Genomic DNA, 57,671 nt, shown 5'->3' on the forward strand with positions numbered 1-57,671 from the left:
ACATGGAAAAGAGCTCTTAGGATTTATTATCCTAAGAGCTCTTTTGCGTAATGCGCCTGCCAAGTTAGACATAATGACCATCAGATTAGTTGGAACGCAGTAACCAGGCCTAAAGCAGGCTCGCCGTAAGTCAGCTCATTGAGCGGATGAAGATTTGTGCCTGAATACGAAAATGCTGCTACTTTAACTGTTTGGACACTTGAAGCAGCTCGGGTAAAGTGACAAGCTGGTAACCGCGCGACTGCAAGGTTTGGATGACGGTGGGTAGAGCTTCGACGGTTCCGCTTAAGTTTTGTCCAGGTCCGCCGCCGGAGTGTTGAAGAACGATCGATCCCTTTTTTACATGGTTTAAAATATTGTTTGTGACCTGTTTCCGATTGAGCTGTTTCCAATCCTCCGAATCGACATTCCAATTGACGATGCGGTAACCTTGCATGGAAGCCCACAACAGTTGATTTTCATTAATCTCTCCGAAAGGAGGCCGAATCAATCTGGGGGAATAGCCTATCAGAGACTTCAAAGATGCTTGTGTAAGCAGCACCTGAGATTTAAAGCTCTCGTCAGATAGTTTAGTGAACAGCTTATGATTATAGGAATGGTTTCCGATCACATGCCCTTCTCGCGCAATGCGCTTGACGATCTCAGGATGTTGTTCTGCTTGGGACCCCAGAATAAAGAATGTAGCTCGGACATTGTATTGTTTTAATACATTTAGCACTTGAGGAGTATACTGCTTATCCGGTGCGTCATCGAAAGTGAGAGCCACTTGTCTCGATGCTTCAGGACCTTTGAGCAGCAATAGATCAGGATACTTTTTAACTAACTGGGATAAAGTTAACGCTTTGTTCCGAGTAGCCACCTCCCTGGCGGGTTTTTCCGAAGAAGGTGACCTCTTCTTGTTTGCCTTTTGGATTGGAGTGGATTTGGGCTTAGCTTCCGGCTGAGCCACTGGTTTTTCTACCGTAGCCGCCGCCGGGGGAGGAGACTCCTGAGTTGATTGTTGATGGTCTGGCTTACGTTCCGGGATCGGAATGCTTTGATCGGGAATCGGTGGTTCCAGCTTGGAAATACGATTGGCCTGTTGGAATGATTGCGGCTCAGGATTGGGCATATCTGAATCATCATTCGTAGTCCCGGTACAGGAAGATAAGACCATACCCAACATTAAAGCATAGAAAAAAGCCGCGAACGGTTGTCGATACATAAAAGGCTCCCCCTTATCACTAAACATACAGTTCTTTTAGTTTTGGATAAGGAGGAGGGAATTATCCCTTATGAGCCTTCTGTCCGTGCGGCTATAATTGACTTACATATGAATATTTGTCTTCAGCTTAAAAATGCGCCTTCCCATATCATCTTCAACGCTACAAGCAAGAAGGTGACACGAAGCACCCAAAGCAGCTTTTTACTGCCGAGCCGGCTTGCAATGACTGCACCCAGCCACCCTCCAACGATGGCGGTTGGCGCTAATCCAAGCACCATCCATAAATTCACTTCACCCAGTGCAAAATGAGTGGTGCTTCCCATCAGAGCGGAGAGTAAAATAACAAACATGGATGTTGCAGTAGCCACATGAGGAGGATAACGAAATAAAATAACCATAACCGGTACGAGCAGGGCTCCCCCGCCGACGCCAAACAACCCGGCAATGAATCCGACGGCGAGCCCGATGACCAGCACCGGTAGAACGCTGTAACCGTATTGAAAGGTTTGCCCTTTCCCGTCCGTATACGTTCGCTCAATGCTCCACTTGATATCCAACGGCTTGAGGTAATCCCGAAGTATAAGCAGGACGGCCATAAACAGCATGAATATTCCGAAGCCCAGCTGAAACGACTTGGCATTGACGTATTGCGTAGTGTAGGAACCAAGCATGGCTCCGGGACCGCAGGTGATGAAAAGGAGCCACCCGCTTTTAAAATCAACTCGTTTTTGTTTAAAAAAGGTTACTGTAGAAGATAAAGCTGTGAAAATAAGAACGGCTAACGATGTTCCAACGGCGGTTGAAATCGGAATGGATTCGCCAATAAAATAAGGCCCCAAGTAAACAAGCGCGGGGACAATAATAATACCGCCGCCGAGGCCGACCAAGCTTCCGAACGTGGCGGCAATCAGACCGACGACGGTATAAAACAGGATATCCATGCGTTATTCCTTCTCCCATATCCATTTATTCTAAGTAAATAGTAACACAGGAAAGGAAGAAATCAACCGCCCTAAATTAAATATAGGTTTCTTGAAGTAATTGTTTATTAGGTAAATAATGGCTCGATTGGATAAAACGGATCGTACGGGTTTTTGCGCGCATGACGATCGAATGCGTCTCCGCCCTCAAGTTAGGCATATACCGGACGCCGTTCAAAATTTCTCCCGGGGTAATGCCGGTAGCCGCAAAGATAACATCATCCGTTCCAACCATATCGTTCATTGTCAATATTTTGTGCGGATCCTTGATACCCATAGCAATACAGCGGTCATATTCTTCATCGTTCGCCGGCAGTAGTCGGCCTAACAGTTCTCCGCCCAAGCATCGCAGTGCCGCGGCCGCCAGTACCCCTTCAGGGGCTCCGCCGGAGCCTACGTACATGTCGATTCCGGATTCGGATAAGGCAGGCGCTATGGCCCCGGCTACATCGCCGTCGCTCAAGAACTTAATCCGTACGCCTACTCGGCGCAAGGTCTCGATTCGTTCGCGATGCCGTTCCCGGTCAAGAATCATGATCGTCAAGTTGCTTAGTGGTTTATCGAGCACTTCAGCAGCACGCTTCAGCGTCTTTTCCAGCGGTTCGGTCAAACTTAATTGTCCGGCAAGCGCAGGTCCTACCGCTATTTTCTCCATATACATATCCGGGGCATGCAGTAAATTTCCTTTACCTGCGATGGCGATAACGGCTAGGGCATTGTTAAGCCCTTTGGCTACAAGCTCGGTACCCTCAAGCGGATCGACGGCTACGTCAACCTCTGGTCCTTGTCCGTTGCCGACTTGCTCCCCAATATAAAGCATAGGAGCTTCATCCATTTCGCCTTCACCAATCACTACGGTTCCCCGAATGGATACAGAATCGAACATGGCGCGCATCGCTGCGGTTGCAGCTCCATCTGCCTGATTTTTATCGCCCCGGCCCATCCATTTTGCAGCCGATAATGCGGCGAGTTCTGTGACTCGTACTATCTCGAGCGCCAATTCCCTTTCCATCCCATTCGTGCCTCCCAACAATAATGGTGTTCATTTACAATTATATATAGTATAATTAAATATTAAATAATACGCAATAAATAAAGCGATATTGCGATAAAAGTACACCATAATTCATCGGTAAAATAAACTGAGTTACAGTTCTATGAGTTTGAGAGCATTTTTGGTACAATTGGATAGGAATCAAAAGGCAGACAGCAGTGGCTGCTTTGAAATGAGGAGGGACCGGTCATCGAACTGACTGCACGCCAATTACAGATCGTAGAACTGGTAAAAGCAAATGCGCCAATTACAGGCGAACAAATAGCGGAAATGCTTGGGCTTAGCCGCCCGACGTTACGATCGGACCTGGCGCTGCTTGTGATGCTGGGCCTCATAGACGCCAAGCCGAAGGTAGGATATACACCGGGCTCGGCTATGTCTCCGGGTCTCCATGCATCCAGGAAGCTGTTGAATACGAAAGTTAAAGAAGTGCAGGCGCTTCCTGTTATCGTGAAGGAAAATGCGTCCGTAGGCGATGCTGTTGTTTCACTCTTTATGGAAAATGTGGGCAGCTTGATCGTCGTGGATGATCAGGGGTGCTTGTCCGGTATCATATCACGCAAGGACCTGCTCAAGTTTACATTCGGCAATACGAATGCTGCCACCATGCCCGTCAGTATGGTGATGACGCGCGAGCCCAACGTCATTCACGTGTTGCCTGATGAATCGGTGGTCGATGCGGCTAAGAAAATGATTAATCACCAGGTGGACAGCTTGCCGGTAGTCGTACCGTCGAAGCTCGAGCAGGCGGGAGGTATCCCCCGTTGGGATGTGGTCGGCAGAATAACCAAAACCATTATGACAAAAATTTTGCTGGATATGGCTGTTGGCCATTAAGGATTTTGCGGATAAAAGGAGAAGGAACCGGATGAGTGAAGATCAGTCGTATGAAATTACAATCTGTTCGGATTCCGTCGGAGAAACGGCCGAGGCGGTCGTGAGAGCGACGATTCGACAGTTTGACGCACATCAGGTGAAAACGAAACGAATCGGTCATATCAAGAGTGAGGATGAGATCCGTACAATATTGGAGGAGGCTGCCCAAAGGGGCGGTTTTGTCGCATATACGCTGGTACAGCCAGAACTGAGAGAGACCATGAAGGAAGAAGCGATCCGGCTGGGTGTCAGAGCCGTGGATATCATGGGACCGATGATGGAGGCGTTTGTCGACACATTTAACGATGCGCCCAAACGTAAGCCGGGTCTTCTCCATCTGATGGATGAAGATTATTTCCGCCGGGTGGAAGCCATTGAATTTGCCGTCAAATGTGATGACGGACGCGACACGAGTGCGCTACTGAAGGCCCAACTGGTTCTGATCGGCGTATCGCGAACCTCCAAGACGCCGCTGAGCATTTTTTTGGCTCACAAGGGGATCAAGGTATCCAATCTTCCGCTGGTACCGGAGGTAAAGGCGCCTAAGGAGTTGTTCCTCGTGCCGAGTAACCGGATCGTCGGCCTAACGATGGATGCCGAGAAGCTGTACAAAATTCGTACGGAACGGTTGAAAGCCGTAGGGCTCCCTTTTGGAGCAAAGTATGCAACCATGGAACGAATCGACGAAGAGCTTCGATACGCCCAAGACTTGATGAAGCAGGTGGGCTGCTTGGTCATTAATGTAACGGACAAAGCGATTGAAGAAACGGCTGGCATTATAATGGGTTATTTACAATAATATATGAATCCGCTAGGAAAAAGCTTGGACCGGAGAATGGTTCAGGTTTTTTTCTTTTCAGGCAGCGGGCATGGAAGCCGCGAGGCAGCGAGAATGACCCTTGCGTGATTGAGAGCTATCAACCATAGACATTCCATCTTCTTTGTCCTATAGTAAGGAATGAAATAAGAACGAGCATAAAGGCGGGGGTTTGTCCGATGCAAGACAGAAGCCCAAAGGAAACGGAAAGGTCGGGCATCATCTTGGCCGGCGGATTGAACCGGCGCATGGGCGGTTACAGCAAGGCACTGCTAAAGTACGAAGGCCGGACGTTTTTGGCTAGGCAGCTGACGGAGCTTGGCAGGGTCTGCAGTGAGCTGATTCTAGTAACCCAAGAGCCAGAGCGGTATGAGGATGAACTGAAGCCATTCGCCGGAGCCGTTCGCGTCATTCCCGATTTGCAGCCGGGGAAAGGACCGCTTGCCGGGCTGCAGGCAGCCATGACCGCCGTACGTAACGACGAATTGTGGGTTGTCGGCTGCGATATGCCCTTGGTCAATGCCCGAGCCGCGGAAGCGATGAGCGGGTTGCGAAAAGATACCGATAGCGATGTGGTGATTGCGCGGCTGCATGAACGTTTGCATCCGCTGCATGGCTTGTACCACCGTCGATGCCTTCAAATCGTGGAGCGCCTGCTTGCTGAAGAAGATTACCGGATGATGCGTTTGCTCCGTGAGCTTCGTGTGCAGGAAGCGGATGCCTCATTCTTTGCAGAACTGGGGATTCCGACTGATTTTACAGGAAACATTAACAATCCGGATGAGTATAATAAGCTTTTGAGCCTTGGAAGCGGTTATTTCATGAGATGATGAATAGGCTTCAGAGCGAAGAGCAGAACCATACACCGACAGTCAGACGTACGTCGCAAATTGGAGGGTAACACGTGGGCAGTTTAAGATTTGGCCGGAGGGCAGTGACTTTAGAGGAAGCGCAGCGGCAAGTGCTTCAGCAAGCACAGCTGATGAAGACAGAAGAGGTTCCGCTGGAGGAAGCATTTGGGAGAAGACTGGCACAGGACATGACCGCACACGAGCCGGTGCCGCATTTTCGCAGGTCGGGAGTAGACGGGTATGCGGTGAGAGCAGTAGATACGACGTCGGCTGCAGCTGATGCTCCTATTAGGATGGAGGTCACGGAAATGATCCCCTGCGGCTGGGTACCGACCAAAGCGATCGGACCGGGACAAGCGGCACGGATCATGACCGGAGCTGTCGTGCCGGAAGGCGCAGACGCGGTGATTATGCTGGAGATGACTGACAGGGCTGAGGATGCAAGGGATGGAACTGTAGGGATACGTAAAGCGATGAAAGCAGGCGAGAACATCACGCCGATAGGCCAGGAAGTGTCGCCGGGCGCACCGCTGTTGGAACGGGGCTGTATCATCGGACCGGGTGAGGCTGCCATACTGGCTACCTTTGGATTCCACCGCGTACCGGTCTTTCAGCAGCCTAAGGTGGCGATTTTTTCTACCGGCTCCGAGCTGCTGCCTGTGGACTCACCGCTTGCTCCCGGTAAAATTCGCGGAAGCAACAGTTATATGCTGGCCTGCCAAGTCAAGGGAGCAGGCGGGCTTCCACAAATGATGCCGATTTTGCCTGACGAGGCAGAGGTTGTAGAAAAACAGCTGCTCGCTGCGCTCGAATGGGCTGATATCGTGATTACAACCGGGGGCGTCTCGGTTGGCGATAAGGATGTGCTGGTCGATTTGTTCGAACGGTGGGACGGAACCCTGTTGTTTAATAAGGTTTCCATGCGTCCGGGAAGCCCGACATCATGCGGTATGTGGCACGGTAAGCCGCTTTTCGCGCTGTCGGGTAATCCCGGAGCCTCTTATGTAGGCTTTGAGCTGCTCGTTCGACCGTTTATGAAGGCGTCTCTCGGTGCGAACCATCCACTGCTGCCGGAAGCCGAGGCTTTTTTGGATGTGGATTATAGCAAAGGCTCTGCGTATCCCCGTTATGTGCGCGGAACTTCGCGTATCGAAGGCGGTATGGTAAAGGTCCGGCCGGCTGGACTCGACAAATCAAGTATCATGGTGTCGATTAAAGATGCCGACTGCCTGATCTGCATTCCCTCGGGCGGTAGGGGGGCAGCACAGGGGGAGAAGGTTCGTATTATGTGGTTATCTGAGAATTAAGACAAAATTGAAAACCCCCGGAGGGCGAAAACCCGGCCGGGGGTTTTGGGTTTTTGGGCATTAGATAAACCATGCACGGGAGACAATAACTAGAAGGATAAAGAGTACCAATATGACACCAGTGGTCGTAAAGAAGCCTCCAGCAAAGCTCATGTGATATCCCCCTTTCAGAAAATCTGATATAAGATATGAGGAAGTAATGTCTGCTGATTGGACGTATACCCGAATTGGGGGGAATTGGGGAAAAACACCTGTCCCTCTAAGGAGTACGCTGCCGGATCCGGTGAAATAGGTTGTTTAAAAGCGGCGTTTGCTGCACAATGAAATGGTGGCGAATTGTAAATCGATCGAATCGTGAAAATGATCGTAAGGGGAAGGAAAGGGATAGTGCATGAATAGAAAAGTAGAGATTCGCAATATTCCAAGAGAGCATTTTGCAGAGAGTCTGGAGCTGTCCGAATTTGCTTTTCAAAACGTACTTACGCCGGGAGAGCGGGAGAGACGTAAAGCCAACCTTCACTCCGATGAATTGTGGGGGGCATATGTGGATGGACGGCTGGCTTCCAAAATGACGATTCTCAACCTGGAGACTCGTATTCAGGGCAAAACATTTGCTATGGGCGGCATCGCCGGAGTGGCGACGTGGCCGGAGTACCGGCGCGGCGGTCTTGTAGCACAATTGCTGACCAATGCATTACGCGTCATGCGGGATAAAGGACAAACCATATCGTTTTTGCATCCCTTTCAGTTTGCGTTTTACCGTAAATATGGTTGGGAGACCTATACGGATTACAAAATTTATGAGATTCCTTCGGGACTGCTGCCAAAAGTAGGTCCACAACCTGGACGCATCCTGCGCATCGTACAGGATTTTCCTTTACTGGGAAGTATCTACGAAAAATATGCCTCCCGGTATAACGGCGCTTTGGTCAGAGATGAATCATGGTGGCGGGAACGCATTTTTGCAAATAAGCAGGGCACAGTCGCAGTGTATTACGATACGGAAGGCCAGCCGGCAGGATACGTTTTTTATCAGGTAAAGGAAAGGGTATTAAGAGTTCATGAGTTCGTCAGTCTGCACCATGAGGCCCGTATGGGAATGTGGCGTTTTTTGGCGGATCACGATTCAATGATCGATAAGCTGATCGTGAATGCACCTTCGGATGATCGGCTGCCCTTCCTGTTGGACAACCCCAGGGTGAAGCAAGAGCTGGTGCCTTACTTTATGGCTCGGATCGTAGATGCGGCAAGCTTTCTGGAGAAATATCCTTTCGCTTCAGGGACAGAGAGTACGCTGCTTTTGGACGTGTCGGATGCCCATGCAGAGTGGAACAACCGGATGTTCGAAGTGAAGATAGATGAGTCCGGAACGGCACGGGTGGCTGATGATTCAGGAACGACGGTGGATTGGCCATTAGTACAGTGCGACATTCAAACATTGTCTACGATGCTCATGGGCTATCAGCGGCCGGGTTTTTTGAGGGAAATAGGCAGGTTGCATTGCAAGCCGGAAATGGTCGAAAGGTTGGAGCGGCTTATTCCCGTGCGTCAAACCTATTTGCCTGATTTTTTCTAATCGGGTGCTGCTGTGGCTGAAGTCTCGAGATGTGGCGTGAACTGAGATGAAATTCGACGCTGCTCATCCCATGATATATTGTACTTCAAAGTCCTTATGGCCATTATCCCCATAGCTCAGTTCATTGTTCTATCATGGCCATCCGAACAAATGTTCCTAATCAAATAATATCGAACATACGCTCTGATTTCAAGTATTTATTTTAGTTGTTTTTTTAAAAGGACCGCTTGTACGTTTGCGATTATCTGAGCCTTAGGGATAGTGCCCATAAGAGTTGAAAAGCCCATATACAGGGGTGAGGGGTTCCGATTTTATTCGTGCATCTCTCCTTAAGTGAAGCGGGCGAACCCTGTCATAAGCTTTCAAAAGCGATATTATACTTTTTGAGAAACGGCTCGAATTCTTGGTAAGAACATTCGAATACGAACGTTTTGTCCTCCGTGCTGAACGCCAGCAGCTGGGGGCTTTCTTTTTCTTCGTGGCTGGGAAGGATGACGAACAGTTCTTTGCACTGAAAAGATAAACCGGCCTTGGTCACGGGCAGCGGGGGCTGGAACGGCACCCGAATGACAATACCGCTGTTCGCTCCGACACTGAATCTTCCGGATAAGCCTCCGACTCGCTGAAACCAGTCCGACGCCTCTTGGCGGAGTTCGGCTGTATTAGGAATCGCTTGGACTACTTTATCCTGCTTAACGTCATAGATGAGTACCGGAGCAGGGACGGATTCCTGCTGTGAACCGGCATTCGAATTCGGGGCGACGGCGGCTCCCAACATCGGCAGCATCAGCAAAAGAGCGATGACCGCCCAAAGCGTGGTTGTGTATTTTGTGAATTTCATTTTGTTTACCATCCTGTTCTTGAATTGGTTAAGTCTAGTATGCCCGCGGTTCGCGTTATCATGCGGTCTGCCGGTCCCGGAGCTTGCTTGTCCGCAGGAGGGTTGGTTACTGGACTTAGGTCCAGTTTCAAAAACCGCCGCAGGTCCGTTTTGAAGGGAGCCCTATTCCCCTAAAATAAAGACATAAACGACCGACAACGAAACGAAAGGCGGTGAGCGAAGTAAATGAAAGTGAACAAACATGTCGGATTGGCGCTGCTGTTGATCACCTTCGGATCCTTGATCCTGTTGAACAAAATGGGCTTTCACTTCGGGCATCATTTGATGGGATTCCTGTTCCCGGCAGCGATGGTGGGTCTCGGATTTCTGGGGCTGAAAAACGGAAAGAGCATCATCGGCTGGATTTTGATCGTCTTGGGCGGAATGATTCTTCTCGGCAAGCTGTCGGGCTTGATCGGAATTCTGATTGCTGTCGGATTGATCTGGTACGGAGTGTCCATGCTCCGGGGCAAGAAAGCTTACTAGACAACATTAACGAAATTCAGGAGAAAAGGTGGTTGACCAAAGCATGAGTTTAGGCAAACGATTCCGGGACATAACGGTAGCGCATTTTAACGAAATGCTGGAGAATGCGGAAGATCCGGTACGCTTGATTGACAAATATCTGGCGAACCAATCGGAGCAAATCCGAGAGTCCGAACGGCTTTTGCATCAGTGTTTGACGCATGCGGCATCGCTCCGTCAGCAGTACACCTCAGCCGAGAAGATGAAGGAACGCAGGGAGCAGCAAGCGCTCTTGGCGCTCAAAGCCGGCGAGGATGAAATCGCGCGCATCGCGCTGCAGGAAAAAATGCAGCAGGAGGAGAAGGCGGCACAGTATAAAGCGCTGTACGATCAAAGCAAGGTGGGCATCGTTGAGTTGGAGGACCAGCTTCAGCAGCTCAAGGCGGATTTTGACGAGGTCGTTTCCAAACGCAGTTATTACATTGCAAGGCTCGAATCCATCAAGCTGCAGCAGCGCATGAACGAGAGGCTGCGTCATTCGGGAGGCGGTCCGACACCACGGATGTTCGACCGGCTGGAGGAGCGGGTGTCCGATATGGAACTGTCGGCCCGTACACTCAGGGAAGTGAGAAGCGGGATGCGCGAGGCTTGGACGAATGTCAGCGGGACCGCAACACAAGCGGTGGAGCAGGAGCTTGCGAAGCTGCGCAATAAACTGAAGCAGGAGGGCTGGAATTAACTATGACTAAAATTTACCGTTCACGTACCGACCGCCAAATTACCGGCCTGTGCGGAGGTCTTGCCGAGCTGTTCGGCATCGACGCCACGCTGCTGCGCCTTCTGGTCGTGATCGCGGCGTTCTTTTCGGCGGGGGTCGTTATCCCGCTCTATTTCCTGGCTGCACTAGTGATTCCGAACGAGCCTTATTCAGGGGGACCCTACGGCGGAGGTCCAGGGTACGCTTCGGAAGGCGGCTTCGGCCACAAGTGGGGCAGCTGTAAGGATTGGAAGCGCGCGGAGAAGCACTATCGCAAGGCGCAAAAGTACGGCTGGGCTCCGCAGCATGACAACCCTGCTTATGAAAGAGAGTACGCACAGCCCGCTTCCGGATACGGAGAACCGGCCAGAAGCAGCCTGGACGATATGATGAAAGACATTGAAAAGAAAGCCTTGAGAAAAGAAATCGAAGAGCTTCGCGCCAAAGTCGCGCAATATGAAAAACAACAAAATCAACCTAAAGGAGATGTGTAGCCATGGGAGTATTTAAAAGAATTAAGGATATGACAAAAGCATCGATGCATGAATTGTTGGATAAGGTGGAAGATCCGATCGTCATGCTGAACCAATATCTTCGGGATATGGAAGAGGAAATCGCACAGGCTGAAGTGACGGTAGCCCGTCAAATCTCCAGCGAGCGCAAGCTGAAAGAGCGCGGGGAAGAAGCGGTCCGCCTCAGTGCGCAATACGAAGAACAGGCCAGAGAAGCACTGAAGAACGGTCAAGAGGCGACGGCGCGGCAAGCTTTAGAGCAAAAATTGTACTATGACGGAAAAATCACGGAATATGCGGAAATGCACGAGCAGGCGAAGGCTCAAGCAGCGGAGCTGCTGCAGCAGCTGCACGAAATGAAGGATGCCTATTACCAAATGCGTAATAAACGCAGCGAACTGGTTTCCAGAGCGCAGCTCGCGAAAGCGAAAAAGCAAATGGCCGAGGTCACAAATCAGAACGTGATTGATGGAGGCAGCGCCGTGAAAGGCTTCCGCCGCATGGAAGAAAAAATCATGACGCTGGAAGTGGAAGCGGAATTGGCGCGCAAGCCCTATGCAGGCTCTGCCTACGCAGGCTCTCTTTACGGCAGCACAATAGCCGCAGATCCGGCAAAACAGCAAAAAATAGATGATCAGCTGCAGCTTCTGAAAGAAAAAATGTCCTCCGAACAAGGGCAGTAAACGCAAGGAAAAATGCGCTTGGAGCAAAGTGGACAATTGTGATATGCTATGAAAGGCAAAAGCCATAGAGGGCCGTTCCAAGCCGCTATGGCTTTTACTTAAATCACCGGAGACTAGGCGAAAGGGGGCGGCACGGATGCATCGCAAACGCAATCACAACATTGCGCTTATACTTATTGGCGCAGGATTGTTTTTGCTGGCGGACAATCATCTCAGTTTTTTTACCGTGGTAGCCCTCTTTTTACTTCTGATCGGTGTCCATAAATTTCATTCGGGAGACGAGAGAAAAGGTTACGGGCTGATGATCATCGGGCTGCTGCTTCTGGTAGGCGGTAATTTGCCCATGATTGTGGCGATTATTCTGATTTCGCTCGGCTTTTTTTACAATAAAATGCGTAAAATGCATCAGGATGGCCGTCACGTTCGCAAGCAAAGCCTGATCGAAAGCATCCGGTGGGGCAGGGAACCGTGGATTTTACGCAGCATGTCAATCTGGAACGTGCTTGGGGAGCTGCAGATGGATTTAACGTATGCCATTCCCGAGCAGAAAGAAACGACGATCATCCTGCAGGGCGTGATCGCCGATATCGATTTGATCGTACCCGAAGATGTAGGCTTGTCTGTATCGGCGTCGGTATTGTTCGGACAGACGAGCATCGGCTATGATAAAGAGGCCGGGGTACTCAATAAAATGGTCTGGCAGTCGCCCAATTATCGGACTGCGGTTCATCAGGTGAACCTGGAAATTTCGTATATCGTGGCCGACATTGATATTAAAATCGTTTAAAACCGTTGGAGGCGCTTAGGAAATGGATGGACATGACAAACGTCTGACCAACATGATATGGCGAAGCATGGCAGAGTCGATCGGGCTCAGCCTTGTTTTGTTTGCCGTTATAGTCTATTTCCTGCAATCCAAGGGATATATAAAAGCGTTCGAATCATGGCAGCAAGGCGTATGGGTTAGTCTTACCCTCATCACCATCGTTGTCGTCATCGGCGGCTGTTACGGGCTTTGGTACAGCAGCCGTATGAAGCGGAGGCTGGAGCTTCTGCGTGAAGTGATGCTCTCCCTGGAAAAAGGAAACCTTAGCCGCTCGGTACCTCCGTTGGGCGAAGACGAGATCGGCCGTCTGGGGGAGCAGCTAAATGCGATCACGAAAAAGTGGGAGGAGCAGGTTACCTCGCTTCAGCGGCTGTCCAACAACAACGCGCAGCTTGCGCAAAAGGCCAAGTATTCGGCCATTGTGGAGGAGCGGCAGCGTCTGGCCAGGGAGCTGCACGATGCCGTTAGCCAGCAGCTGTTCGCCATTTCGATGACGGCGACGGCCGCTCTGCGGACGCTGGATAAAGATTTCGACAAGGCGCAGCGGCAGATTTATTTGATCGAGGAGATGGCTTCCGTAGCGCAGTCGGAGATGAGAGCGCTGCTGTTGCACCTGCGGCCCGTTCATCTGGAGGGCAAACGGCTGTCCGAAGGGCTTGTCGAGCTGATGCAGGAATTGTCCGCCAAGGTGCCGATGCAGATCAATTGGGAGCTGACCGAGGATATCAAGCTGCCGCGGGGCATTGAGGACCACCTGTTCCGCATTGTGCAGGAGGCGATGTCCAATGCGCTTCGGCATTCCAAGGCTTCCAAGCTGGAGGTTCGCCTTACGAGGCCGTCGGCGGATGCCGTCCGGCTGTTGATTTGGGATGACGGCGTCGGCTTTGATTTGGATATGAAAAAACAGGCTTCTTACGGGATTGTCACCATGAAGGAGCGCGTCATCGAGATCGGCGGATCAATGAATTTAGTTACCGCTCCCGGTAAGGGGACGCGTATTGATATTCGGATTCCGATTATGGCGGAAGGAGGACATCAGAATGGAAGAAGCGACGATTAAAGTACTGCTGGTGGACGATCATGAGATGGTTCGCATTGGTCTGGCGGCCGTGCTTGGCACGGAGGACGGTATAGAGGTGGTGGGCGAAGCGAGCAGCGGTCAGGAGGGCATCCGTATGGCGCTTGAGTATAAGCCGGATGTCGTGCTGATGGATTTGGTCATGGACGGCATGGACGGCATCGAGACGACGCGCCGGCTGCTGCAGCAGTACCCGGACTGCAAGGTTATCGTGCTGACCAGCTTTATCGATGACGAGAAAATATATCCCGTTATCGAGGCGGGTGCATTCAGCTATCTTCTGAAAACGTCGCGCGCCGGTGAAATCGCCCAGGCGATCCGCTCTGCGGTGAAGGGGCAGTCGGTGCTCGAGCCGCAGGTTGCTTCCAAGCTGATGAACCGCCTGCGCCAGCCGAAGCAGGCATCGCTGCCCCACGAGGAGCTGACCGAGCGCGAGATGGAAGTGCTGCGTTTGATTGCCTCGGGCAAGTCCAATCAGGATGTGGCCGACGAGCTGTTCATCGGCGTGAAGACGGTGAAGTTTCACGTCACGAACATTCTCGCCAAGCTCGGTGTGGAAGACCGGACGCAGGCGGCCATTTACGCTTATAAGCAAGGTTTGGTGGAATAATAGACGGACCGCCCCGCAAGCCGTTTCATTCGCTTGCGGGGCGGTCCTGCCGCTGTTGCTTAAACCTTCAATGATCAACGGCTGTGCTTAAGCCATTCCATCGCGATGGCCGCACCGGGCCAGGAAAACCAATAACGGGACCGGACGCGGCCGGTTTGCTCGTCTACAGCTTCGGAGAACAGGCCGTCCCGCTGGCCGGTCGCCTGAAGCTTGCTCCACACCCGGGCCCAATCCTCCGGCCTGCCGTTTAACCGGTGCCAAGCCAGCTCCTGAGCATCGCCAAGCGGCCATGGGTGCGGCGTATGAACGGACCCGAGGCCCCCGAACGGTCCAGGGTAAAATCCTCCCTTGTTTTCTTCCGTAAAAGCGAAGGCCATCGTCGCGTTCCACTGCTCCCACGCTTGCGTCCCGGGCTCGACAAATCCCCATTCCGGCGCCAGCACGGTCGGCAGATCATTGGCATCGTGATAGTAGGAGTGCCGCCCGCGCCCATCGGTTAAGTAAGCCCAAACCGGGCTGCCTTTCCAGCTTCCGCTGAAATGTTCGGCTACCGCTTGTTTGGCGCCCTCCGCCCAGGCTCCGATATCTTCCTGAAGCCAACCTGTGGTTTGATTTAGCTGTTCGACCGCTTGTAAGGTTTTCCACAGCAGAATATGACTGGACAGATGATACGGCAGCTCCACTTTATCGTCCGCCGGCGTTTCGGCGGTGCGGAACAACCAATGATCGGGATCTTTCACATGGAACAGCCCTTGAACCGCCTGTACGAATCGGTCCTTGCAGCGCTCCAGCACCGCTCTGTCTTCCGTCAGCTGATAATAGACGGCCAGCTCCCAGAGCGGATAACACTGCTGATCAAGCTGGTAGATCAAATCCTTGCAGTACCCGTTCGTCAGATAGGCCCGGCCCCAATATTGCTCCGGACAATCCGCCCGCTCGAACATCCATAACAGATGCCCCCGCAATACATGCAGAATCCGCCGTCTGATTTTTTCCGGATTACGGAATAGATGCTCCGCCTGTTCGTAGGCCTGTACGAGCAGCATCATCATGTAGAATGAATCGCGGTTCCACGATAAAGGAAGAAGCTGGTGATCGGTCAAAATGCAGCAGTAATCCGGCCTGACGGGAACGGCGCAGCACGAAAGAATATAATCCACATTCCTGGCCCAAATATGGATGCCAGGCAGAGCTTCGGCAGAAGGCAGAAGCTTCAGGTCGTTGGAGCCGATGGCGGCAGTCAAATCGTCGGCGTTCGGCGCTCCGTAATGAAACGAATTCGCGCCCGCCGTATCGTTCAAATCCCTGATCTGATAGGTGACGAACAGATCCCTGGTTTCGCCGGGCATAAGCCGTACGGTCAGAGGTTTGGAATAATCGACCGGTTTATCGGTGTTTTTGCTGATGCTGCGGGGCTCCTCCTCCAGGGCATGATCCCAGCCGAATAAAAGAATTGCGGCCTCAGCGGCATACGAAGGGCTCTGGATATATAAGCCCCGCTGATCGGCCGATAGTCCGAGCTTCGTCTCCGGAAGCGGTATAGGTCCGCCCTCGGTCAGCTGTCCATAGCTGCAGCGGTGCAGGCTAAAGCGCCCCCCGAAATTCCAGCGCATATCGATCGGCTCTCCGCTTGTATTCCTGCAGCGGACCCACTGCACGAGTCTGGGTGAACCGGTCGCCGATTCATCAACGAGATAAATTGCCGCCGCTTCCCAGGAACCGCCGGCGGATTCCCATGCCGGGTAGCGGTGATCGATGAGGAAAAGGCTGGTATCTTCAGCCTGCTCCGGCACGCAGCCGAAGCCGGTAACGTCCGATTCCACAAGGAGAGTACGGTAGCTGCGAACATAATCGGAGTGATACCACTCCGAGTTAGGAAACGGTTCTATGCCGGTCAGGGTGACATAGCCGTGAACGCTGTGCTTGTCATTGAAAGAACGCAGTTTGCCGTCGTTTCCGATGCTGGCGGTGATTCCCGCGCCTCCTGTGTCCAGCGGCTTGTCTTGGCCGTGTGAAGGAATCTGCCGGATAGCGGCGGAGGCTCCAATCATATCGCGAATCATGAACGTATATGACTCCTTTCCAAAAACCATGGTAAATAAGATGGATTATTGATGAAAGCGTATCATCCCCGCTCCCGGGCGGCTAGTGCTCCGGCAAAGGTCAGGACGAATGACCACCATGAATCAGACAATCTACCCCAAATGGGAAATTCGGGATTGTTGTAAGGGGTTTCATCGGACGATTGACCCCCGTAAACAGATGATTGACCCATGTTACCGTTTTCATTTCATCCTCTATAATGACCGGTGTAACCATTTACAAAACAAAGCAAGCAAAAAAGGGAGGAACAAAGAAATGAAAAAATGGGCTGCGAGTTTACTGCTGTTGAGCTTGGCTGTAACCGGCTGCTCTCCGTCAGGAGAAAACCAGGAAGCGGGTGCGGGCAAGGATGAGGCAGCTAAAAAGCCGGTTGAACTGACGTTTACCATCTTTGATGACGGTGTGGGTGTAGATAAGAAGCTGGTAGAGACGTTTAACCAGTCTCATCCCGATATTAAAGTAACGTATAAACCGCTGCCATCCGGAGAGCTGAGAGACCGATTGACGACATGGCTGGCGGCTAAGGACGATTCATTGGATGTCCTCGGCCTTGATATCGTATGGATCAGCGAATTTGCGAAGGCCGGCTGGATCAGCCCGGTTGACGATTTGATGGATGCGGCCATGAAGGAAAAGGTGAAAACCGGATTCTTGAAAGCGCCGGTTGACGCGGTGACGGTAGATGGCAAAATGTATGCGGTTCCGTGGAACTCTACGGCGGGCATGCTGTACTACCGCAAAGACATTCTGGAGAAAGAAGGCGTCCAGCCGCCTCAAACCTGGGATGAGCTTTTGACGCTTTCCAAAGAGCTTGGCCAAAAATACAACATGAACGGCTTTGTCGGCCAATACAAGCAGTATGAAGGCTTGGTCACCAATGTGCTGGAGATCATGGAATCGTATAACGGCAAAATTTTGGATGATTCCGGCAAGCCGGTTGTGAATTCGCCCGAAAACGTAAAAGCGCTTCAGACGATGGTAAAGCTGAAGGAGGTTATGCCAAACGGCGTGAACACCTATATGGAAAAAGAAAGCCAAGAGACATTCCTCAACGGCAACGCCGTGTTCATGAGACATTGGAACTCCGCATGGCCTCTTGCCGAAAAAGAAGGCAGCGCAGTCAAGGGCAAGGTTGGCGTAGTGCCGCTGCCTAAAGGCGAGAACGGTAAGCATGCCTCCACACTCGGCGGTTGGAACCTGGCTGTATCCCAAACGTCCAAGCATCCGAAAGAAGCTTTTGAATTTATCCAATGGATGACCGAAGCGAAGCAGCAAAAGGTGAAGGCGATCGAGGGCGGACGCTTGCCGTCGGATGTATCTTTGTACGAAGATCAAGAAGTGCTGACCAAGAACGATTCATTCAAAAGCTTCTATGAAGTACTGAAAAACGGTGTTTCCCGTCCGAAGTCTCCGCGTTACGGCAAAGTCACCGAAGCGATCCAACAGGAGGTATCGCTTGCCTTCAACGGTCAAAAACCGGTTGAGCAGGCGCTGTCGGATCTTCAGAAGAAGCTTGAGGACGTTGCAAAATAATGTCGATTTTCATGACCGGCACCCCTCTGCCAAACGGCGGAGGGGATTATGATGCAAGTAAGGAGCTGCACAAGCAATGAAAACTCAAATGACCTATTTGGAGAAAAGAAAGGCGGTATGGGGTTACATTTTTGTAGCGCCGGCAATCCTGCTTATTCTGTTGGTAGCGATCTATCCGCTGTTTCAGACGGTCAAGCTCAGCTTTTATGAATATTCGCTTCTGGCTCCTCAGGATCAGCAGTTTATCGGTATGGAGAACTACAAAAAATTGATTCACGACGCGAGATTCTGGAATTCGCTGGCGAATACCATGATTTTCACCGTCGTCAGCGTATTCTTCGAGCTGGTGCTGGGATTACTATTGGCTCTCGTTATGAATTTGCCTCTGCGGATGATCGGTATTGTAAGAGCTGCCGCTTTGGTGCCGTGGGCCATTCCAACCGTCGTTTCGGCCACCATGTGGCTGTGGCTGTATAACGACCAGTGGGGCTTCGTCAATATTTTGCTTGGCAAGCTTGGCATGATCGACCAATATCACGCCTGGTTGTCCGAACCGGCAAGCGCGCTTGCGGCGGTCATTGTTTCCGACGTATGGAAAACGACACCGTTTATGGCCCTGCTGATTTTGGCCGGCCTGCAGATGATTCCCAAAGATATGTATGAATCGGCTTCGGTAGACGGCGCAACGCGTCTCCGCCAATTTTTCTCCATCACGCTGCCGATGATCAAATCGACCATTCTGGTAGCTGTTCTGTTCCGTACGCTGGACAGCTTCCGCGTCTTCGATCTGGTCTATGTTATGACCATGGGCGGACCGGGCAACGCGACGGAAGTGACAAGCCTGTACGCCTACAAAACGTTGTTTAAAGATTTGGATTTCGGTTACGGCTCAACGCTGGCTGTATCCATCCTGGTTGTGATTGCGGCGATCAGCGCCATCTACATTTGGACTCTGTCGGAGAAGGAGGAACGTGCATGAAAACCAAAACCGCTTCATGGGAAAAAGCCGCTTTAGTATTGATCGTCATCGGTGCGGTGCTGTTTACGGTGTTTCCGTTTTACTGGATCACCAACGCCTCCTTCCAGGACGAACGGGTGCTGTATAACATTAATGATATTCGCTGGTTACCGGACTTAACGTATTGGCACAACTATATCGACGTTTTCCAAAAGAAAGCTTTCCTTAAATATTTGGTCAACAGCTTTTTTGTGGCTTCACTCAGCATGCTGATTGCGTTAATGGTTTCTTCCATTGCCGCATACGCACTAGCTCGGCTCAAATTTCCGGGCTCCAAAGTGATTCTTTATTTCGTGCTCGGCATTTCCATGTTCCCGGCGATGGTCATCATTTCACCTTTATATTTATGATTCAGAAGCTGGATCTGATGAATACGTACATGGCGCTGATTTTCCCTTATATCGCCTTTACGCTGCCGTTTTCGCTGTGGAACCTGACCACCTTTTTCCGCAAGCTGCCGAAGGAGCTGGACGAATCGGCAGATGTGGACGGAGCGACACCCTTTCAAACGTTCTATAAAATACTGTTGCCGCTTGTGGCTCCGGGGATGTTTACTACGGCGATCCTGGTCTTCATTTTTGCCTGGAACGAATTTTTGTATGCCGTTACATTCATTTCCAAGGATGCGCTCAAAACGATGCCGGTTGCGATCGTCGGCCTGCCGTCGGATTACGATGTGCCCTGGGGGCAAATCTCGGCCGCTTCTTTTATATCTACCTTCCCGTTGGTCATTCTGGTATTAATATTCCAAAGAAGAATTATTTCGGGGTTGACGTCAGGTGCCGTCAAGGGATAATCTGTGGGTATCTGAATCATTCTTCGGCTAAACAGACAAGATGAACCTACCGGAAACGTGGTGAGATCAATGCGGTGGACCTTTCATTTAAAAATCCGCGCGCGATTGGTCCTTTCTTTTTTGGTGCTGGCGGTTGTTCCGCTGACGATCGTCAATATTTTCGCTTACCATAAATTCGAAAGCAGCATCGAGCGGCAAACGACGGCTTCCGCCCAAGCCTCATTGCAGCAAATCAGCAGCAATGTAGACACGTACATGCTCGATTTGATCTCCATAGCCAAGGTGATCGTGCTCAACCGTTCCATCGTCCAATGGCTGCAAAAGCCCCAGGATACGGGCGCGAGCAGCAGCGTGGACCAATTGCAAAAGCGGTATAAAGAGGAACTGGATATCCGTTACTTCTTGAATGCGCAAAAGGGAAGCCGGCCCTATATTCGCGGTATTTATTTGCTGTCTGCCGACGCAGACCGGAAGATCAAGGTTCGCTCAGGTACGGATACGGACCTGCTGCCGGACCGTTTGGCAGATCAGCCCTGGTGGCCGGAGGTGCTTCAAAGCACGCCCGGCGTTTTTGTAGCGCCGCATACGGCCAATTATTACAAGCTGCGGATGCAAGGTCCCAAAAGCATCAATCTGTTCTATCCGATCCCGTCTCAGGGGGCGAACCATGAATGGGTTTTCGTTCACATGTCCGCAGACGTGCTGCTTGGAGAATTCGAAACGGGAATAGGGTATGCGGGGCAAAAGGTCGGTTTAATCGATCTGGCCGGAAAAGCCGTTCTCGGTCACGAGGATGTGCTGAACCCTACTTCCGACGAGCTGGCCATTCGCCGTGTCTCCCCGGTAACCGGCTGGACGATCGCAGCCAGTATTCCCTATGAGCAGCTATTCTCATCATCGAGGGAAGCCAGGGGTGTCACGCTTACCATCACGGCGGCGGCAGGGCTCTTGGGTCTGCTGCTCGCGCTGGCTTTTTCCAAGCACGTGCTCAAGCCGCTGCGTCTGCTGCGCAATGCGATCCGGAACACGAAAACGGGTTCGTTTCAAAACCGGGTGCAAGTGCTTGGCAATGACGAAATCGGGGAGTTGAGCAGCTCTTATAATGAAATGCTGGACACGATCTGCGCGCTGTTAAACCGGGTGAAGGAAGAGGAAGGCGCCAAGAAGGACGCCGAGCTGAAAGCGTTGCAGTACCAGATCAATCCCCACTTTTTATACAATACGCTGAATTCGGTCCAATGGCTTGCCGTCATGCACGGCGTTCCGCAGATCAAGGAACTGCTTGCCGCGCTGATCAAGCTGCTCCAATCCAGTCTCGGCAAGAAGGGCCCGTTTGTGACGCTGACCGAGGAACTGGAGGATTTGCGCAATTACATTCTGATTCAGCAGTACCGTTTCGGCCAGGGGCTTGCCGTCGATTATCAAATTGATCCGGAAGCGGGAAGATGTATCGTACCGCGGCTGATCCTGCAGCCGTTGGTCGAAAACAGTATTTTCCATGGCCTGGAGGATGGAACCGGGCATATCTGGATCGAAGCGAAAATGTCCGGAACCACGCTTCTGCTCTCGGTGACGGACGATGGGATCGGCATGACGCCGGAAGAGGTGGAGCAGCTGCTGCACAGCGAAAGTGATTTTGCAGGGAAGTTCAGCGGAATCGGCATTCCTAACGTAGCGGAGAAAATCAAGCGTTTATACGGAAGTCCTTATGGCATCAGCATCATGAGCGAGGTAGGCCAGGGAACGAAAGTGCTTCTCAGTCTGCCGATTCGGGAGGGATAACGGATGTGGAAAGTGATCATTGTCGATGATGAAGTATTGGTGCGTCGCGGGCTTGCTTCAACTATTCCGTGGGCGCAATACGGCATGCAGGTGGCAGGGGATTTTTCTAACGGCATGAAAGCGCTTGAGGCGATGGAGCTTCTGCGGCCTGACGTTGTTATCACGGATATCCGGATGCCGCAAATGGACGGGCTGACGCTGCTTAAGGAGCTCCGGAAGCAGTATCCGGAGACCATTCCGGTTATCTTGAGTTGTCATAATGATTTTGAATATGCCAAGGAGGCGATCAGCCTCGGTGCGGTCGATTACTTGGTGAAAACGACGATGGATGATCAAGAGGTGGATCGGACGTTAAGCAAGGTGCAAGCCAAACTCGCGGAACGCAAAAGTGTGGATGAGCTGCTCAGACAGATCGAGCAAAGCAAGCGGCTGGAGAAGCAGGCCGAGCTTCGGATGATTCTGGCCGGAGGAGAGAATGTGGGGGCGAAGGAGCCGTCCGTCGCGGTGAAAGAAGCTCATCGAACGGAAAACGAGTGCTTCCTGCTGCTGGCCGCACGCCCATGGGCTCCCGCACATACCCAGCCTCTATATACGAACTGCCTTCGGCTGGAGGAACGGTTCCCGGAGGAAACGGATCTGTTCTGCACGCTGGACGCGGAGCCGTATATGGTCGTTTTGCTTTGGTTTCCATCGGCGCTTTCCGCCTTGGAGGTGCAGCATAAGGTGCAGATTTGGTCCGGCCGCCTGCTTCAGCTGTTCGGCTGCAGGAGAGAGGAGCTGTTTATCGGGGCAGCTCCGCCCTTCAGTTCCATCAGTCAGGCCAAACCGGCTTTTGAACAGGCCAAGCGGGGACAGGAAGCTTATTTTTACGATGAAGGCGTGAAGACCTTCTATATGATTGAAGGTTCTGCGGCTTTGCAGGAGGCATCGGGCGTCTTGTTTACCGGAGAGGATAAGCAGCTTTGGGTTGAGGCGCTGGTCAGGAATGCGGTGCCGGAGGCCCGAGCTCTGTTCGAACAGCTGACGAAAAGGTGGAGGCCGGGGGTTTCCTCGGCCGCCGTAAAGGAAATGGCGTCTTCCATGATCGGGATGATCCGGTTCGCAAGGCATAAGCATCAGCCTTCCCTGCCTGCAACCGCCGTTCAAGAGCTGCAGCAGATGGGGAAGCTGTCGCAGGTGAAACAGTTAGTCTCAAGCGAGCTGGCTGTGTGGGAGCAGGAGGCGGAGGGTTCCTCCGGCTTGAACTCCCTGCGTCCTGAAATTCAAAAGGCGCTTGCCTATATACAGCAGCATCTGCATGATGAACTGAAAATGAGCGACGTCGCCGACCATGTGCATCTGAGCCGAAGCCACTTCAGCGCTTTGTTCAAGCAGGCTGTCGGAAAAACATTCTTGGAATACATGATGGAGCAGAAAATGGAATGGACCAAGGAGCAGCTGAAGCATACGCATAAAAAAATATATGAGATCGCAAGCGAGATCGGCTTTTCGGACTATAAATATTTTACCCGCTGCTTTAAAGAATACAGCGGGATGACGCCGAAGGATTGGCGGGAGCAGCATGTGCACAAGTCCGAGTATGCCGTCCTCCCGATCAGGGAGGAACAGGCCCTATGACCGGATGGCGGCGGAGCGTCAGGCGAAATGGGCATATTCTTCTGCTGATGGCATTGCCGCTGGTGTTTGCAGCAGCCTGCCAATCGAAGGATGCGCCCGAGCCTCAGCCTGTTCCGAAGGAACCGGTGACCATCACGTTCTCTTCTCTGGAAACAGGAACAGGGACGGCGCAAAAAATGGCGGAGGCGTTTATGAAGCAGCGCCCGGATATCCGAGTCAAAACGGTTATTCTTCCGCCTATTTCCGATGTGATGCACAATGAATACGTCAATCAATTGGTTAGCGGATCCACGGATACCGATTTGTTCGCACTGGATGTCATATGGATTGAAGAGTTCGCTTCCGCCGGCTGGCTGGCTCCCTTGGACGAATATTTCCCGGCCAATGAATTGAAGGGCATGCTCCCTAAGCCTTTGGAGGGCGTTTATTCCCGCGGCCGGATGTATGCGCTGCCCTGGTATGCCGATACAGGTCTGCTGTTTTACCGCAAGGACCTGCTGGAATCGTTGGACCGGCGCCCCCCGGCTACCTGGGACGACTTAATCGCGCAAGCGGAAATGCTGAAGCGCACAGGGCTTGTGGAACACGGATATGTGTTCCAAGCCAATGCCTATGAGGGCTTAACCGTGAATTTTCTGGAAAGCGTATGGAATAACGGCGGCCGGCTTGGCGAGCGAAGCGACCGCCCTCAGCTGTACAGCCGGGAATCGGTGGAAGCTTTGCAGTATATGCAGCGGCTGATTCGGGAAGGCATTGCTCCTAAAGAGGTATTGGATTTTAAAGAAGGGGATTCCAGAGACTGGTTCCTTGATGGGAGAGCCGCATTCCTGCGAAGCGGCCCGATCGTATGGGGGCTATCCAACCGGGAGGACTCGAAAGTCAAGGGCCGGATCGGGATTGCCCCTCTGCCTGTCGGCCCGCACGGGACGACAGGAGGCTCAAGCATCGGCGGCTCGAGCCTGGGAATGAACGCCCGCATCTCCGAATCCCGCAAGGCGGCGGCGGTTGCCTTTCTCAAATTTCTGATCGGCGAAGAAGCGCAAAAGCAGATCGCCCTCGAGCACTCGAGGATACCGGTTATGAAACGAACCTTTGAGGACCCTGAAGTGCTCGCCTTCAATCCCTTTTATCGGGATATACCGGCCGTCTTGGCCAATTCGCATTTCCGGCCCAAAGCCGCCCATTATGCCGATATTTCATCGGTTCTGCAGATCGGTCTGCACGACGCCTTGAGCCAGGGCAGTCCGGCGGATAAGGTGCTTCAGGCAGTGGACCGGATTGTCGGAGAGCTGCCCTCCGTAGCGGAACCGGCTTCCGGACTGAATAGGCCATAGCCAACCGGCTGTCTAGGAATAAAAATTCAACAGATATCCGGTAATGGGAACGGGCAGATAAGAGCGAAGCCTTTTGTCGGGACCATAAGCGTAATTCATCAAGGCGCGGTAGGCGCCGTTTTGTTTATTCAACAAGGTTTCCGGTGAAGATGTGGTCAGTTGGTTTGCGGCATGGCATATATGATCGATGAGCCCGCTGCTTTCTGTCAACCGTGCCGCCACCATATCGAACCGGAAGCGGATTTGCGCAACCAGCTTCTCTTCATCCAGCTGCAATGTGTCATCCGCTTGCTTCAGGATGCCAAGCTCTTCAAGAACATGCTGAGGCATACCTTCAAGCAGGTCGCGGCTTATGTCGGGATTCAGCACCTCTGCAGCCTCTTGCAGCGCGGCAATCAACTGATTGTAACCGGCAATGACTTCGGCAAACCGCTTCTTGATGGCCGCTGCATCCGGATACACGGAGAGGATAACAGATTCGGCCGAGGCCTCTTTCAGCATCAGCGTCAGACGCCCTTCATCCAGCTTCACCTCATTGGAGGCGGAGCTGACCAATGTACCCTCATTAATGGTATAGACGGCATTCTCCGCGGCCTGCACCATACGGTCAATACCTGTGAAGGCGACAGCCTCGCCCCGGACGTCCGTTAAGCTGAAAGCGCCGCTTGCCCCAGTGTGCTCCGCTCTCAGTTCCAGCGTCAGCTTATTTTCCCGGCGGTCACGGATAAGCAGTGCGGTTACCCCTGCTTCAGCATCGTTCACGGCACGGCGGATTCTTCGGAGCGCCTGTTCGTTGGTATCAGTGGGTCCGAAAGCAACAGACAACCGCCGGGTGTGACCGGTGCAGGAGCTCAACTCAAATTCGCACAGGCTTCCGGCCAAGGGGGAAATTTCCGTGCGTTTCTGTGCGAATCCGATGTTTCTTTGCATTCGCGCGACGCTGTCCAGCCGGATCAGATAGCTGTATATCCGGGCGTTATCGGTCACCTTGGCGCTTAATGCCGGCCCAGGCGCCCATTCTGCCGTTCGCCTGCTTAATACGGAACCGGCCGATGCATCCTTTAGCGTCTCGGCCGTCGGCTTCAAGGTTTCGGCGGCCGATAAAACGGCAGCCAGTTGTTCTGCGACCATTTGGGCAAACCGGTCAAACTCATACTGCACGTTAAGCTCGTCTGCCGCAGGTATGGCGGGAATAGGTTTGGGGGAAGGCAAACCTCCCGTTTGCCTATCCGGGTTATGCTCCCAATCATACCACTGGGTATGGATTCGGTAAGAACGGGACACACGTTGAATGGGATCGGTCATTGCCGTTCGCCTCACATTCGCTTCAGATGCTTAGGATCATTATAATTGCACTTCACTTTTTCCGTAAAATGGTTTTTCTTGACACCTCGACAGCTTCTACAGTATGATGGTTTATCAACCTTAACTTACACATAGGAGCTTGTTCCGAATCATGAACTGGATTCAATGGATCGTTATTGCGGGTGTTTTGATCATTTGCGCGGGCTTTATGGCGTTTGTCGCCAAAAAATATATGAAATAATATAACCTTTATATCGGTTTTTGTGTGAAATGGATTAACCTTCCGCTGCTGCGTTTCATACGATAAAGTACTTACTTTATGCGTAGGAAAGGCGGGCATCTCATGCTTCGAAAGCGTGTTCCAAAGCGGGATGATGCTGCGATCTTCGGGCTGGTGGAAAGGCTCCTGCTGCCATTCGCCCGGCAGACGCTGCCTGGGCTTCGTCTGAGCCGGAACACGATCAGGAATCGGCTCAAATCGTGCATAACCTTTGTGTATGCCGCTGCGGGAAACAAGACTGCGGGGTTTATTGCTCTGAAGCTTGAGAGAGACCGGCTGGCGATTGATATGCTGGCGGTCGACCCCAACTATCAGGGTCGCGGTATCGGTACGCGGTTGATGCGCCAGGCTGAGCGAACGGCGAGGGAACACGGGCTGCGGGAAGTCGTACTCTGGGTTGACGAAGCCAATGTGCAAGCGCAGCGCTTCTATATAAAGCATGGCTATGAGGCGGTATATTACGATCATCGGTTGCGGTGTTATTTGTTGATGAAGTCCGTGTAACAAAAAAACGTCCTCACCGGACGTTTTTTTGTTACTGCCGGCTTGCTCTCAGATGAGAGCAAGCAGCCACGCGATCCTGGAGGGGATGAACTCCATTCGACTGCCGCCGAAAGGGGGAACCTGGGGCAGGGGCGCAGGGACTGCAGCCGTCCGTACACCAGCAGCCTTACTGGCTTTGGAGCCTGTTCTCCCTTTCCCGGCTCTGCTCTTTTTTGTTTTGCTCTGCAGCTTTACCGCCGGCTCGTCGTTTAAAATCAGCTTTCCTTTCTCCCATCGGCTCAATGTACCGATAAACTGCGCGCCGTTCTTCAGAATCACGCACACGGGTTTGCCGTAAAAAGCTTTGCAGACTTTTTCAGAAATAGGATGGATCGGTGTCACGCGAAATCACCTCCGTCGATGCATGCCTATACTTCAGACTATGCGGGCGTTTGTGGCGCCGTCCTAGACGAATGCCTTATGGAATCCGCCCAATTTCAGGAAAAAAGCCTATGTTGAATCTCACTCCGGTTTTGGTTATGCTATAGGATATTGAGTAACAGATATTTCAAAACACTACATATAGAAAGAATGAGGGAACCATGACGAGTGCTGTGTTTATCATTTTTGGCGCGACCGGGGATTTGGCCCGCCGCAAGTTATTTCCGGCGTTTTACAGCTTATACCGCGAACGGAAGCTGGGCGATGATTTTGCCGTCATTGGATTGGCGCGCCGTTCGCGTTCAAACGAGCAGTTCCGGGACGATGTGCATGAATCCATTAAAGAGTTCGCCCGTTACAACGTAACCAAGGACGAGCAGTGGGATTCGTTCGCCGATCATTTTGAATATATGTCATTGGATATCAATGATGTGGAAGGTTTTCGCCGTCTTCGTGAGTTGACCGACCGTTTAGACGACAAGTTCGGCATCGGGGGCAACCGCCTGTTCTATCTGGCATTGGCGCCTGAGCTGTTCGGCAGCGTCTCGCATCATTTACAGGCAGGCGGATTGCTGGAATCGGGCGGCTGGCACCGCCTTGTCATCGAGAAGCCTTTCGGCTACGACCTGTCGTCGGCGGAGAAGCTGAACGCAGAGATCCGCCAGGTGTTCGAGGAAAAGGATATCTACCGGATCGACCATTACCTTGGCAAGGAAATGGTGCAGAACATCAACGTGGTGCGCTTTGCGAACACTTTTTTTGAGCCGCTGTGGAACAATAAGTACATCTCCAATATTCAAATTACGTTGAGCGAAACCGTTGGCGTGGAAGAGCGCGGAGGGTACTACGATCGTTCCGGCGCGCTCCGGGATATGGGGCAAAATCATATGCTTCAGATGCTGGCCATTATGGCGATGGAACCGCCAAGCCGGATGCATCCCGAGGATATCCGGGATGAGAAGGTGAAGGTATTCCGCAGCCTGCGCGGCTTCCAATCGGCGGCGGAGGTGCGCGCGAACACGGTTCGCGGACAATATGTGGCGGGCACGGTCAAAGGGCGGCAGGTGCCCGGCTACCGCGAAGAGGATTCGGTTAATCCGGAATCGACGACCGAGACTTATTTTGCAGCCCGGGTGTTCGTCGATAATTTCCGCTGGGCGGGCGTTCCCTTCTACATCCGTACAGGCAAGAGACTTCCAGTCAAAACGACGGAAGTGGTTGTCGAGTTCAAGAATGTGCCGAACAGCGTATACTTGTCCCGTAAGCACAAGCTGGAACCCAATCTGCTGGTGTTCCGCGTAAATCCGCTTGAAGGCATCTATTTCAAAGTGAATGCGAAGCAGCCGGGTTCGGAAGGTGCGATTATTCCTGTAGCCATGGATTTCTGCCAGAGCTGCGAGGTGGGCCTGAATACGCCCGAGGCTTATGAGCGGCTTCTGTACGATGCGGCGCGCGGAGATTCGACCTATTTCACACGGTGGGACGAAGTGGCGCTTGCCTGGAAGTACGTGGATAAGATCGCTTCGGCTTGGGGAGAACGTACGGAAGACCTGCACTTGTATCCGGCCGGAACGTGGGGTCCCGAGCGCGGACAACAGCTCGTGGCGGAGGATGGCTTCCGCTGGTGGCCGGTGAACGGACAGGATGAAGGCGAAGTCGAATGGGTAACGACGCAGCGTTAAGCTGCAGGTTGATAAAAATGAAGAGCAAAACCGGGCGAGCCTGGTTTTGCTCTTGTTATTTTTATGGGTAGACAGGATTCGACTTCTTTTTTTTGGACCGGGAAATATGTTATGATGGAGAGTAAGCTGTTGCGCAACACAGGGGGATTCTTGCCATGTCAAGACGCAGTTTTATACGTTGGATGATCGCTTTGCTCTTTATGATCGGTGCGGCGACTACGGCACTCGTGAAGCTGCTCCAGAAAGCGATTGATTCGCAGCGCCCTCCGACTCAGCCCGTTACGCTGCAAAAGGCGGCGAGTGTATTGGAGCCCGATGCTATGCTTCCGGAAAGCGATCCTGACGCTGCGCAGTTTTCTTATATGGTTTTGAGCGATCTGCACATTTCACCGGAGGTCCCAAGCACCATAAAGAAGCTGAAAGACGCGATAGAGGATATGAAGCAGTTCGGCATGCCTGTGGAGGCTGTTGTAATCACAGGTGATTTGACGGAATATGGTATGGAAAAGGAATATCAGGAGCTGCGCAAGATTCTGTCGGCCTATCCGCTGCCTACGGTGTATGCGAACATGGGCAACCATGATTACTACGACATTTGGATTGACCGCAAAGGGGCGTTCAATCCGGCTACGATGCCTAACGGCAAGACGGATTGGCAATCCCGCGAGCGGTTTCAGAAGTTTTTCGGCTTGCAGAAGCCGTACCACGACGATTGGGTAAAGGGTCACCATCTGATCTTGCTTTCGCAGGAAACCTATGTTCAGGAAAAACCGGAGTTCGGCGAAGGAGCGTGGTACTCCGACGAGCAGCTGGCCTGGCTGGAGCAGCGGCTGGCTGAGCATAAGGACGGCAAGCCGGTCTTCATCATGACTCATCAGCCGCTGCCGCCGGCAGGCCAGGACGGCCGTTCGCATCAATTGATTCGTGCGAACAAATTCCGCGAGCTGGTGAAGCCCTACAAGAACGTGTTCGTTTTTTGCGGACATCGCCATCACGATTTTCAAGGTACGGGGGAGCATTACGTTCAAGAAGGCTTTCACTACTTTCATAATTCCTCCGTCGGCCGTGTGCTGAATAAAAGCTATCAGCATGTCGACAAGGAGAAGTCGCAAGGACTGTACGTGCAGGTGTATAAAGACCGAGTGAGACTGCGCGGCAGGGAGTTCAGCAACCGCACCTGGATCAAGGAAGCGGACTGGACGGTGAAGCTGGTTTAAAAGGGCAGGTTGAAACTGACGAAATGACAAGGAAGGAACTGGAATAGATCATGAGTATCGGCACAACCGGTAAATTGCAAGAAGAGGTACAAAAACGCCGCACGTTCGCCATTATATCTCACCCTGACGCGGGGAAAACGACGCTGACCGAAAAACTGCTGCTGTTCGGAGGAGCCATCCGGCTGGCCGGTACGGTAAAAGGGCGAAAAGCGAACCGTCACGCGACAAGCGACTGGATGGAAATCGAGAAACAGAGAGGAATTTCGGTTACCTCCAGTGTCATGCAGTTCGATTATAACGGCCATCGGGTGAATATTCTCGATACGCCTGGTCACCAGGATTTTAGCGAGGATACGTACCGCACCTTAACCGCGGCCGATAGCGCAGTCATGCTGATTGACTCGGCCAAAGGGGTCGAGGCCCAGACGAAGAAGCTGTTCCAGGTGTGCCGCCAGCGGGGCATTCCGATTTTTACCTTTATCAACAAATTGGACCGCGAGGGACAAAATCCGTTCGACTTGCTTGAAGAGCTGGAGCAGGTGCTCGGCATCCGCTCGTATCCGATGAACTGGCCGATCGGCATGGGCAAGCAGTTTTGCGGCGTGTATGACCGGAAGCTGACCCAGGTGGAGCTGTTTCAGGGCGACGACCATAAAGAAATCAGCGTGCGCAAGGTAAGCGGATATGATGACCCGGTCGTAAAAGAAATTGCGGGAGAGTATTTCTATGATCAGCTCGTACAGGATTTGGAGCTGCTCGATGTGGCCGGTGACGAATTCGATTACGAAAAAATCCGTGCGGGCGAGCTGACGCCTGTGTTCTTCGGCAGCGCGATCAACAATTTCGGCGTGCAAACCTTCCTTGAGAACTTCCTGCAGCTCGCGCCTTCGCCAACACCGCGCAAAAGCACGGCAGGCTTGGTTGACCCGCTTAATGAGAAATTTTCCGGATATATTTTTAAAATTCAGGCCAATATGAACCCGGCACACCGTGACCGGATCGCTTTCCTGCGGATTTGCTCCGGCAAATTCGAACGCGGCATGTCGGTGAAGCACGTGCGTGTAGGTAAAGATATCAAGCTGGCGCAGCCGCAGCAGTTTTTGGCGCAGGACCGCGATATTGTGGAAGACGCCTATCCTGGGGACATTATCGGACTGTTTGACCCGGGCATCTTCCGCATCGGAGATACCCTATGTCAAGGCGGGGGGCTGGAGTTTGACGAGCTGCCGACCTTCTCGCCGGAGCTGTTCTCCAAGGTGACGGTAAAAAATGCGCTCAAGCATAAGCAGTTTCAGAAAGGCGTCGATCAGCTGACGGAGGAAGGCACGATCCAGGTGTTCAAAACGATCGGATTCGAGGACATGATTCTGGGTGTCGTCGGTCAGCTTCAGTTTGAAGTGTTCGAGTACCGCATGAAGGCGGAGTACGGGGTTGAGGTGCAGCTTTCGCGGATGAGCTATCAGTTTGCCCGCTGGCTTGTCGGAGACGAGATCGACCCCGGGAAATTCCGGATCAATTCGCAGCTGGTGAAAGACAAGAAGGAGAACTACGTGGCCTTGTTCGAGAACGAATATGCGCTGCGCACGGCGATGGAGAAAAACCCGAATCTCAAGTTTTTGGAGATGGCCCCCTAACGCTTCAATCCATAAGCCCCTTTTTCGGTCGGTTAGACCGGAAGAGGGGCTTGCCGTTTTCCGTCAGGCGCTATGAGCTGATCTTTACTTTGGTTAGGCTGCTGCCTTTATCCAATGGATGCCTGAGGGCATACAATATGTTGGGTTCAGGAGTCTGCTTCCGTCGGGCCGACCGGGCTCTTCGGCTAAGGAAAAGAAAGGTGGATGACATGGGCAAACGGAATAACCAGAGATACATTGTAAGCAAATGGGCCAAAACCAAGGCGCTGCTGCCTAATCGTTCCATTGCTAAACATATTCCCGATACGAGAGTGATAACGCGAAACTCTCTTCAGGATATGCTGTATCAATACGGAATGGTGTATGTTAAACCGGACAACGGGACTTATGGAAACGGCGTCATGCGCGTAGAACGAGAATCGGGTCCGGGCGGAATCCGGTACCGTTATCAAGCGGGAACGAGGGTCAGAACGTTTAACAGCTACGAGGCAATGTACAATTCCATCAAAAAGCTGATAGGAAAACGGAAATATCTGATTCAAAAAGGGATTCATCTGCTGAAATACAACAACCGGCGCTTCGACCTGCGGGTCATGGTTCAGCAAAGTCCATCCAAACGCTGGGTGACAACGGGAATCATCGGCCGGGTAGCGGCTAAGCGCAAGGTGGTGACCAACGTGCATAACGGAGGCACGCTTCTGCCATTCGAAACGCTCCTGAAGGGGCATACGGGAGCTGCGAGGCGCAGGGGGTTATTCCAGGGCTTGAAGCGGCTCGGTCTCTCAGTGGCCGAGCAAATGAAGACGAGATATGCGGGGATTAAGGAGCTGGGGCTCGACGTGGCGTTGGATCGGAAGCTTTATCCCTGGATTCTGGAGGTAAATACGGCCCCGGATCCGTTCATTTTCAAGAAGCTCAAGGACAAACGGATATACAGAAGAATATATCACTACTCGAAAGCATACGGACGGCTCTAAAGGGTCGTCTTTTTTTTTTTTCAGGCGGGCGGAGTCACAGAGGGTTGACAGGAAGTTTATACCAAGAGATAATGAACGCGTGTACATTTTATATATGGTGTAGGCTGGAGGAGGTGGCTGGAATCGTAACCCGAAAGGAAGTCGCGGCGTTGGCGGGAGTATCCGAAGCGACGGTTTCCCGTGTGCTTAACGGCGTTGGCCCGATGAAGGATGAAACGAAGCAGAGGGTGCTCCTGGCGGCCAGGGAGCTTAACTACCATCCGAACGCGATTGCCCAGAGCTTTGCCCGCCGCCGAAGCGGGAATCTGGGTGTGGTTCTTCCTTATGTACCGAAGGTCCATATTTTTTCTACCTATTATTTCTCCGAAGTTTTAAGCGGGATCGGAGCGCAGGTCAAGGAGTCTGGGTATGACATGCTGTTGATGTTCCGGTCGCCGGGAGAAGAAAGCGATTACACCCGAATGTTCCGTTCGCAGAAAGTGGATGCCTGCATCATTCTGGGGGCCATGGATACGCCTGGCGAACGGGCGGAGCTCAAGAAATTGGAAGAGGGCGGGTTCCCGTTCTGCCTGGTCAACCAGCATTATGCCGGGGAACGTTATAATGAGGTCGATGCCGATCACGAGACGGGGAGCTATCTCGCCGTTCGTCATCTGCTGGATTCGGGGTACCGCGGGATTGCTATGCTCAACGGGCCGCCGCCCTTCTCCAACAGCGGCGACCGGCTGCGCGGGTATGCCAGAGCGCTGCGGGAAGCGGGGCTTCTGGAGCCCGGCACAGAAGCGGGGGTCCGCGACGGCATTCCGCCGCATTGGTATTATGAGGGCAATTACAGCCGCACCAGCGGGTATAAGGCGGCGGCAGAAATATATCGTCATCTCGGCCGGATCGATGCGGTATTCGTTTCGAACGACCGGATGGCGGTAGGCCTCATGCAGGGGTTGCGGGAGTTGGGATGCATACCGGGCAAAGATCTTGCCGTCATTGGCTATGACGATTCCGATGCCGCCCGTATGACGGATCCGCCGCTCACCAGCGTAGCCGTACCGTTCTATGAGATGGGACGGCTTGCGGCGAAAAACCTGCTGCTTCGCTCGGCAGGGGGACCGGAGGCAGATGCCGGCTTGGATGCCTTTCAGCTGAAGCTGGAGACGAAGCTCATTATTCGTCAATCCTGCAGGAAAAAATCTTAAGCTGTCAAGAAGAGAATCAGCACTTATGGAGGAGGCGGAATTCAGAATGGAGCAGGTTCGAGTGGGGATGGTCGGTTACAAATTTATGGGCAAGGCACACAGCCATGCCTATCGTGATTTGCCGATGTTTTTTCCGAAGACGGCCAAACCGGTGATGAAGGCGATCTGCGGCCGTGACGCTGACGGGGTAGCGCAGGCGGCGGAGCAGTTTGGCTGGGAAAGCTATACGACCGATTGGCGGGAGCTCGTAAAGCGGGACGATATCGACCTGATCGATATCAACGCACCCAGCGATGCGCACAAAGCCATTGCGCTTGCCGCCGCGGCCGGCGGTAAGCATGTGTTCTGCGAGAAGCCGCTGGCGCTGACGCTCAAGGATTCCCGCGAAATGCTGCAGGCGGTCGAGGCGGCGGGCGTGAAGCATATGATCGGCTTCAACTATCGATTCGCTCCGGCGGTGCAGCTGGCCAAAAAGCTGATTCAGGAAGGGCGGCTCGGGCATATTTATCATTTCCGCGCCTGGTTTTTGCAGGATTGGATCGTAGATCCCGATTTCCCGCTCGTATGGAGGCTGCAAAAGGAGGTTGCCGGTTCCGGCTCACACGGCGATTTGGGTGCGCATTTGATTGATTTGGCGCATTTTCTTGTCGGTGAAATGAAGGAAGTGATCGGCATGAGCGAGACCTTCATCCGGGAACGTCCGCTGCCGAGCATGATGACCGGGCTCAGCGCCAAGGGCGGCAGGGATGCTCCCCGCGGTCCGGTAACGGTGGATGATGCGACGCTGTTCCTTGCCCGTTTCGCCGGCGGCGCGCTCGCAAGCTTCGAGGCAACGCGCTTTGCCCCGGGGCACCGCTGCACCAACGCGTTTGAGATCAACGGCAGCAAGGGCAGCGTGAAGTTTGATTTCGAACGGATGAATGAACTGCTGGTCTATTTTACCAAAGACGCGGAGGATGTTCAGGGCTTCCGGCGGGTGCTGGCGACCGATCCTTCCCACGCCTACTCCGAAGCCTGGTGGCCGCCGGGCCATACGATCGGTTACGAGCACACGTTCATTCATGAAACGGTTGAGCTGATGCAGGCGCTTGCGGAGGACCGCCAGCCGGTTCCGAATTTTCATGACGGCGTCAAATGCCAGCAGGTGCTCGAAGCGGTCGATTTATCCATTGCAGAGCGCCGGTGGGTTCAAGTAGACGAAGTATGACGAAGGAGTGACGGCCATGAAACAAGCATTGATCGTATGGGGCGGATGGTCCGGTCATCAGCCGGAGCAGGTGGCGGCTATTTTTCGGGGCATCCTGGAGGGCAGCGGCTATGAGGTCGAAGTATCCGATAAGCTGGAAGCTTTCGCCGATGCGCAAAAGCTCATGGCGCTGGACCTGATCGTGCCCGTATGGACGATGGGCGAAATCGGCGAAGAGCTGGTTAAGAACGTTTCGGCGGCGGTTCAAAGCGGCGTAGGGATCGCCGGATGCCATGGCGGCATGTGCGATTCATTCCGTAAGAGCGTGCACTGGCAGTTTATGACCGGAGGCAACTGGGTTTCTCATCCGGGCGGCGACGGCGTGGAATATACGGTCAACATCAAAAACAGTTCGAGCCCGCTGCTCGAAGGGATCGACGATTTTACGGTCAAGAGCGAGCAGTACTACCTCCACGTCGATCCGGCGGTGGAAGTGCTGGCTACGACACGTTTTCCGGTGGTGCCGGGGCCTCATTCGCTGAACAAAGCGGTCGATATGCCTGTGGTTTGGACGAAACGCTGGGGGGTAGGCCGGGTATTCTACTGCTCTCTTGGGCATCAAGCCGATATCGTGGAGATGCCTCCTGTGAAAGAAATGATGCGCAGGGGACTTCTTTGGGCGGCTGAAGGCAAAGGGCTGGCCGCCTATCAAACGGGCGTGGCCGGGGAGAATTTATTCTAGCATCGCGTCTCTGGAGGGACATTTCCTATGCAAAAGCTGAAAGTGGGCATGATCGGCTGCGGTAAAATTAGCAGCATTTATTTTCAAAATTGCAAAGCGTATCCCGTTCTGGAGGTAGCCGCCTGCGCGGATTTGAATGTGGCGCGCGCCCGGGCAAGCGCTGAAGAACACGGCGTACCCAAGGCGTGTTCGGTGTCCGAGCTGCTGGCAGATGCGGAAATCGATATCGTGATTAATTTGACGATCCCCGCCGCGCATGCGGAAGTGTGCCTTCAGGCACTGGACGCCGGAAAGCATGTGTATGTGGAGAAACCGCTCGCCGTTACGCGGGAGGAGGGCCAAGCGATTCTGGCCAAAGCCAAGGAGAAGGGCAGGCTGATCGGCAGTGCGCCGGATACCTTCCTTGGAGGCGGCATTCAAACCTGCATCAAGCTGCTTGATGACGGATGGATCGGCACGCCCGTAGCGGCCTCGGCGTTTATGATCGGCCGCGGCCATGAGCATTGGCATCCCGATCCGGAGTTTTACTATGCCAAGGGCGGCGGACCGATGTTTGATATGGGGCCCTACTACTTGACGGCGCTGGTCGCCATGCTGGGGCCGATCCGCAGAGTGACGGGCTCTACGCGAATCTCCTATCCTGAGCGGACGATCACAAGCCAACCCAAATTCGGCCAAACGGTAAAGGTGGAGACGCCGACGCATGTGGCCGGGGTGATGGATTTTCACAGCGGCGTGATCGGAACGATCACCACCTCGTTCGACGCGTTCGGCGGAGCGCAGGTTCCGCGGATTGAAATCTATGGAAGCCAGGGTACGCTCAGCGTTCCCGATCCGAACACCTTCGGCGGCCCCATTCGTATAAAACGCCACGATCATAAGGACTGGAGCGAGATTCCGCTCATGCACGGCTATACGGAGAACAGCCGCGGTCTGGGTGTGCTGGACATGGCATATGCCGTGATCAACGGCCGTGCGAACCGCGCCGGCGGCGAGCTCGCGTATCATGTGCTCGAAGCCATGCACGGGTTCCATGATGCGGCTGATGAAGGCAAGCATTATATCATGCAGAGCCGTTGTGAACGGCCGGTCCCGATGCCGCTCGGTCCCGTTCACGGGATATTGGACTAACTCATGACAAAGCGTGCAGAGTGAAGTCATTCTGCACGCTTTTGTGTTCCTTTATGCGGTGGGAGAAGCATGGCTTAGATGTTCTTTTAACGTATGGACCATCTGGTTTTGTTCATCGGCGCTGCTGTTTTTCCAGATCATTTCGAACAGCACGCCAAGCCCGGGCAGCACACGCTCCTCGCCGTCAATCGAATCCTCAATGACACCCTTCAGGTCATCGTCATTTTTGCCATGCACACGCTGAATAATGGCTTGTCTCAAACTCAAGTTCATCGGATGTTCCTCGCTTTTCGTCTTTTTCCATTTATTAATATGTACACCCGTGCTTCAAATCATGCTTGGGCCGCCGCAGTTTTGATGGAGGCTGCTTCGTTTTGATATAATAAAACAAAGCGAAGGGAGATGCGTCCTCATGGCAATGAATAAGCAATTCGCCGTGATCGGCATGGGGCGGTTCGGCTCCAGCGTTGCCAAAACTTTATCGAGTCTCGGGTATGAAGTACTTGCCATTGACCAGAGTGAGCAGAGGGTTCAGGAAGTTTCCAATATCGTTACCCACGTCGTACAGGCGGATTCAACGGATGAAGAGGCGGTCCGCGCACTCGGCTTGCGGAATTTCGACGTCGTGGTGGTGGCTATCGGACAAGACATACAGTCGAGTATTCTGACAACCATTATTTTGAAAGAAATCGGCGTACCTATGGTCGTTGTGAAGGCACAGACCGAGCTGCAGGGTAAAGTGCTGAAGAAAATCGGAGCGGACAAGGTGATTTATCCCGAGAGGGACATGGGCCAACGGGTCGCGCATCATTTGATTTCAGCCAATATTCTGGATTACATCGAGCTTTCCGAGGATTACAGCATTGCCGAGATTCAGGCCAGCCGGCAGATGATCGGACAAAATCTGAGACAGCTGGATATCCGGGCCCGGTACGGCTGCAACGTTATAGGTATCAAAACGGGAGAAAAAATCAATATTGCCCCGAAAGCCGAGGATACGATTAAAGCCCATGATATTCTTATCGTAGTGGGAAGTAATACGGATTTGCAGCGATTTGAGAAGACTTTTGAGGAATAGGTGAACAGGTAGTGGATATCAAGGACCCGTTAGTGAATCGCGGAGCGGAGACGATCATCAGCTCAGTGCAAAATCCAAGGATCAAGCAGTGGACCGAGCTGCAAAGCCGTAAGGGAAGGGAAAAGCAGGGCCGCTTTCTGATTGAGGGTATTCATTTGGTGCAGGAGGCGCTGCGCTCCGATCTGATTCCCGAGGTAGTGGCTTATTCGGATGAGCGGGCCGAAGCCTGTGCCGATCTGCTGCAGGAGGCGGCAGAGCGAGGGGTGGAGCTGGTTCAGGTGACGGAGGCGGTCTTGGCCAAATGCACGGATACCCAAACACCCCAGCCGGTTTTCGCGGTTGTTCCGAAGCTGCCGTGGCGGGCGGCGGATTTGATTTCGGCCAGCGAACAGGACGGACTGGTTGTTGTTATTGACGGCATTCAGGACCCCGGCAACCTGGGCACGATCATCCGCAGCGCCGATGCGGTCGGCGCCTCCGGCGTGCTGCTCGGCAAGGGCACGGTCGATCTATACAACCCGAAGACGGTGCGCTCCACCATGGGATCGCTGTTCCATCTGCCTATTGTACAGGGAGACTTGGCGCAATGGCTGCCGGAAGCAGCCTCCCGCGGTATCCAGGTGGCGGCCACCCGGCTTGAGGATGCGGTCAGTTTCTACGACTATGACTTCCGTCGCCCCACATGGTTTGTGATCGGCAACGAAGGCCAGGGCGTATCCGCAGAGGTGCAGCAGCTTGTACAGCGCCACGTGCGCATTCCGATGCAGGGCCGCGCGGAGTCGCTTAACGCCGCCATGGCGGCAACGGTCGTGCTCTTTGAAGCGATGCGGCAGCGGGGAGCTTAGACAAGGGGAAAATCGTGTCTACGACCCTAATTTACTTTTTCTTATAGGAACACTATAATAATTAAGGTGTTTGATAAAAACTTGAGGAGGATTATTAAAAATGTACCATATCAGACTTCGTATCCCGACTTTGAACCGGTAATTTCATACGTTCAAAGACTCTGTTTGTCCGTACAGAGTAAAAGGGATTAGTCTGCCCATTTTTGATAATCTTCATTTCAATAGAAAACTGTATTGTGAAGAAAGGCGGATCGTTCTGCCTTTCTTTATTTATGTGGATTGCTTTCCCTTGTACAGGGGAGGTTTATTTTGCGGCGGCTATTTTAGACCCAAAAAACTAAAAGTGCAAAACATTTGAGTCAATTCGAGTCGACGTTTAGGTGCCCGCTATGCAAAAGCTCAATGAAAATTGTTGATTTTAAGAGTCTGATATGTTCCAAGCAGCATGTTTGATATTACAAAATATGGATATCTGAACTTGACGCCTCATCCTTTTAATAGTCATTACAAGAAGGAATTGTTTGAAGCCAGGCGCCACATCATTATGGAAAGCAACTTATACAATGCTGTGCACAAAAAGATTACGAAAGTGATCGGGGAGCATACTGGTGTTTCTTCTGATCCTTTACTGGTTGCAGATTTAGGCTGTGGGGACTACGAGAAGTATTCTTTGATAACAACGAAAAAAGGGCTTATTCAAATAAAGAAACGGTGTCGTTATTTACAAGACATTTCAAGCTGCAGAATGCATTCCATGTATGTTATACAAAAAACTTAATGCATTGGAGCTTGATAACTTTGATTCAGATGACTCCTCTCACTTGGTCTATGGATAAAGCGCGGTTTGATGCTTTTAAATATCGGAATTTTAACAGAGATTACAGTCGATTTGGACATTTTAGTCGCGAGCTGGTATCAGGAAATTATTCCTGACATCACTCGTTTTTTTTCTACGGCGGCATGAATAACATACATGTTATTTGAGCCATTGGTTTTCTAAATTTTTAAGATAATTTTGTGGATCGCGTTTAAACCGTTTGCGCATAACACTATCGCTCAACCGGTTATTCCATTTTTCTTTCTGTTTCTTGTAGCTTGTGTAGTCGACCATCCTTAAACGGGCGATTAGGTTTTCCTGTTTAAGTCCATCATCAACGAGCACAACCATCTCACCATTCCGTAAGATGTATTCGTTCCAGTTGCGTAGCCCGGTCATCCGACGGTGTCGTGTCTTCGTAGCTCGGAAGAAGCGTTCCAGATCGTTGTTCGTTCTTGGCACATGATAATGATCGTAGCAAGTGAAGAGTCCCTTCCAGAATCCCTTGCTGTAACTAAGGAGATTGTTAACCATTTCCAGATCATTCTCTTCGGTATAGGAAAGCCGAACCCAATCCAACAGCTTTGTCATTTCCCATTCAACTGTCTTGCTTGTCTTATCCATGCTGGGTTCAAGGATTTCTGCAATGTGACGGATTGGCTTCATCCAGCGAGCGACTTTCTCGTATTGTTGCTGAAGGGAATCGACTTTACTAAATATTCTGAAAACGTTTTGAAGTAGGGTGGCCCCCTTTTTTATCCAAGCATTTTTGAAGGGACGCTTGAATGGCTTGGGCCTGTTCATAGATACGCATACCGGGTAAATCTAATGGAGGATTTCCGTCTTCCAAGAGCAATGCACGTACGGCAGCAACGTAACCCTTCGCGATGCTTGCTTCTTGTGAATCCGACTGTTCGATTTTCCGCTCGACTTCACGAATGCCGCGCATGCTTTTCTTGAGCTCGGTCTTTAACTTTCGATCGACATCAACAACCGGTTTCGCGATGTCTTTTAAATAATGGTACTGGCAATATTGATAAGGCACATCGGGCAAAAGCGTCTCCATCGCTAGACGAATGGATTGCTGTCCATCACTAACAATACCGACGATCGGATAGCCTTGCTCGATGATCGGTTGGATGAGCGTTTGTAACTCGGCAGATGAACCACTTTTCATGTTTTTTGCTATTAAGACAGTACCGCTGAATACTTCACGAATTACATAAAGTGTCTCATTGCCTTTCTCTGGCTGGACGCCATCCATAGACAAGATAATACCGCCGTTTTGTTCTGTGACTTCAGCCAGCACTTTCTTCGTATGTTCAGTAAGACTAGCAGCAAGCAATGTTTGATACCGTTCATACAGATTTTGTGCGCTCCGTTCGGATGTCTGAACACCTCTCGCGTTCAATTCATCCGCAATCTCCTTGCGGGTCATATGCCGTTTGAAGCGAAGTTCACCAACTAGGCAAACAACGTCGAAGCCGTAAGGAGAATGCTTCATGCTTATTGCTTCTGCTTCCGCCGATTTGTAGTATACACCTGGCTTCGGGCAATCTGGATTTTCGCAATGGTAGGCCATGCTCCAAACGTGAACGACTTCTTTCAATGTGGCGATTTTCTTATTCCATGCTGTATGTGAACGACGTAATTTCTGTTGGCAGTGAGGACAATTCTTATGTTCAGGTCTAAAGTATATTCTCCGTTGTGGACGCAGACGGTTTTTGGAAAGCAATGCGGGTCAACTCCTTTGGAAATTTTGACCGTAATTACTTCGACAAACCGTTAGGAAGATCCTGTTAGTTATTCATGCCGCCGTAGTTTTTTTTACCCGATTCCATTTGATCCAGGCGGATAGAGGGATTGCCGCCCATCAATTCGTTGCGTTTCATGTTATATAAATTAACAAAAATATATCTCATAAAGCAGATTTTGTGCAATGCAAACAAAGAAAATTTTAATTTTGTTCATTCCGCATGATGAATGCGTAAAACAAACTCATTATAATAAGTTATATAAATAAACAATTAATGTTATGTAAAATTACGCAAAAGGTTAGGAGGAGGAAAAAGAATTATGCATGCGCAAACTGAGAAAATAAAGAAGCCCTTTTATAAAGGCCTGTTTTTTCAGATTATTGCATCGATCGTCGCGGGTATTTTGGTGGGCTATTTTTGGCCGACCATCGGCGTTGCACTAAAGCCGCTAGGCGATGGCTTCATCAAACTGATCAAAATGATTATTGCACCACTTGTTTTTGGAGTTGTTGTCGTTGGTATTGCCAAGGTCGGTGACATAAAAGCCGTCGGAAGAATGGGAGGAAAAACGATCCTCTACTTCGAAATCGTAACAACCTTGGCGCTGATCATCGGCATGGTCGTTGCAAACTTAATGAATCCCGGTGCAGGAATGAATGTCAATACCGATACCCTATCAACGGATGCAGTCACTAAAGCGACCAAGGGCTCGCAGCTTCCCAGCACGACGGATTTCTTCCTGAATATGATTCCGGAAAGCGCCCTCGGAGCGTTCGCAAACAATTCGATATTGCAAGTTTTGCTCATATCTTGTTTATGCGGTTTTGCAATCATCCATATTGGCGGACGGACGTCGGAGGTTCTGGTCGATTTCCTCGAACATGCCAACAAAGTCATGTTTCAAATTATGGGCTATATCATGAAGCTTACGGCGCTAGCGACATTTGGCGCATTGGCCTTCGCCGTCAGTCAGTACGGGATTAACACGCTCCTTTCATTCGGTAAACTGTTTATTGCCATGACCGTCGCGTGTCTTGCCTTTCTCATTATATTAGCCATCATCATGCGGGTATACGTTGGTCTCAGTCTCTGGAAACTAATTCTCTACGTCCGGGAGGAGATTCTTCTCGCGTTTGCAACAGGTTCAACGGAAGCGGTCATGCCGCAGCTGATGAATAAGTTCGAACGCGCCGGCTGCAATCGCGCTGTTGTCGGACTTGTGGTGCCTACAGGTTATTCGTTCAATCTTGGACGGGGCCTCAATCTATTTATCGCTGGCACTGGTTTTTCTCGCCCAAGCAACCGGCACCGATTTGAGCATTGCCGAACAGCTTGTGCTTCTGGGAGTTCTGCTGTTAACGTCCAAGGGGATGGCTGGAATACCGGGCTCCGCATTTGTTGCACTGTCAGCAACTGCGGCGGCAACAGGTTCCATACCGATGGCCGCAGTCGCCCTGATGCTTGCGCCAGACCGATTCATGGGAAATTATCGGACAACAGTCAATATTATAGGGTATGCTGTCGCCGCCTTTTTCGTTGCGCGTTGGGAGGGCTTGCTTAATAAGCATCAGGCGGAAAACGCGCTCGACGGTAGACTTACGTACGTTCTCGGTGATACTAACTTTGCAGATGTAAATAAAAAGCCAGCGATCTGAAACGGCTGCTCGAATGGGGCCTTGACGGACAGGAAGAAGCTCGATGGAAGTTATTATTGTTTATTTTAAGTATAAAGAGTTGGTGAAGAGTAACGCGCAATTATCGAATATGCTTTGGAGCTTGGAAGAGAAACGGCAACTCCGGCTGAGGCGAGAAATATTCTGGGTATCAAAAAAGCTTGATTGCGGAATCAAGCTTTTTTGCCGTATGTACGCCCAGCATGGGCGTCATCTCTACGGTGAAAGTTCGGAATGGGGGCTGGCAAGCGCCTACCATTAGCCAAGAGCAAGGATGTCCGTCGCGAGGCGGAATCTGAAGGAAGCTGGAGGCAAACGCACGGCTTGAGGTACACGAACCCAATTAGAGGCGGTTGCAGTCGGATGAGTCACCATAGCATGATGAAATCCAAAGCTGCCAAGGACTGCAGTCGTAACCTTGGGCAAGCGCGGGCGGAAAGATGACGTTCTTATCTGGGGAGGCCTGTGGAATACGCGAGGTCACTTCATAACCGCAATCGCAAGGTTGCGCTGAATCCGCCAACACTTGAGATGCGGGGTTCGGCTGCTAGGCATCCCAACCGTCATGAATCCATTCATTATGTGCTCGAATTGTCTGCAGAAATGCCGCCTGCGAAATGGCGGGAAACTGCTTCCTGGTCATTTCTTGGAACGAGCCTCTTACCATTCAAAAATCAATAGGATTGGTTCTGGGCTTTGTTGGAGTCATTGTCATCAGTCTCGCGGCGGTTTCATAAGGTGAAGTCTCAGGTATTGGGATCGGTGTTGATCGTATTCGGTATTTATCTAGTTAACCGAAGGAATCGATAAAAGATGGTTTCACATTCATATAAACTAAGGTATATATCCAAAAATTATGTATAATTAATATAGATAGAAAGGTGGGAGTCTGTAAAATAAAATGTGTAAACTCTCAAACCTGATAAAATGAAAGTAATAGAAAGGTTGGGGAGCACACATGGGATTATGGAGTAAAGAGCAGCTTAGGGCCTTCATTAAGGAGAACAAGCTGGTGACCGCACAGGACGCGCAGAATGCTTTGAAAGACTTATTTGCCGAGACGCTGCAAGAGATGCTGGAGGCCGAGATGGAAACGCATCTGGGCTATGAGAAGCATGACGTGAAGAACAAACAGACGACCAACAGCCGCAACGGAAAGAGCAAGAAGAAGATCACCAGCGAATACGGCGATCAGGAGATTGCCGTGCCCAGGGATCGTCTGGGCGAGTTCGAGCCGCTCGTGGTAAAGAAGCACCAATCCAACGTCACCGGCATCGAAGATCAGATTATCGCCTTATACGCCAAAGGCGTGAGCACGCGGGAAATCCAAGATCACCTGCAGAATCTGTACGGTATCGACGTTTCGCCGACGATGATCTCGAACGTCACGAACAAAATCGTTCCGCTCATCAAGGAGTGGCAGAACCGTCCGCTGCAAAGCGTGTATGCCGTCGTCTTCCTTGACGCCATTCACTTTAAGGTCAAGCAAGACGGCGCTATTGTGAACAAGGCCGCCTATATGGTCATCGGCATCGATCTGGATGGTAACAAGGATGTGCTGGGCATGTGGATCGGCGAGAACGAATCGGCCAAGTTCTGGCTCAGCGTCCTAAACGACCTAAAGAATCGCGGCGTACAGGATATTCTCATCACCTGTGTCGATAATCTTACCGGTTTCTCTCAGGCCATTGCCGCCTGCTATCCGAAGACGGAGATTCAAAAGTGTATCATTCACCAAATCCGCAACTCGACTCGCTACGTGTCCTATAAGGATCTGAAGAAGGTAACAGCTGATCTGAAGCCGATCTACAAAGCGGCGACGGAGGAGATGGCGCTTGTGGAGCTGGATCGTTTCGAGGAAACATGGGGCGCTAAATATCCGCTCATCATCCGTTCGTGGCGCAGCAATTGGGACGAGCTGGCTACCTTCTTCAAGTACCCTCCCGAACTGCGCAAGCTCATCTACACCACCAATATGATTGAGAGCTATCATCGTCAGCTTCGCAAGGTAACGAAGGGAAAGAGCATTTTCCCCAGCGACGAGGCTCTTCTGAAGATGCTTTATCTTGTAACCATGGATGTCACCCGTAAATGGACGGGGCGTGTCCAAAATTGGGGACAGATGCTGCTGCAGCTATCCGTTTTCTTTCCGGATCGAATCGGGCAGCACTTGCCGTAAGGGGCCAATCTCCCCTAGGGCAGATTCCTTTATACATGAGTTTACACAAAATTATTGACAGACCCAAAGGTGGGGAGTTATTGTGGTAATGAGGGAAATATCATTATCGAAAACGATTCGTACTTATGAGTCGCTGATGACCTTGAGGTTTCCAGACGTCCGGTCATTACAGAGAGCTTCTCAAAATGTCCCGTTCGGAGAAATTGCTTCACATGACACGAAGCCAATGGGATTTAAACGACTTTTTCTTATGCAATATTTCTTCGTTTCCTCCGTATCGGACAAGGAGCATTGCTGAACATCAGCTGATCATCGATAAAATCGCAGAAAAAAGATGCGGCGGGTGCGCGTACCCTGATGGAAGCACATATCTCAACTTTCACCTCATTGATCCAAAGAACGTTTACCAATTCATAAGATCGAATATAAAGAACCGTCTAGAATCGCAGTGATTCATGCACGGTTTAATTTTATACTACAGTTTAAACAACGATTTACTGCTGTAAGGTGACACTCTATGAATAAATTTAACTTGTGTTTTATGTTATCCTTCGTCATTTTGTCATTTTTGCTTGCGGCTAGTTACCTGACAAAGCCGGAGCTCATTTTTATGGCCGGTTCGCTCTTGATTATCGGCTTGATTAATGTTATTTTTCGTCCGATGGCGGGTTTTGCGGCATTGATTGCGTATGTTTTGGGGCTTGCATTTTATAACATTGCAGCAAATTGGGGCAAAACGGTTGATGTATGGTTCCAAGGAGAGAAGCTTGTGGTACAGCTTATTTATTCGCTTGGGGCAACGGCCGTCTGGCTTTTGATTTATCATATCAATCAATTAAGGGAACGCTCGTTGGCGCTTCAAAAAGAGGTTGAATCATTAAGAAAGCTGGAGCCTGTGACAGGCGTGTTAACATTTGCAGAGTTTATGGAAAGAGCAAAGCTGCTGTTCTCCGGTATGAAGCGCCGCAAAGAAACAGGCTATTACATCATTTGCGAACTACATATGTACAGCAAGGACCCCCAATACAAAAAGCGTGTCGTTTATGAGAAGATGATGGCTAAGCTGCTGGATTCCACAAGAAAAAATTATGACCTCGTCGGTAATTACGGCGGACATCGGGCGATCATATTGTTAACGAACACGAATCAGTCAGGCGTAGAAGTAGTGTTAGACCGGTTTTATAAAAAGATTGCAGAAGATCGCAGCTTGAAGCCGGAGCTGTTCGACATCACGGTGAACGAGCTGGCGATTGACGAATGGGAACAATTTGAAAAAGTGATTTCCCCTCTAAGAGGGGGCAAAGCCGTATGATGACAATAGTTCTCACCACGATATCAATCAGTTTCTGGCTGCTGCTGCTTTATTACTCGACGCTCACGATATCCGGGGTGTTATACCGTTCCAAGAAACGACAGTTCGTGAGGTTAGAATCTTATCCCAGCGTCGCTGTATTGATCCCGGCTCACAATGAGGGCATTGTCATTGCGGATACACTGCATGCTATGAGCAAAATCGAGTATCCGGGAGACGTCCAAATTTATTTGCTTAACGACAATTCACAGGATGAAACCGGTGAGATTGCGCAGTATTACGCGGGCTCGTTTCCGAATATCCATTATATCCAGGTGCCGCCAGGCACGCCAAAAGGCAAGTCTCGGGTGCTGAACTACGGCGTATCTATCAGCGAATCCAAATATATCGCCGTGTATGACGCTGACAATCAGCCTGAGCCGCAAGCGTTACGATTGCTCGTGGAGGCTGCAGAGACAACGCCTAAAGCAGTCGGAGCAGTTGGCTACGTGAAGACGATCAACGAGACCAAGAATGCGTTGACTCGTATGATTGCTTTGGAATTTTCAGCTTTTCAGCTTCTTATGCAATCAGGCCGATGGGGGATGTTCAAGCTCGGCTCTTTAACGGGAACGAACCTTGTCATCAAAAGAGATGCATTGACCCAAGCAGGCGGCTATGATCCCTACGCGTTAGCGGAAGATGCAGATTTAACGTTAACTTTAACGGACTTGGGTGGTCTGTTGCCTATCGTGCCGGAAGCCCGCACTTGGGAACAGGAGCCCGAGAGCTTCAGCATATGGCTGCGGCAGCGGACGCGTTGGATGCAGGGAAACCTTTATTTGATCGAGAAAACGTTAAAGAATCCCCGGCTGTTCAAGGGGAAAAATGTTATTCATTCGGTACAATTACTGACCGTGTATATTCTTTTTGTCGTGTTTCTGCTCGTTTCGGATTTGTGGTTCGTGCTTGGGCTTTTTGGACATGTGGAAGGGAGCTCGACCGTGCCGCTGCTCATCCTTTGGTTTGAGGCCTGGTTAATGTACTTTGTGCAGCTGGTGACCGCGCAAATGTCCGACAAAAAAATAACCCCAATTGACTTGCTTTTTTCGTTCTTGATGTACTTTTCTTACGCTCAGTTCTGGTTGTTTTTATTTCTGAGAGGCATCTACTGCCAAATCAAATTGAAACGCTCTAAGCTTGAACCGGTATGGGATAAGACGGAACGCTTTAAACAAATAACATAAGATCATAAGCAAATGGGCACCTTATTTTATGGAATGGGTTATCGTATTTCCGATGAATCCCTCAATCTTCATAAAAGTTTCATTTTGTCTTCATAGTTCCTTCATGAACAAATGGGCTGTCAGTGATATCATGTCTATATAATTAAATAAGAATCATTATAAATAGCGAAATCAATATAAACAGCTATTTATAATTTTCAAACTACATTTAGGAGGAATGAATTATGTCTCTCATTGGAACTGAAGTAAAACCGTTTAAAGCTCAAGCTTATCACAATGGTAAATTTATCGAAGTAACAGAAGCCGATTTTAAAGGAAAATGGAGTGTAGTTTGCTTCTATCCTGCAGACTTCACATTCGTTTGCCCGACCGAGCTGGAAGATCTTCAAAACCAATACGAAACCTTGAAGTCACTCGGGGTTGAAGTGTATTCCGTTTCAACCGATACCCATTTTACTCATAAAGCATGGCACGACAGCTCGGAAACGATCGGCAAAATTACTTACATTATGATCGGAGATCCTTCACATACGATTTCCCGCAACTTCGATGTGCTGATCGAGTCGGAAGGTCTTGCTGACCGCGGTACGTTTATTATCGACCCGGACGGTATTATCCAAGCCATTGAAATTAACGCCGGCGGCATCGGCCGCGATGCAAGCATTGTTGTAAACAAGGTCAAGGCAGCACAATATGTAAGAAATCATCCAGGTGAAGTTTGCCCGGCAAAATGGCAGGAGGGTGCTGAAACGCTTAAGCCAAGCCTTGATCTTGTAGGAAAGATTTAAGGGGCTGGTCGAATGGTACTGGACGCAGACATTAAGGCACAACTTAACCAATATCTTCAACTCTTGGAAGGCGACGTGCTGATCAAAGTCAGCGCAGGTTCCGATGCGGTGTCTAAGGACATGCTGGCCTTGGTGGATGAACTAGCCACCATGTCTTCCAGAATTAAGGTTGAACAAGCCACATTACCGAGAACACCGAGCTTTAGTGTAAATCGTGTGGGGGAAGATACCGGTGTAACCTTTGCCGGTATCCCTCTGGGACACGAATTTACTTCATTGGTGTTGGCTCTGCTGCAGGTTAGCGGTAGAGCTCCAAAGGTTGAACAGAACGTCATTGACCAGATTAAAAACATCAGCGGCGAATATCATTTTGAATCCTATATCAGCCTGAGTTGCCACAACTGCCCCGATGTTGTTCAGGCACTGAACTTGATGAGCATCCTCAATCCGGGCATTACGCATACCATGATTGACGGTGCGGCGTATAAAGCGGAGGCAGAAAGCAAAAACGTCATGGCCGTGCCAACGGTTTACCTCAATGGTGAATTCTTCAGCAGCGGTCGCATGACAATTGAGGATATTCTCGGCAAATTGGGCAGTGCTCCGGATGCTTCGGATTTTGCCGACAAGGCTCCATACGATGTGCTTGTTGTCGGGGGCGGCCCGGCTGGTGCAAGTGCGGCGATCTATGCGGCACGCAAAGGCATTCGCACAGGCATTGTTGCTGAACGTTTTGGTGGTCAGGTTTTGGATACCGTAGGTATAGAGAACTTTATCAGCGTTAAATATACCGAAGGTGCTAAGCTCGCAGCGAGTCTTGAAGAGCACGTGAAAGAGTACGGTATCGATGTGATGAAATCACAGCGCGCCAAGCGTTTGGAGAAAAGGGATTTCATCGAAGTCGAGCTCGAAAACGGTGCTGTTCTAAAGAGCAAGACCGTAATTCTTTCAACGGGTGCCCGTTGGCGCAATGTAGGCGTACCCGGAGAAGAGGAGTTCAAGAACAAAGGTGTAGCTTACTGTCCTCATTGTGACGGTCCTTTGTTTGCAGGAAAACACGTAGCGGTGATCGGCGGCGGTAATTCCGGTATTGAGGCGGCCATTGATCTCGCAGGCATTGCGAGCCATGTCACCGTTCTGGAGTTTATGCCGGAGCTGAAAGCTGATGCTGTACTGCAAGATCGTCTTTACAGTCTGCCTAACGTCACTGTTCTGAAGAACGTTCAAACCAAAGAAATTACCGGTACCGACAAGGTGAACGGTATATCCTATATTGAGCGCGATACAGGAACGGTTCAGCATATTGAACTGGATGGCGTGTTTGTTCAGATCGGTCTTGTACCCAATACCGATTGGTTAGGCGATACGGTCGAACGCAATCGCATCGGGGAGATCGTTGTGAATAGCCACGGCGCTACGAACGTACCTGGCGTGTTTGCTGCAGGCGACTGCACGAACAGTCCGTATAAGCAGATCATTATTTCAATGGGATCGGGTGCTAATGCAGCCCTGGGCGCATTTGATTATCTAATCCGAAATTAATGAATGAGTACAGCAGCTTTTCCTGCACTTATTCGTCAAAAATTGTACATTACGTTTTAACCGAAACGTCCCGCCAAGGGGCGTTTTTCTTTGTTGAACGGCGCTCTATACCTCCATACGATAAACATGAGCCCGACTTATGGTATAGTTCAATGAGGGGATACAAAAAGACAAATGAAAAAGGAGATACGATGACAGAGAAAAAAGCAGCAACTGAAACAGGATGGAACTTCGACAACAGTTATGCTTGCCTGCCGGAATCATTCTTTACCAGGCTTAACCCAACCCCTGTACGCTCACCGAGGTTGATCATTCTTAATGATCGGTTGGCAGCGTCCCTGGGGTTGAGCGTCCAAGCGCTGCAAAGCAATGACGGCGTTGCGGCGCTTGCCGGCAACCGGATTCCCGAAGGCGCCGAGCCTCTGGCTCAAGCTTACGCAGGGCATCAATTCGGGCATTTTACCATGCTGGGGGACGGCCGGGCTCTGCTGCTTGGCGAACAGATCACACCCCTGGGCCAGCGGGTCGATATTCAGCTTAAGGGTTCAGGTAAAACGCCATACTCCCGCCTTGGCGATGGCCGGGCGGCGCTTGGGCCGATGCTGCGCGAATACATCATCAGCGAAGCGATGCATGCGCTGGGTATTCCAACCACCCGCAGCTTGGCTGTGGTGACAACCGGCGAGTCCATAAGGCGTGAAACCGAGCAGCCTGGTGCAATTCTGACCCGCGTGGCAGCCAGCCATCTGCGCGTCGGAACCTTTCAATACGTTTCAAATTGGGGTACTGTGGAGGAGCTCCGGACTCTGGCTGATTACACATTGCAAAGACATTTTCCGGAAGTTGAGGCTGATGAGAACCGCTATCTTTCCCTGCTAAAAGAAGTGATCAGGCGTCAGGCCGTGCTGATTGCCAAATGGCAGCTCGTCGGCTTTATTCACGGGGTGATGAACACCGACAACATGGCCATCAGCGGGGAAACCATTGATTATGGTCCGTGCGCCTTCATGGATGCCTATGACCCGGCAACGGTATTCAGCTCCATTGACATTCATGGCCGCTATGCCTATGGCAATCAGCCGTATATTGCCGCGTGGAATCTCGCGAGATTTGCTGAAACCTTATTGCCGCTGCTGCATGCCAACGAGGAGCAGGCTGTAGAACTGGCCCAGGCTGCGATTTCAGATTTTACCGAGTTGTATCGCCGCAATTGGCTCTCGGGAATGAGGGCAAAACTGGGGATCTTTAACGAAGAACAGCAGGATGAATCCCTTATTGAAGAGCTGCTCAATTTGATGAAAGAGCATCGTGCGGACTACACCAATACCTTCCGCGCATTGACGTTTGATAAGCCCGAGGATGCGGTTCTTTTTGGCACCGCGGGCTTTGCCCAGTGGCATGAAGCTGTGGCAGGCGAGACTAGGCAGGCAGCAGGAATCAAAAGCCTCCTCGCATCAATTGATGCGCAGCAGCAATCCCGCGCTGATTCCCCGCAACCACCGGGCAGAAGAAGCGCTGGAGGCCGCGGTGAACCAGGGAGACTACAGCGTGATGGAGCGGTTTCTTGATGCTCTTTCGAGCCCCTACGCGCACTCCCCCGAACAGGCTGAGTACTCCACGCCGCCTGCGCCATCAGCCCGTCCTTACCGGACCTTTTGCGGTACCTGATATAGAAAAAAGCATGAGACTGGACGATAAATCATTGAATATGGTTTATCGTCTGTCTCTTCTGTGATCATCATTTTTAGCTCCTTGCCGCACAAAAGTTTGGCCGCCATCTGCCGGTTAAGCTATTTCATTACACGTTTAAGGGCATCGGCAAACCGCCGGATGCCTTCCCGGATATCTTGGGTCTCGGTGCGGCTGTAGGTAAATCGCATGAAGCCTTTCTTGAAGCCGAGTGTGGTGCCAGGGGCAAAAATAACGCCGTTTTGAATCGATTCCCTGAAAAGCGCATGTTCATCGCATTCCCCTTTTAGTCCGCACCATAAATGAATGCCGCCTTGAGGCTCGATAAATTCTATGTATGAACCTACCTCGCTACGCAAAGCCTCTACAACTCGATCCCGTTTGTCCCTCAATCCAGCGCGAAGTTGACCGATATGCGCATCAAAACCTTCGGATGCAAGCAGCCGTTCCGATATCCATTGCGGGTAATTCGGATGACCGAAATCGATTTGTTGTTTGGCATCGGCTAAACGGTCAATGACAGGCTGCGGTCCTACAATCCATCCGATTCTTAAACCGGACGCCGCAATTTTGGACAGCGAGCTGATATACAGAATAGCGCCGTCGCGATCCAACGATTTCAGCGGTGCAATGGCCTGTTCTTGAAAACCGGTAATGCTGTAAGGGTCATCTTCGACGATAGGAATGCCATATTGGGTGGAAATTTCGATGATTTTCTTTCTTCTTTCTTCAGACATGGTGGTCCCGGTCGGATTCTGGTAGGTAGGGTTCAAAAACACCATTTTGACCCGGGTTCTTTTATATAACGAGATGATTTCATCCGGATCGATGCCTTCCCGGCCGGGAGACAATAAGAACGTTTTTAAACCCGCCGAATGAAAGATAGGAAGGGAGTAGGCATAGGACGGGTCTTCGATGGCTACGGCATCCCCGGGCTTTAACAGACATTGAATAATCAGATGCAGCGCTTGCTGGGCGCCGGAAGTAATAATGATGGAGGAAGGGGTCGTTTCAATGCGCCTGTATTTCCGCAGGTGGGCGGATATCGTTTCCCGCAGCTTTATATTCCCCTGCATGTGCTCATAACCCAAGTAGTCGTTGATTTCCATGGAACGATGGATGTCCTGCATGAGCTTGACAGGCTGAAGATCGGGCGCCAATTCCCCGATAGCGAAATTGATGACGTGATCTCTGGACTGGATAATCTGATAGATTTGCTGGTTAATCGGGTTATTGATCTGGAAAAAGCCGCTTTTTACATATTGCCCCCAATTCGGAATTCGCTTCTGAGGTCCTTCTCCCCATAACGCTTGGCTCACTACCGTGCCGATCCCCTTCACCTTCTTGACGAGTCCGCTCGCAAGCAGCTCATCATAAGCCGCGATGACGGTTCCGCGATTCACGCCTAGTTCTGCCGCGAGAAAACGCTCCGAAGGAAGACAGCTTCCGCTCGGATATTCCCCGTTCATAATCCGGGTTTCCATATAATCGGCAATTTGCTTATAGATCGGCACGCTTTCTACTTTGTTTGGCTTCCATTCCATAGCATCCTCCATACGGTTGAGCATGCAGTCCTAACCATCGGATTGTTGCTCGAATCAAAATCATTACACGTCATCATTATACATCAATGTAATGTATTCTTCCATAAATTTGGTTTTTATTTTTTAAATTACGAATGATGTAAAGTATTTTATGGATTTTAAGTGGATGAGTAAAAAAAACGCGTACTGGATGAGGTGATTTTACAAATTATTCAGTAATATATGTTATATAAGTTAACAAATATAAATTGGACGTCAATGAAAGAAGGGATGGGTACTATGACTCCGGATGATCATGCTGATGAAAGGGAAGAAATACTGAGCCAATCCCGCTCCAACTGGTTGGTGGATATTCAGAACAAGGGCTTGCGCACGAACGGACTTATTGAAGGCGGCAGACGCGGGGGTGCGGGCCCGTCGGACGACCGGGCGTTTATGCTGGGAGACCGGACGGTGATGGTGCCGACCTTCAACGGTCCGGCGGTCTCCTCGCCCTACTCCCTTGTTCGTACGGAAAAGGGGCTGACCTTGCAATATAACGGCAAAAAGCTGATGTATGTAGATCCGGTCGCTCGTCCCAAATTTTATGACCGGACAACGAAGGACGGCATTCCGTACAACAAGATAGCGGTGCTTCACAGCTCCGATGTGCTGGCAAGCACAGTTATTCAAAGCTGTATCCGGTGGGCTCCGAGTCAGAGATGCAAGTTTTGCGCGATCGGCCACTCTCTGGAAGCGGGAACTACCGTCGCCATGAAAACACCCGAGCAGCTGGCGGAGGTTGTCCAGGCGGCTGAGGAATTGGACGGCATCAAGCAGGTTACGCTGACAACCGGCACGCCGAACGAGACGGACCGGGGAGCGTTATACTTGGCTGAATGCGTCAAAGCCATCCGTAAGGTCAGCCGGCTTCCGGTACAGGTTCAATGCGAGCCTCCCGATGACGAGGCGCTGTATCAGGTGCTGAAGGATGCGGGGGCCACAACGATAGGGCTTCACGTCGAGTCTTTCGATGAAGAGGTTCGCCGCAGGATGATGCCGTCCAAGTCTGCGATCACTCTGGAAACCTACTTTAGAGCGTTCGAAAAGGCCGTATCCGTCTTCGGCAGAAATCAGGTCAGCACGTATGTCATCCTCGGAATGGGGGAGCGTATCGAGAACATATTGGAAGGCTGCCGGCGTGCGGCGCAGCTTGGGGTTTATCCGTTCGTCGTCCCTTTAAGGCCGCTGCAAGGAACGTTACTGGAAGATGCCCTGCCGCCAACCAGCGAATACATGGAGGAGGCCTATCGCAATGTGGCCGCCATTTTGGCAGAGGAGGGGCTATCGTCTGAAGCCAATCAAGCAGGCTGCGCAAAATGCGGAGCATGCTCGGCCCTCTCCTCCTTCGAAAAATGGGGGACATCCGGGGTGGGCCTATGAAAAGCTGTCAGGTGCGTATAGCCAAAACGGAGCATGAGCTTGAAGCCGCATTGTCCCTGCGGCGGCAGGTATTTGTTGACGAACAGCATTTATTCGATGGAACCGACGCCGATGAGCACGATCCGGCATCGATCTACATTAACGCCTGGAAGAATGGAGAGACGTTAATGGGAACCGTTCGCTGCTACGCAGACAACGACGACCCTACCCTATGGTGGGGAGGACGACTTGCCGTCAAACCGGAATTCCGGTTGAGGGGGGTTGGGGTATATTTGATCGAAGCCGCTGTAGAAGAAATGAGGCTTCGGGGCGTACGGCGTTTTTTGGCAAAAGTGCAGCAGCAAAATGTGAAGCTTTTTGAAAAGCTAGGTTGGAAAACGGTGGGCGGACTGATTTGGATACATGATCACCCGCATCACATCATGGAGGCGAATTTGCATGTGTATGATGCATCAGGCAGGAAGCGGCGTCAGTTTATCCAAGGTTGAATCGATCGCCCGGGTACCGGAGGAGTATGCACACGATATTCCGCTGACCATGGGATTTGGCCGAAAGGTGTTTAGCGTGCATAATCATGTCGGCCATCTGGAGCCTTGGCCGTTCTATGAGTCGGAGGTGCCGGTTTCGCCCGCCGATCCCGGCCCTGCAACGGCGGAAGAGCTGGATCATTTCATGAAGTGCCGCGGTATGGAGAAGACCCTGATTATTCCGAACTACGGTATTCCCGTTCAGGCTCAACCCTTTTCCCACAATGAACTGGTCGTGCGCTTATGCCGGCAGGGAGGAGGCAAGGTCGCCGGAGCCTTATGGGTTTCGGGACTTCCGCAAAATCGGGAGCTGACTGAAAACGCGCTTACGCTTTTGGAGGAGCCGGGCATTGCCGCTTTGAAGATGAGCTATCTGCTTGGAGGGACAGCCGACCCCCGCAAGTGGGATGAGGCGACGACGAAGCTGCACGAAACGATTTTTCGGGCGGCGATGGAAAAGGATATTCCGATTCATTTCCATACCAGCCCGGGCGGGGGCTCGGATATACTGGGATTTTTTGAAATCATCAAGCGGTGGGGCAAGGAGTTGAAAATACATCTTGTTCACATGGGCGGCGGCGTCAGCGGGCATATCCGGCTGCTCTCCCGCTGGTCGGAGCTGATTGAAGGCGGCTACCGGGTCTATCTGGATACGAGCTGGGCCATCGGCTTTGCTGTCCGCAAGCTGCTTCAGGAGGTCGATCGGACAGGGATAGGCGCCGATCGCATTATGTTCGGCTGCGACGAGCCTTGGAGCGACTATGAAAGCGAGTTTTGGAAGATTCAAGGAGCGCGTATCTCTGAAGAAATCAAAGAGAGAATCTTCTGGGGTAACGCCCAAGAGCAATATTTCAGCAAGCTGGCTTAGGGCCCAGCCCTTAACCATATAAAAAATATCGAGAGGAAGATGAATCTATGACTGCCAACTTTACTGAGAACGAATTGAAATCGATGAATGAAATTCCGCACCCGTCCTTGCCGGTTGGGACGAAGCTGTACGGCGGCACCAAGGTATTTCCGGATTATAAGGCCAATCCCGGCGAAAAGTTTCTTGCGCTGGTGCACGGAATTGCCCATGAGTCGTCCCTGTCTTATGTAGCCATCCTGCAGGCCATCCGCGCCCAGCGCAAAGGGTACGAAACCGCCATTTATTTTTATGGAACCGGCGCGATGAATGCGATGGCTACCCGGGGCTTCCCTACGGTCGGCAGCGCCGCTTTCGGAGGCCAGCTGAATTACAATGAATCGTTAGCGACTTTTATTAAAGAAGGCGGAAAAGTGTACGTGTGCCGGTTCGGTCTCGGTTTGCACGGTTTGCGCGAAGAAGACCTCATTGAGGGGACGATCCCGGTTCATCCGCTTGATCTTCAGGATTGTCTCATTGAATACTCCCGGGCTGGAGCGTTTATTCTGAGTACGTTCCAAATTTAATCATCATTCCGTCAGAAAGAGCAGGTGGGTAACGATGACGATCCTTTTGGAAAAAGGGCGATTGAATCCCGATCACTTCGCGGTAACCGCCGAGCTTGTTCCGCCGAGGGATTGGAACCCTCGCCCCCTCGTTGAACAAGCGGTACGTTACCGCGGATATGTGGATGCAGTCGATTTAAGCGACAATTTGCTTGCGATCGCCAGGCTTTCGCCGGTAGTCGGCGCCTTTTTCGTACGTCAGGTCGGCGTGGAGCCAATTGTACAAATCAACCTCCGCGATCGGAATCGAATGGGAATTCAGAGCGATCTGATGGGGCTTGCCGCCATCGGAGTGAAAAATATTACGATCCTGGGAGGTTACCCGGCTAAGGTAGGTACGGAGCCAAACGCCAAAGAAGTCTATGATCTGGAGACGATGGAGCTCGTGCGCTACGCCAGAATTTTTTCCGATGAAGGGAAGCTTTTTGATGGAACGCCGATGCAGGAGCCTCCCCAATTTTCGATCGGTACGGTTGAAAATATTGCCGGCAAACCGATTAAGGAACTCATTGACCGTTTGGAGGCGAAGGCGGACAGCGGAACGAGCTTTGTTCGCACTCAGTTGGTTTTCGATATGGACCTGATCGGAGAATGGATGGAAGAGGCAAGGCGGCGCGGACTGCATGAGCGGGTCACTATCATGGCCAGCATCTTGCCTCTGCGTAATGCCGATCATGTAGGGAAGGCGCTTCGGATTCCCGGCGTTGTGATCCCCGATTCGCTGCATGCAAGACTCGCCGCTTCAGACTCGAGCGAAGAGGGCCTGCATATTGCCGCCGAACTGATTAAGCAGCTTCGGCAGATCGAAGGCATCCGGGGCATCCATATCCGGCCGATCGGCGGGGCGGAAGACAGCGTGAACAAGGTCGTTC

At 51.5% G+C, this 57,671-nt stretch carries 54 protein-coding genes and 2 pseudogenes (1 of these 56 running past the window's edge); 44 read left to right on the forward strand and 12 right to left on the reverse strand.

From position 1 onward, the window contains the following. Positions 1-178 precede the first annotated feature (178 nt). The 3 genes from EXW96_RS17290 to glpX all read right to left on the reverse strand — a co-directional run bounded on the left by EXW96_RS17290 (position 179) and on the right by glpX (position 3,196). Positions 179-1,204 carry a polysaccharide deacetylase family protein gene (locus tag EXW96_RS17290; RefSeq protein WP_174351058.1) on the reverse strand — a complete coding sequence of 342 codons (1,026 nt, stop codon included), beginning with the start codon at positions 1,202-1,204 and terminating at the stop codon, positions 179-181. 122 nt (positions 1,205-1,326) lie between these two features. Beyond that, positions 1,327-2,145, reverse strand: a complete 819-nt coding sequence (locus tag EXW96_RS17295) for a sulfite exporter TauE/SafE family protein (RefSeq protein WP_062409650.1) — start codon at positions 2,143-2,145, stop codon at positions 1,327-1,329. A 76-nt stretch (positions 2,146-2,221) separates the two neighbouring features. Further along, on the reverse strand, positions 2,222-3,196 hold the full coding sequence (glpX, locus tag EXW96_RS17300; RefSeq protein ID WP_062409649.1) for a class II fructose-bisphosphatase: 975 nt from the start codon (positions 3,194-3,196) through the stop codon (positions 2,222-2,224). A gap of 231 nt (positions 3,197-3,427) precedes the next feature. On the opposite strand from glpX, the gene EXW96_RS17305 reads away from it, so the two are divergent. From EXW96_RS17305 to EXW96_RS17320, 4 genes are all read left to right on the forward strand, one after another. Further along, positions 3,428-4,075, forward strand: coding sequence for a helix-turn-helix transcriptional regulator (locus EXW96_RS17305; RefSeq protein ID WP_174351159.1), 648 nt, complete (start codon positions 3,428-3,430; stop codon positions 4,073-4,075). Positions 4,076-4,106: 31 nt separating this feature from the next. Next, on the forward strand, positions 4,107-4,913 hold the full coding sequence (locus tag EXW96_RS17310; protein WP_074729837.1) for a pyruvate, water dikinase regulatory protein: 807 nt from the start codon (positions 4,107-4,109) through the stop codon (positions 4,911-4,913). Positions 4,914-5,110: 197 nt separating this feature from the next. Continuing rightward, complete coding sequence (gene mobA, locus EXW96_RS17315; protein WP_137671203.1) at positions 5,111-5,761, forward strand: molybdenum cofactor guanylyltransferase; 651 nt, start codon at positions 5,111-5,113, stop codon at positions 5,759-5,761. 74 nt (positions 5,762-5,835) lie between these two features. Next, a complete protein-coding gene (locus tag EXW96_RS17320; RefSeq protein WP_174351059.1) occupies positions 5,836-7,089 on the forward strand; it encodes a molybdopterin molybdotransferase MoeA in 1,254 nt (417 codons plus the stop codon). Between the two features lie 60 nt (positions 7,090-7,149). On the opposite strand, the gene EXW96_RS27665 is transcribed toward EXW96_RS17320, so the two are convergent. After that, positions 7,150-7,242 (reverse strand): sporulation protein YjcZ, encoded by a 93-nt coding sequence (locus EXW96_RS27665; RefSeq protein WP_083351381.1) that lies wholly within the window; start codon positions 7,240-7,242, stop codon positions 7,150-7,152. A 238-nt stretch (positions 7,243-7,480) separates the two neighbouring features. Between EXW96_RS27665 and EXW96_RS17325 the strand changes: the two genes are divergently transcribed. Continuing rightward, the gene (locus tag EXW96_RS17325; protein WP_062409645.1) at positions 7,481-8,665 is read left to right on the forward strand and encodes a GNAT family N-acetyltransferase; all 1,185 of its coding nucleotides are present in this window, start codon (positions 7,481-7,483) and stop codon (positions 8,663-8,665) included. 352 nt (positions 8,666-9,017) lie between these two features. On the opposite strand, the gene EXW96_RS17330 is transcribed toward EXW96_RS17325, so the two are convergent. Beyond that, a complete protein-coding gene (locus EXW96_RS17330; protein ID WP_174351060.1) occupies positions 9,018-9,506 on the reverse strand; it encodes a hypothetical protein in 489 nt (162 codons plus the stop codon). A 225-nt stretch (positions 9,507-9,731) separates the two neighbouring features. Between EXW96_RS17330 and EXW96_RS17335 the strand changes: the two genes are divergently transcribed. The 7 genes from EXW96_RS17335 to EXW96_RS17365 all read left to right on the forward strand — a co-directional run bounded on the left by EXW96_RS17335 (position 9,732) and on the right by EXW96_RS17365 (position 14,476). Further along, a complete protein-coding gene (locus EXW96_RS17335; RefSeq protein WP_054818846.1) occupies positions 9,732-10,031 on the forward strand; it encodes a LiaF transmembrane domain-containing protein in 300 nt (99 codons plus the stop codon). Positions 10,032-10,074: 43 nt separating this feature from the next. Beyond that, positions 10,075-10,749 carry a PspA/IM30 family protein gene (locus tag EXW96_RS17340; protein WP_062409644.1) on the forward strand — a complete coding sequence of 225 codons (675 nt, stop codon included), beginning with the start codon at positions 10,075-10,077 and terminating at the stop codon, positions 10,747-10,749. 2 nt (positions 10,750-10,751) lie between these two features. Beyond that, positions 10,752-11,261: a PspC domain-containing protein gene (locus tag EXW96_RS17345; protein ID WP_174351061.1), complete on the forward strand. Its 510-nt coding sequence runs from the start codon at positions 10,752-10,754 to the stop codon at positions 11,259-11,261. A gap of 2 nt (positions 11,262-11,263) precedes the next feature. After that, positions 11,264-11,962: a PspA/IM30 family protein gene (locus EXW96_RS17350; RefSeq protein WP_137671198.1), complete on the forward strand. Its 699-nt coding sequence runs from the start codon at positions 11,264-11,266 to the stop codon at positions 11,960-11,962. Between the two features lie 136 nt (positions 11,963-12,098). After that, entirely contained in the window at positions 12,099-12,749 is a 651-nt protein-coding gene (gene liaF, locus EXW96_RS17355; RefSeq protein ID WP_062409642.1) for a cell wall-active antibiotics response protein LiaF, read from the forward strand. Positions 12,750-12,771: 22 nt separating this feature from the next. Then, positions 12,772-13,848, forward strand: a complete 1,077-nt coding sequence (locus EXW96_RS17360; protein WP_054818849.1) for a sensor histidine kinase — start codon at positions 12,772-12,774, stop codon at positions 13,846-13,848. Beyond that, on the forward strand, positions 13,829-14,476 hold the full coding sequence (locus EXW96_RS17365) for a response regulator (RefSeq protein WP_137671197.1): 648 nt from the start codon (positions 13,829-13,831) through the stop codon (positions 14,474-14,476). The genes EXW96_RS17360 and EXW96_RS17365 overlap by 20 nt, the downstream gene beginning before the upstream one ends. A gap of 74 nt (positions 14,477-14,550) precedes the next feature. On the opposite strand, the gene EXW96_RS17370 is transcribed toward EXW96_RS17365, so the two are convergent. Then, positions 14,551-16,539 carry a glycoside hydrolase family 125 protein gene (locus EXW96_RS17370; RefSeq protein ID WP_171006036.1) on the reverse strand — a complete coding sequence of 663 codons (1,989 nt, stop codon included), beginning with the start codon at positions 16,537-16,539 and terminating at the stop codon, positions 14,551-14,553. 295 nt (positions 16,540-16,834) lie between these two features. Here EXW96_RS17370 and EXW96_RS17375 point away from each other — a divergent pair, with 295 nt between their 5' ends. From EXW96_RS17375 to EXW96_RS17400, 7 genes are all read left to right on the forward strand, one after another. Then, on the forward strand, positions 16,835-18,112 hold the full coding sequence (locus EXW96_RS17375; protein WP_062409639.1) for an ABC transporter substrate-binding protein: 1,278 nt from the start codon (positions 16,835-16,837) through the stop codon (positions 18,110-18,112). A 76-nt stretch (positions 18,113-18,188) separates the two neighbouring features. Further along, positions 18,189-19,091: a carbohydrate ABC transporter permease gene (locus EXW96_RS17380; protein WP_062409638.1), complete on the forward strand. Its 903-nt coding sequence runs from the start codon at positions 18,189-18,191 to the stop codon at positions 19,089-19,091. Then, complete coding sequence (locus EXW96_RS27670) at positions 19,088-19,480, forward strand: ABC transporter permease family protein (RefSeq protein WP_254611450.1); 393 nt, start codon at positions 19,088-19,090, stop codon at positions 19,478-19,480. The genes EXW96_RS17380 and EXW96_RS27670 overlap by 4 nt, the downstream gene beginning before the upstream one ends. 17 nt (positions 19,481-19,497) lie before the next feature. Then, positions 19,498-19,926: a carbohydrate ABC transporter permease gene (locus EXW96_RS27675; protein ID WP_254611451.1), complete on the forward strand. Its 429-nt coding sequence runs from the start codon at positions 19,498-19,500 to the stop codon at positions 19,924-19,926. A gap of 69 nt (positions 19,927-19,995) precedes the next feature. Further along, positions 19,996-21,708 carry a cache domain-containing sensor histidine kinase gene (locus EXW96_RS17390; RefSeq protein ID WP_137671194.1) on the forward strand — a complete coding sequence of 571 codons (1,713 nt, stop codon included), beginning with the start codon at positions 19,996-19,998 and terminating at the stop codon, positions 21,706-21,708. A gap of 3 nt (positions 21,709-21,711) precedes the next feature. Beyond that, a complete protein-coding gene (locus tag EXW96_RS17395; RefSeq protein ID WP_174351062.1) occupies positions 21,712-23,325 on the forward strand; it encodes a response regulator in 1,614 nt (537 codons plus the stop codon). Next, on the forward strand, positions 23,322-24,659 hold the full coding sequence (locus tag EXW96_RS17400; protein ID WP_174351063.1) for an ABC transporter substrate-binding protein: 1,338 nt from the start codon (positions 23,322-23,324) through the stop codon (positions 24,657-24,659). The genes EXW96_RS17395 and EXW96_RS17400 overlap by 4 nt, the downstream gene beginning before the upstream one ends. A gap of 12 nt (positions 24,660-24,671) precedes the next feature. Here EXW96_RS17400 and fliD read toward each other — a convergent pair whose 3' ends face one another. Further along, a complete protein-coding gene (gene fliD / locus EXW96_RS17405; protein ID WP_174351064.1) occupies positions 24,672-25,964 on the reverse strand; it encodes a flagellar filament capping protein FliD in 1,293 nt (430 codons plus the stop codon). Positions 25,965-26,307: 343 nt separating this feature from the next. On the opposite strand from fliD, the gene EXW96_RS17410 reads away from it, so the two are divergent. Continuing rightward, entirely contained in the window at positions 26,308-26,748 is a 441-nt protein-coding gene (locus EXW96_RS17410) for a GNAT family N-acetyltransferase (RefSeq protein ID WP_054818861.1), read from the forward strand. A gap of 48 nt (positions 26,749-26,796) precedes the next feature. On the opposite strand, the gene EXW96_RS17415 is transcribed toward EXW96_RS17410, so the two are convergent. Beyond that, on the reverse strand, positions 26,797-27,129 hold the full coding sequence (locus EXW96_RS17415) for a hypothetical protein (RefSeq protein ID WP_062409632.1): 333 nt from the start codon (positions 27,127-27,129) through the stop codon (positions 26,797-26,799). A 200-nt stretch (positions 27,130-27,329) separates the two neighbouring features. On the opposite strand from EXW96_RS17415, the gene zwf reads away from it, so the two are divergent. From zwf to EXW96_RS17455, 8 genes are all read left to right on the forward strand, one after another. Next, positions 27,330-28,850 carry a glucose-6-phosphate dehydrogenase gene (gene zwf / locus EXW96_RS17420; protein ID WP_062409631.1) on the forward strand — a complete coding sequence of 507 codons (1,521 nt, stop codon included), beginning with the start codon at positions 27,330-27,332 and terminating at the stop codon, positions 28,848-28,850. Between the two features lie 155 nt (positions 28,851-29,005). Beyond that, positions 29,006-30,067, forward strand: a complete 1,062-nt coding sequence (locus EXW96_RS17425; protein WP_174351065.1) for a metallophosphoesterase family protein — start codon at positions 29,006-29,008, stop codon at positions 30,065-30,067. Between the two features lie 50 nt (positions 30,068-30,117). Next, complete coding sequence (locus tag EXW96_RS17430) at positions 30,118-31,701, forward strand: peptide chain release factor 3 (RefSeq protein WP_062409629.1); 1,584 nt, start codon at positions 30,118-30,120, stop codon at positions 31,699-31,701. A gap of 209 nt (positions 31,702-31,910) precedes the next feature. Beyond that, positions 31,911-32,678 carry a YheC/YheD family protein gene (locus EXW96_RS17435; RefSeq protein ID WP_054818876.1) on the forward strand — a complete coding sequence of 256 codons (768 nt, stop codon included), beginning with the start codon at positions 31,911-31,913 and terminating at the stop codon, positions 32,676-32,678. A 122-nt stretch (positions 32,679-32,800) separates the two neighbouring features. Then, positions 32,801-33,871, forward strand: coding sequence for a LacI family DNA-binding transcriptional regulator (locus EXW96_RS17440; RefSeq protein ID WP_375256464.1), 1,071 nt, complete (start codon positions 32,801-32,803; stop codon positions 33,869-33,871). 46 nt (positions 33,872-33,917) lie between these two features. Further along, entirely contained in the window at positions 33,918-35,078 is a 1,161-nt protein-coding gene (locus EXW96_RS17445) for a Gfo/Idh/MocA family protein (protein ID WP_137671189.1), read from the forward strand. 16 nt (positions 35,079-35,094) lie between these two features. Further along, complete coding sequence (locus EXW96_RS17450; RefSeq protein ID WP_137671188.1) at positions 35,095-35,799, forward strand: ThuA domain-containing protein; 705 nt, start codon at positions 35,095-35,097, stop codon at positions 35,797-35,799. A 27-nt stretch (positions 35,800-35,826) separates the two neighbouring features. Continuing rightward, a complete protein-coding gene (locus EXW96_RS17455; protein WP_074729822.1) occupies positions 35,827-36,930 on the forward strand; it encodes a Gfo/Idh/MocA family protein in 1,104 nt (367 codons plus the stop codon). Positions 36,931-36,981: 51 nt separating this feature from the next. On the opposite strand, the gene sspI is transcribed toward EXW96_RS17455, so the two are convergent. Beyond that, positions 36,982-37,203 (reverse strand): small acid-soluble spore protein SspI, encoded by a 222-nt coding sequence (sspI, locus tag EXW96_RS17460; RefSeq protein ID WP_054818864.1) that lies wholly within the window; start codon positions 37,201-37,203, stop codon positions 36,982-36,984. A gap of 145 nt (positions 37,204-37,348) precedes the next feature. Here sspI and EXW96_RS17465 point away from each other — a divergent pair, with 145 nt between their 5' ends. Together EXW96_RS17465 and EXW96_RS17470 are read left to right on the forward strand one after the other, a co-directional pair. After that, entirely contained in the window at positions 37,349-38,008 is a 660-nt protein-coding gene (locus EXW96_RS17465; protein ID WP_174351160.1) for a potassium channel family protein, read from the forward strand. Between the two features lie 11 nt (positions 38,009-38,019). Continuing rightward, positions 38,020-38,853 (forward strand): TrmH family RNA methyltransferase, encoded by an 834-nt coding sequence (locus EXW96_RS17470; protein WP_309225136.1) that lies wholly within the window; start codon positions 38,020-38,022, stop codon positions 38,851-38,853. A 976-nt stretch (positions 38,854-39,829) separates the two neighbouring features. On the opposite strand, the gene EXW96_RS17475 is transcribed toward EXW96_RS17470, so the two are convergent. Together EXW96_RS17475 and EXW96_RS17480 are read right to left on the reverse strand one after the other, a co-directional pair. After that, on the reverse strand, positions 39,830-40,336 hold the full coding sequence (locus EXW96_RS17475) for a hypothetical protein (protein WP_054820364.1): 507 nt from the start codon (positions 40,334-40,336) through the stop codon (positions 39,830-39,832). A 46-nt stretch (positions 40,337-40,382) separates the two neighbouring features. Continuing rightward, a complete protein-coding gene (locus EXW96_RS17480; RefSeq protein WP_254611176.1) occupies positions 40,383-41,252 on the reverse strand; it encodes a transposase in 870 nt (289 codons plus the stop codon). 494 nt (positions 41,253-41,746) lie between these two features. Here EXW96_RS17480 and EXW96_RS27680 point away from each other — a divergent pair. The 9 genes and pseudogenes from EXW96_RS27680 to EXW96_RS17520 form a co-directional block, all read left to right on the forward strand. After that, positions 41,747-42,613 (forward strand): annotated as a pseudogene (locus tag EXW96_RS27680) (cation:dicarboxylate symporter family transporter); the annotation flags it as partial. A 61-nt stretch (positions 42,614-42,674) separates the two neighbouring features. Next, positions 42,675-43,082 carry a cation:dicarboxylate symporter family transporter gene (locus tag EXW96_RS27685; RefSeq protein ID WP_254611464.1) on the forward strand — a complete coding sequence of 136 codons (408 nt, stop codon included), beginning with the start codon at positions 42,675-42,677 and terminating at the stop codon, positions 43,080-43,082. A gap of 43 nt (positions 43,083-43,125) precedes the next feature. Further along, positions 43,126-43,362: a hypothetical protein gene (locus EXW96_RS17490; RefSeq protein ID WP_174351067.1), complete on the forward strand. Its 237-nt coding sequence runs from the start codon at positions 43,126-43,128 to the stop codon at positions 43,360-43,362. 696 nt (positions 43,363-44,058) lie between these two features. Continuing rightward, a complete protein-coding gene (locus EXW96_RS17495) occupies positions 44,059-45,279 on the forward strand; it encodes an IS256 family transposase (protein ID WP_174349650.1) in 1,221 nt (406 codons plus the stop codon). 517 nt (positions 45,280-45,796) lie between these two features. Further along, positions 45,797-46,591 (forward strand): nucleotidyl cyclase domain-containing protein, encoded by a 795-nt coding sequence (locus EXW96_RS17500; protein WP_074729896.1) that lies wholly within the window; start codon positions 45,797-45,799, stop codon positions 46,589-46,591. Beyond that, positions 46,588-47,817: a glycosyltransferase family 2 protein gene (locus EXW96_RS17505; RefSeq protein WP_074729895.1), complete on the forward strand. Its 1,230-nt coding sequence runs from the start codon at positions 46,588-46,590 to the stop codon at positions 47,815-47,817. The genes EXW96_RS17500 and EXW96_RS17505 overlap by 4 nt, the downstream gene beginning before the upstream one ends. Before the next feature lie 224 nt (positions 47,818-48,041). Continuing rightward, a complete protein-coding gene (gene ahpC, locus EXW96_RS17510) occupies positions 48,042-48,605 on the forward strand; it encodes an alkyl hydroperoxide reductase subunit C (RefSeq protein ID WP_062409605.1) in 564 nt (187 codons plus the stop codon). A 12-nt stretch (positions 48,606-48,617) separates the two neighbouring features. Beyond that, the gene (gene ahpF, locus EXW96_RS17515) at positions 48,618-50,147 is read left to right on the forward strand and encodes an alkyl hydroperoxide reductase subunit F (RefSeq protein ID WP_062409604.1); all 1,530 of its coding nucleotides are present in this window, start codon (positions 48,618-48,620) and stop codon (positions 50,145-50,147) included. A gap of 191 nt (positions 50,148-50,338) precedes the next feature. Next, positions 50,339-51,815: pseudogene (locus tag EXW96_RS17520) on the forward strand (protein adenylyltransferase SelO). A 122-nt stretch (positions 51,816-51,937) separates the two neighbouring features. Here EXW96_RS17520 and pdxR read toward each other — a convergent pair. Beyond that, the gene (pdxR, locus tag EXW96_RS17525) at positions 51,938-53,380 is read right to left on the reverse strand and encodes a MocR-like pyridoxine biosynthesis transcription factor PdxR (RefSeq protein ID WP_174351068.1); all 1,443 of its coding nucleotides are present in this window, start codon (positions 53,378-53,380) and stop codon (positions 51,938-51,940) included. Between the two features lie 279 nt (positions 53,381-53,659). Here pdxR and EXW96_RS17530 point away from each other — a divergent pair, with 279 nt between their 5' ends. The 5 genes in view from EXW96_RS17530 to EXW96_RS17550 are tightly spaced (at most 47 nt apart) and all read left to right on the forward strand, a layout consistent with a single transcriptional unit that may run on beyond the window. Further along, positions 53,660-54,802 carry an MSMEG_0568 family radical SAM protein gene (locus tag EXW96_RS17530; RefSeq protein ID WP_062409601.1) on the forward strand — a complete coding sequence of 381 codons (1,143 nt, stop codon included), beginning with the start codon at positions 53,660-53,662 and terminating at the stop codon, positions 54,800-54,802. Next, complete coding sequence (locus EXW96_RS17535; RefSeq protein WP_062409600.1) at positions 54,799-55,290, forward strand: MSMEG_0567/Sll0786 family nitrogen starvation N-acetyltransferase; 492 nt, start codon at positions 54,799-54,801, stop codon at positions 55,288-55,290. Before EXW96_RS17530 ends, EXW96_RS17535 begins: the two co-directional genes overlap by 4 nt. Beyond that, complete coding sequence (locus EXW96_RS17540) at positions 55,241-56,197, forward strand: amidohydrolase family protein (RefSeq protein ID WP_083351392.1); 957 nt, start codon at positions 55,241-55,243, stop codon at positions 56,195-56,197. Before EXW96_RS17535 ends, EXW96_RS17540 begins: the two co-directional genes overlap by 50 nt. Before the next feature lie 47 nt (positions 56,198-56,244). Further along, entirely contained in the window at positions 56,245-56,760 is a 516-nt protein-coding gene (locus EXW96_RS17545) for an MSMEG_0572/Sll0783 family nitrogen starvation response protein (RefSeq protein WP_054817402.1), read from the forward strand. 34 nt (positions 56,761-56,794) lie between these two features. Beyond that, positions 56,795-57,671 carry the 5' portion of a methylenetetrahydrofolate reductase gene (locus tag EXW96_RS17550; protein ID WP_062409599.1) on the forward strand. It continues 47 nt past the right edge of the window, so only the first 877 of its 924 coding nucleotides appear in the window; the start codon lies at positions 56,795-56,797; its stop codon lies beyond the right edge, outside the window.

The sequence above is a fragment of the Paenibacillus sp. JMULE4 genome, assembly GCF_013337105.1.
In the GTDB taxonomy this organism is placed as follows: domain Bacteria; phylum Bacillota; class Bacilli; order Paenibacillales; family NBRC-103111; genus Paenibacillus_G; species Paenibacillus_G naphthalenovorans.

Coding starts and splice junctions, on each gene's coding strand:
- EXW96_RS17290 (WP_174351058.1), bottom strand. CDS start 1,204: ATGTATCGACAACCGTTCGCGGCTTTTTTCTATGCTTTAATGTTGGGT.
- EXW96_RS17295 (WP_062409650.1), bottom strand. CDS start 2,145: ATGGATATCCTGTTTTATACCGTCGTCGGTCTGATTGCCGCCACGTTC.
- glpX (WP_062409649.1), bottom strand. CDS start 3,196: ATGGAAAGGGAATTGGCGCTCGAGATAGTACGAGTCACAGAACTCGCC.
- EXW96_RS17310 (WP_074729837.1), top strand. CDS start 4,107: ATGAGTGAAGATCAGTCGTATGAAATTACAATCTGTTCGGATTCCGTC.
- mobA (WP_137671203.1), top strand. CDS start 5,111: ATGCAAGACAGAAGCCCAAAGGAAACGGAAAGGTCGGGCATCATCTTG.
- EXW96_RS27665 (WP_083351381.1), bottom strand. CDS start 7,242: ATGAGCTTTGCTGGAGGCTTCTTTACGACCACTGGTGTCATATTGGTA.
- EXW96_RS17325 (WP_062409645.1), top strand. CDS start 7,481: ATGAATAGAAAAGTAGAGATTCGCAATATTCCAAGAGAGCATTTTGCA.
- EXW96_RS17330 (WP_174351060.1), bottom strand. CDS start 9,506: ATGAAATTCACAAAATACACAACCACGCTTTGGGCGGTCATCGCTCTT.
- EXW96_RS17335 (WP_054818846.1), top strand. CDS start 9,732: ATGAAAGTGAACAAACATGTCGGATTGGCGCTGCTGTTGATCACCTTC.
- EXW96_RS17340 (WP_062409644.1), top strand. CDS start 10,075: ATGAGTTTAGGCAAACGATTCCGGGACATAACGGTAGCGCATTTTAAC.
- EXW96_RS17345 (WP_174351061.1), top strand. CDS start 10,752: ATGACTAAAATTTACCGTTCACGTACCGACCGCCAAATTACCGGCCTG.
- EXW96_RS17350 (WP_137671198.1), top strand. CDS start 11,264: ATGGGAGTATTTAAAAGAATTAAGGATATGACAAAAGCATCGATGCAT.
- liaF (WP_062409642.1), top strand. CDS start 12,099: ATGCATCGCAAACGCAATCACAACATTGCGCTTATACTTATTGGCGCA.
- EXW96_RS17360 (WP_054818849.1), top strand. CDS start 12,772: ATGGATGGACATGACAAACGTCTGACCAACATGATATGGCGAAGCATG.
- EXW96_RS17365 (WP_137671197.1), top strand. CDS start 13,829: ATGGAAGAAGCGACGATTAAAGTACTGCTGGTGGACGATCATGAGATG.
- EXW96_RS17370 (WP_171006036.1), bottom strand. CDS start 16,539: ATGATTCGCGATATGATTGGAGCCTCCGCCGCTATCCGGCAGATTCCT.
- EXW96_RS17375 (WP_062409639.1), top strand. CDS start 16,835: ATGAAAAAATGGGCTGCGAGTTTACTGCTGTTGAGCTTGGCTGTAACC.
- EXW96_RS17380 (WP_062409638.1), top strand. CDS start 18,189: ATGAAAACTCAAATGACCTATTTGGAGAAAAGAAAGGCGGTATGGGGT.
- EXW96_RS27670 (WP_254611450.1), top strand. CDS start 19,088: ATGAAAACCAAAACCGCTTCATGGGAAAAAGCCGCTTTAGTATTGATC.
- EXW96_RS27675 (WP_254611451.1), top strand. CDS start 19,498: ATGAATACGTACATGGCGCTGATTTTCCCTTATATCGCCTTTACGCTG.
- EXW96_RS17390 (WP_137671194.1), top strand. CDS start 19,996: ATGCGGTGGACCTTTCATTTAAAAATCCGCGCGCGATTGGTCCTTTCT.
- EXW96_RS17395 (WP_174351062.1), top strand. CDS start 21,712: ATGTGGAAAGTGATCATTGTCGATGATGAAGTATTGGTGCGTCGCGGG.
- EXW96_RS17400 (WP_174351063.1), top strand. CDS start 23,322: ATGACCGGATGGCGGCGGAGCGTCAGGCGAAATGGGCATATTCTTCTG.
- fliD (WP_174351064.1), bottom strand. CDS start 25,964: ATGACCGATCCCATTCAACGTGTGTCCCGTTCTTACCGAATCCATACC.
- EXW96_RS17410 (WP_054818861.1), top strand. CDS start 26,308: ATGCTTCGAAAGCGTGTTCCAAAGCGGGATGATGCTGCGATCTTCGGG.
- zwf (WP_062409631.1), top strand. CDS start 27,330: ATGACGAGTGCTGTGTTTATCATTTTTGGCGCGACCGGGGATTTGGCC.
- EXW96_RS17425 (WP_174351065.1), top strand. CDS start 29,006: ATGTCAAGACGCAGTTTTATACGTTGGATGATCGCTTTGCTCTTTATG.
- EXW96_RS17430 (WP_062409629.1), top strand. CDS start 30,118: ATGAGTATCGGCACAACCGGTAAATTGCAAGAAGAGGTACAAAAACGC.
- EXW96_RS17435 (WP_054818876.1), top strand. CDS start 31,911: ATGGGCAAACGGAATAACCAGAGATACATTGTAAGCAAATGGGCCAAA.
- EXW96_RS17445 (WP_137671189.1), top strand. CDS start 33,918: ATGGAGCAGGTTCGAGTGGGGATGGTCGGTTACAAATTTATGGGCAAG.
- EXW96_RS17450 (WP_137671188.1), top strand. CDS start 35,095: ATGAAACAAGCATTGATCGTATGGGGCGGATGGTCCGGTCATCAGCCG.
- EXW96_RS17455 (WP_074729822.1), top strand. CDS start 35,827: ATGCAAAAGCTGAAAGTGGGCATGATCGGCTGCGGTAAAATTAGCAGC.
- sspI (WP_054818864.1), bottom strand. CDS start 37,203: ATGAACTTGAGTTTGAGACAAGCCATTATTCAGCGTGTGCATGGCAAA.
- EXW96_RS17465 (WP_174351160.1), top strand. CDS start 37,349: ATGAATAAGCAATTCGCCGTGATCGGCATGGGGCGGTTCGGCTCCAGC.
- EXW96_RS17475 (WP_054820364.1), bottom strand. CDS start 40,336: ATGAAGCCAATCCGTCACATTGCAGAAATCCTTGAACCCAGCATGGAT.
- EXW96_RS17480 (WP_254611176.1), bottom strand. CDS start 41,252: ATGGCCTACCATTGCGAAAATCCAGATTGCCCGAAGCCAGGTGTATAC.
- EXW96_RS17490 (WP_174351067.1), top strand. CDS start 43,126: ATGGAAGTTATTATTGTTTATTTTAAGTATAAAGAGTTGGTGAAGAGT.
- EXW96_RS17495 (WP_174349650.1), top strand. CDS start 44,059: ATGGGATTATGGAGTAAAGAGCAGCTTAGGGCCTTCATTAAGGAGAAC.
- EXW96_RS17500 (WP_074729896.1), top strand. CDS start 45,797: ATGAATAAATTTAACTTGTGTTTTATGTTATCCTTCGTCATTTTGTCA.
- EXW96_RS17505 (WP_074729895.1), top strand. CDS start 46,588: ATGATGACAATAGTTCTCACCACGATATCAATCAGTTTCTGGCTGCTG.
- ahpC (WP_062409605.1), top strand. CDS start 48,042: ATGTCTCTCATTGGAACTGAAGTAAAACCGTTTAAAGCTCAAGCTTAT.
- ahpF (WP_062409604.1), top strand. CDS start 48,618: ATGGTACTGGACGCAGACATTAAGGCACAACTTAACCAATATCTTCAA.
- pdxR (WP_174351068.1), bottom strand. CDS start 53,380: ATGGAATGGAAGCCAAACAAAGTAGAAAGCGTGCCGATCTATAAGCAA.
- EXW96_RS17530 (WP_062409601.1), top strand. CDS start 53,660: ATGACTCCGGATGATCATGCTGATGAAAGGGAAGAAATACTGAGCCAA.
- EXW96_RS17535 (WP_062409600.1), top strand. CDS start 54,799: ATGAAAAGCTGTCAGGTGCGTATAGCCAAAACGGAGCATGAGCTTGAA.
- EXW96_RS17540 (WP_083351392.1), top strand. CDS start 55,241: ATGTGTATGATGCATCAGGCAGGAAGCGGCGTCAGTTTATCCAAGGTT.
- EXW96_RS17545 (WP_054817402.1), top strand. CDS start 56,245: ATGACTGCCAACTTTACTGAGAACGAATTGAAATCGATGAATGAAATT.